Here is a 55,589-nt window from a genome sequence, read left to right on the forward strand (position 1 = left end):
CGGTGCGGTGGCGTCGGTGGGCAGCAGCGCCGCCACGTCGGCGTGGTCGCGCGTCGCCGACGGCGCACCCGCGTCGGCCAGGCCGTGCACCGCGCGCGCCACCACGCGGCGCACATTGGTGTCCACCACCGGTACCGACTGGCCGTAGGCGAAACAGGCGATGGCGCGGGCGGTGTAGGCGCCGACGCCGGGCAGCGTCAAAAGGGTGTCGACGTCGTCGGGCACCACGTCACCGTGATCGCGCGCGATCACCGTGGCGCATTCGTGCAACCGCGTGGCCCGGCGCGGATAGCCCAGCTTGCCCCAGGCGCGCAGCACGTCCGCAGCGCTGGCCGCGGCCGTCGCCGACGGGGTGGGCCAGCGCCGCACCCAATCCGTCCAGATCGGCAGCACCCGCGACACCGGGGTCTGCTGCAGCATGAATTCGCTGACCAGGATTTGCCAGGCGCTGACCCCCGGTTCGCGCCACGGCAGATCGCGGCGCGAGCTGTCGTACCAGTGAACAAGATTGGCGACTGATATGAACCCTGCGCCCGCCACCGCCGGTTGCGGCATGATGTCAGCCATGCCTAACACCAACCCGGTAACCGCGTGGAAGTCACTCAAAGAGGGTAACGAGCGATTCGTCGCCGGTAAGCCGCAGCATCCCAGCCAAAGTGTTGAGCATCGAGCCAGCCTGGCCGCGGGCCAGAGCCCCACCGCGGTCGTCTTCGGCTGCGCCGACAGTCGAGTGGCCGCCGAGCTCATCTTCGATCAGGGCCTGGGTGACATGTTCGTGGTGCGCACCGCCGGGCAGGCCATCGACTCGGCGGTGTTGGGCTCCATCGAGTTCGCCGTGGCGGTCCTCGACGTGCCGCTCATCGTCGTGCTGGGTCACGACAGCTGCGGCGCGGTCAAGGCGGCGCTGGCCGCGATCGACGACGGCACCATCCCGGGGGGTTTCGTGCGGGACGTGGTGGAACGCGTGGCGCCGTCGATCCTGATGGGCCGCCGCGAGGGCCTGAGCCGCGTGGACGAGTTCGAGAAGCGACACGTCTGCGAAACGGTTGCGCAGCTGACGTCTCGGTCGGCCGTCATCGCCGAGCGGGTCGCCGCGGGAACGGTGGCCGTGGCCGGAGTCACCTACCACCTCGCCGACGGGCGGGCGGAGTTGTGCGATCACGCCGGCGACATCGGTGAGTAACGCCCAATAGGGCACGCGGGGGGCCGAACATCGGCCGCCCCTACACGCCGGCCGGCCAGCAAACCTCGCGACACGCCGGGGCGGGTCAGCCGAATCGATGTGACCTGGGCCTACGCTGCGAACGTGCTCGATCTGGAACCGCGTGGCCCGCTACCCACCGAGATCTATTGGCGGCGCAGAGGCCTGGCCATTGGTATCGCGGTCGTCGTGATCGGGATCGTGGCCGCCGTCGTCATCGCCTTCATGGGGCACAGCGGGGGAGCCAAGCCCGCCAACGCCGACAAGGCCAGCGCCGCCGCGAACAAGCCGGGATCGCCTGCGCCCCAGGCGCCCCCGCCGCCCGGACCCGAGGGCCCCGCCCCCGCGGTGCCGCCGGCGCAGGGACAGAACCCCGAGACACCCACCCCCACCGCCGCGGTGCAGCCGCCGCCGGTGCTCAAAGAGGGCGACGACTGCCCCGACTCGACGCTGGCGGTCAAGGGCCTGACCAACGCGCCCCAGTACTTCATCGGTGACCAGCCGAAGTTCACCATGGTCGTCACCAACATCGGGCTGGTGGCCTGCAAGCGCGACGTCGGCGCGGCGGTGCTGGCGGCCTACGTCTACTCGCTGGACAACAAGCGGCTGTGGTCGAACCTGGACTGCGCGCCGTCGAACGAGACGCTGATCAAGACGTTCACCCCGGGCGAGCAGGTGACCACCGCGGTGACGTGGACGGGAATGGGCTCGGCGCCGCACTGCCCGCTGCCCCGGCCGGCGATCGGGCCGGGCACCTACAACCTGGTCGTGCAGCTGGGCAACCTGCGCTCGATGCCGGTTCCATTCATCATGAACCAGCCGCCACCGCCGCCGGGCCCGGTGCCCGGACCGGGTCAGCCGGGCGCGGTGCCGCAGCCGGAGGCGCCGCCGATGGCCCCGCCGCCCGCCGGCTGAGGCCGATCGCGCACCTAGCTCAACGAGTCGGTGATCGTCGACTCCGCCAGCTGCGAAAGGCCTTCGCGCACATGGCGGGCCCACATCGCGCCGATGCCGTCGACCGACTGCAGGTCGGTGGCGCTGGCCGCCAGCACGTTCTGCAGCGTCCCGAACGAGCGGACCAACAGGTCGGCGTGCGCGAACTGCAGCCGGGGAATGGCGGCCAGCGCCTGGTAGCCGCGCGGGCTGACCGCCGAATCCTGCGCCTCGGTGGTGGTCGGATATCCGAAAACCTTTGCCAGGATGGTGAAGTCGAGCAGCTCGGTATCCGATAGCGCGTCCAGCTCGTCGAGCGTGGCCGTCATCTGCGCCTCGGACAACGGCTCCGGGCTGGCGTGATAGTCGCGCACGATCAGCTCCCGGGCGTTGTCGTTGCCGCCCAGCAGCTCGTCGAGCTGCAGCCGCAGCTGGCGGCCGTCGGTGCCGAGTTCGACGACGTCGTTGTCGATCACCTGGCCGATCCGCCGGACCAGCTCGAGCCGCTGCACCACCGTCATGACGTCGCGCAGCGTGACGAAGTCCTCGATCTCGGCGCGCGACAGCTGCCTGCTGACCTCGTCGAGCCGGATCTTGTACCGCTCCAGGGTGGCGATGGCCTGGTTGGCTCGCGACAGGATGGTCGCCGAGTCCGCCACCACGTGGCGCTCCCCGCCCACATAGACGGTGACGATGTTCATCGAGTGGCTCACCGAGATCACCGGGTAGCCGGTCTGGATCGCCGCCCGCTCCGCGGACCGGTGCCGAGTTCCCGACTCGTCGGTGGCGATCGAGGGGTCGGGCACCAGCTGGACGTTGGCCCGCACGATGCGGCTGCCGTCGGTGGACAGCACGACGGCGCCGTCCATCTTCGCCAGCTCGCGCAGCCGGGTGGGCGCGTAGCGCACGTCCAGGGCGAAGCCGCCGTCGCAGATGGCCTCCACGGCCTCGTCGTTGCCGAGCACGATCAGCGCGCCGGTGCGGCCACGCAGGATGCGTTCCAGGCCGTCACGCAGGCCGGTGCCAGGGGCCAGGCGGGCGACGGTTTCACGCAGGGTCGGACGGTTCACAGCGAATCATTCTTCAGGCCCGAAGCGCCGTCCGTCCAGCCGTCGCACGTTTGCGGGCATGCCGCCGCGCCGGTCGGCGATGGCGAGCATGTGCTCCATCGCCGCCACGATGGTCGGTGCGCGCAGCGCCCGCATCCCGGCCGGCACGATCTCGCGCCGGGGGTCGTCGCCGTCCGGGATGAGCGCGATGCTGAAGCCCTGGCGGGCGGCTTCGCTCAGCCGCCGCTCCATGCCGCTGACGCGGCGCAGGTCCCCGGCAAGCCCCACCTCGCCGATCATCACCGCGGTGGTGGGCAGCGGCAGGTCGGCAAGCGCCGACGCCAGCGCCACCGCGACCGCCAGATCCGACGACGGGTCGGTCAGCCGCATGCCGCCGACGGTGGACAGGTAGATGTCGTGGGCCCCGACCGGTAGCTTGGCGTGCTTTTCCAGCACCGCGGTGATCATCGCGGCCCGGGAATGGTCGATGCCGCTCACGGCGCGGCGCGGCGAGCCGCCCTGCGGCGTGGCGAGCAGCGCCTGCACCTCGCCGATGAGCGGTCGTTTGCCGTCGAGTGTCACCGTGATCGCGGTGCCCGGCACCGGGGCCGGACGCTGATCCAAGAACAGGTTCGACGGGTCGGCGACGCCCTCGATCCCGTTGTCGTGCAACAGGAAACAGCCGACCTCGTCGGCGGCGCCGAACCGGTTCTTGATCCCCCGCACCATCCGCAGCGAGCCGTTGCGGTCGCCCTCGAAGTGCAGCACCACGTCGACGAGATGCTCGAGGGAACGCGGCCCGGCGATGGCCCCGTCCTTGGTGACGTGCCCGACCAGGATCAGCGCCACCCCGTTCGTCTTGGCCGCGGCGGTCAGGGCCGACGTCACCGCGCGGACCTGCGTGACGCCCCCGGCCACGCCGTCGGCCTCGGTGGTGGACATGGTCTGCACGGAGTCCACGATCACCAGCGCGGGCTTGACCGTGGCGATGTGCTCGAGCACGGTGTGCAGGTCGGATTCGGCCGCCAGGTAGAGCTCGTCGCTGCCGCAGCCGATGCGGTCCGCGCGCAGCCGGATCTGGCCGGCGGACTCCTCGCCGGAGATGTACAGGGCGCGGCGGCCCGACTTCGCCCAGCGATGCGCGACCTCGAGCAGCAGCGTCGACTTGCCCACCCCGGGATCGCCGGCCAGCAGCGTGACCGAGCCGGGCACCACGCCGCCGCCGAGCACGCGGTCGAGTTCGTCTACCCCCGTCGTGCGGTGCTGGCTGGCGTTGGGCTCGATGGACGTGATCGGCACGGCCGGTGCGGCCGCGGCCAGGCCGCTGCGGCGCCCGGCGACCGCGCTGAGAACCGGGACCTCGTCAACCGTGCCCCAGGTGCCGCACTCCAGGCAGCGACCCACCCACTTCGCGGTGACGTGCCGACATTCCGAACAGCGGTATTGCTTGCGCGCGGTTGCCACGCCATGACGGTATCGAGCCGCTACGACAAGCCCGTGTCACGACAGGCGGTTAGCCCGCCTGGTTTCGCTGCGGAGGCGCCAGCCCGGCCGAGATCGGCACCGAGACGGTCGCCTGGCCGGCCTTCTCGAAATTGAAGGTGAAGTTGTAGGTCAGCCCGTTGGAGATGGGCTTGGTCAGATTGACGGTCGCCTTGGCCGCGGCGGTGTTCGCACCGACCGGACCCGGCGCCACCTTCTCACCCTCGGGCGTGCCGATGAACAGCGATCCGCCGGCGGGCAGCCGGGCGTCGCCGCTGACCGTCACCGTGCCGATGTCGCTGCTCACGCCGACGAGCCGGTCGGGCGTGTTCGGCGACAGGTTGACCGCCACCAGCACCAGGTCCACGGTGCGGCCGGGCTGCAGGTAGTCGCCGGTTTGGTAGGCCTGGATCCGGATGTCGCGCAGCGCCACGTTGTTGAACGTGACCTTGTTGCCGTTGATGGCGGGCTCCTGGACCGCCATCTGCGAGACCTGTCCGGCTCCGCAACCGCTCACCAGAGCGGCCAGAGCGGCCAGCACGCCGGCGACGGCGAGCGCGGGAAGGCCGAGGCGGATCTTGAAGCGGTTCACTCTCTCGAGCCTCCTGCTGTTCGACTGATGCAACTATGCACAGTAGTAGGGACGTCTCGCGCGCGGTAGCGCGGGGCGCCAGACCAGCGCCGGAGCGCTGCCAGCGAGGGTTTCAAGGCCGCCGCCGGGCCGCGTCGGGGCCGTTGGTAAGGTGTTGCACTGCACGACTTGGTCCGCATGTCAACCCCTAATCTGCGCGTGTTGTGCCCCTGACCTGCATCGTTGCTTCGCGCGTAGTTGGGCGGCCGTGTTAGGATGAAGTAACGAAAGGGGCTCGAATCAGATGATCTTCAAGGTCGGCGACACCGTTGTTTACCCGCATCACGGTGCTGCGTTAGTCGAGGCGATCGAAACCCGGACGATCAAAGGGGAACAAAAAGAATATCTCGTCTTGAAGGTGGCGCAGGGCGACCTGACCGTTCGAGTTCCCGCCGACAACGCTGAGTACGTGGGTGTCCGCGACGTCGTCGGACAAGAGGGTCTGGACAAGGTGTTCCAGGTGCTGCGGGCCCCGCACACCGAGGAGCCGACGAACTGGTCGCGCCGCTACAAGGCGAACCTCGAAAAGCTCGCCTCCGGCGACGTCAACAAGGTCGCCGAGGTAGTCCGCGACCTGTGGCGTCGCGATCAGGAGCGTGGCTTGTCGGCCGGCGAGAAGCGGATGCTGGCCAAGGCCCGCCAGATTCTGGTCGGTGAGTTGGCGCTGGCCGAGAGCACCGACGACGCCAAGGCCGAGACCATCCTCGACGAGGTGCTCGCCGCCGCTTCCTGAAGGTCCTGACACTTCGGTGGCCCCGGAGACGGGCGCGTCAGGCAACGTAGTCGCAGTCGTCCCCGCCGCAGGGTCGGGCGAACGACTGGCCGCAGGAATTCCCAAGGCATTCTGTTTGGTCGACGGCCGCACGCTGCTGCAGCGCGCGGTCGCCGGTTTGTTGGACTCCGGGGTGGTCGATCACGTCGTGGCGGCCGTTCCCGCCGACCGGATCGACGAGGCCACACGGGTTCTGGCCGATCACGTCGGGGCCGGCCACGCCACCGTCGTCGCCGGCGGGACCGACCGCACCGAGTCCGTCCACCTGGCCCTGGCGGCCATACCCACGGCCGCGCCCGAGTTCGTGCTGGTGCACGACGCGGCGCGGGCGCTGACGCCCCCGTCGCTGATCGCCCGTGTGGTGGCGGCGCTGCGGGCCGGCCACGACGCCGTGGTGCCCGCCCTGCCCCTGCATGACACCATCAAGGCCGTGGACGCCAACGGGGCGGTGCTGGGGACGCCGGAACGCGCCGGGCTGCGTGCCGTGCAGACCCCGCAGGGCTTCGCGACCGCTCTGCTGTTGCGCGCCTACGGGACCTATCGGGCCGGTCGGCACGCCGGCTTCACCGACGACGCGTCGCTGGTCGAGCATGTCGGTGGCCGGGTCCAGGTGGTCGACGGCGACCCGCTGGCATTCAAGATCACCACCCAGCTCGATTTGCTGCTGGCCGAAGCCGTCGTGCGCCGGTGAACGCCCTGCCAAGAGTCGGCCTCGGCGTCGACGTGCACCCCATCGAACCCGGGCGGCCGTGCTGGCTGCTGGGCCTGCAGTTCGCCGACGCCGACGGCTGCGCCGGGCATTCCGACGGCGACGTCGCGGCGCACGCGCTGTGCGACGCGGTGTTGTCGGCCGCCAGGCTGGGCGACCTCGGGGAGGTGTTCGGGGTCGACGATCCGCGCTGGACCGGGGTCAGCGGCGCCGACATGCTGCGCCACGTCGCGGATCTGGCGTCGCACCACGGCTTCCGGGTGGGCAACGCGGCCGTGCAGGTCATCGGGAACCGGCCGAAGATCGGTCCCCGCCGCGCCGAGGCGCAGCGGGTGCTCTCGGAATTGCTGGGCGCCCCGGTGTCGGTGTCGGCGACGACGACCGACGGGTTGGGCCTGACCGGACGCGGTGAGGGCCTCGCCGCCATCGCCACCGCGCTGGTCGTCTCCGCCGGGTAAGCACGCTCAGCGCCGGGGGCCGCGGAACTACCCGGTAAGCTGGCACGTCGTGACCGATCAGGCCCGCTTGCGGCTCCACGACACGGCGGCGGGTGCCGTGCGTGATTTCGTTCCGCTGCGCGAGGGCCACGTCTCCATCTATCTGTGTGGCGCGACGGTCCAGGGGCTGCCGCACATCGGCCACGTCCGCAGCGGGGTGGCCTTCGACATCCTGCGCCGATGGCTGATCGCGCGCGGCTGCGACGTCGCGTTCATCCGCAACGTCACCGACATCGACGACAAGATCCTCAACAAGGCCGCCGCGGCGGGCAGGCCGTGGTGGGAATGGGCGGCCACCTACGAGCGGGCCTTCAGCGCCGCCTACGACGCGCTGGACGTGTTGCCGCCGTCGGCCGAGCCGCGGGCCACCGGGCACATCACCCAGATGGTCGAATTGATGGGACGGCTGATCGACACCGATCACGCCTACGCCGCGGGCGGCGACGTGTACTTCAACGTGCTCAGCTACCCCGAATACGGGCAGCTGTCCGGGCACAAGATCGACGACGTCCATCAGGGCGAGGGCGTGGCCACCTGCAAACGCGATCAGCGCGACTTCACGCTGTGGAAGGCCGCCAAGCCCGGCGAGCCGTCCTGGCCCACCCCGTGGGGCCGCGGCCGCCCGGGGTGGCACCTCGAATGTTCCGCGATGGCCCGCACCTACCTGGGTCCGGAGTTCGACATCCATTGCGGCGGAATGGATTTGGTCTTCCCGCACCACGAGAACGAGATCGCCCAGAGCCGCGCCGCCGGCGACGGGTTCGCCCGCTACTGGCTGCACAACGGCTGGGTGACGATGGGCGGCGAGAAGATGAGCAAATCGCTGGGCAACGTGCTGGCCATACCGGCGCTGCTGCAGCGGGTGCGCGCGGCCGAGCTGCGCTACTACCTGGGCAGCGCCCACTACCGCTCGATGCTGGAATTCTCCGAGACCGCGCTGCAGGACGCGGTGAAAGCCTATGTCGGCGTTGAGGAATTTCTGCACCGCGTCCGGGTGCGGGTGGGCGGCGTCGAACCCGGGCAATGGACCGACCGCTTCGCCGATGCCCTCAACGACGACCTGGCCGTGCCGGCCGCGCTGGCCGAGGTGCACCAGGCGCGCGCCGAGGGCAACCGGGCGCTGGACTCCGGCGATCATGAAGGCGCGCTGCGGCACGCGGGCGCGATCCGCGCGATGATGGGCATCCTGGGCTGCGACCCGCTCGACGAGCGCTGGGAGACCCGCGACGAGACGTCGGCGGCCCTGGCCGCCGTCGACGTGCTGGTCCAGGCGGAGCTGAAGAATCGGCAGAAGGCGCGCGAGGAACGCAACTGGGCGCTGGCCGACGAGATCCGCGACCGGCTCAAGGACGCCGGCATCGAGGTCACCGACACCGCCGACGGGCCGCAGTGGTCGCTGCAGGCCAGTCCCGAGCAGTAGGGGCGGACTAGATGGCCGGCAACTCGCGCCGCCGTGGGGCGATACGCAAAGAGGGCACCAAGAAGGGACCGACCGTGGGCTCGGGGGGCCAGCGCCGCCGCGGCCTGGAAGGTCGTGGCCCCACCCCGCCCGCGCACCTGCGGCCCAATCATCCGGCCGCCAAGCGCGCCAAGGCCCAGAGCCGCCGGCCCGCGCGCGGTAAGACCGACGAATCCGAGACGGTGCTGGGCCGCAACCCGGTGCTGGAGTGCCTGCGGGCCGGGGTGCCGGCCACCGCGCTCTACGTCGCGCTGGGCACCGACGCCGACGAGCGGCTCACCGAATCCGTCACGCGCGCAGCGGATTTGGGCATCTCCATCCTGGAGGTGCCGCGCACCGATCTGGACCGGATGACCAGCAACCACCTGCACCAGGGCATCGCGTTGCAGGTGCCGCCGTACAACTACGCACACCCCGACGATCTGGTCGGCGCCGCGCTCGCCTCGCCGCCGGCGCTGCTGGTCGCGCTGGACAACATCTCCGACCCCCGCAACCTGGGTGCCATCGTCCGTTCGGTGGCCGCGTTCGGCGGCCACGGGGTGCTGATCCCGCAGCGCCGATCGGCCTCGGTGACGGCGGTGGCATGGCGTACCAGCGCCGGGGCCGCGGCCCGCATCCCGGTGGCGCGGGCCACCAATCTGACCAGAACACTGACGGATTGGGCCGGTCGCGGGCTGCGGGTGATCGGGCTGGACGCCGGCGGTGACACCACGCTCGACGACATCGACGGCACCGATCCGCTGGTGGTCGTCGTGGGATCGGAAGGCAAGGGCCTTTCGCGGTTGGTGCGGCAGAACTGCGACGAGGTCGTGTCCATCCCGATGGCGGGGGACACCGAATCGCTGAACGCGTCGGTGGCCGCCGGGGTGGTGCTCGCCGAAATCACCCGCCAGCGCAGGGGTTGACATCGGTGCCCGACCGGCCCGCGCGGCTCCGTGCGGCGCTGGCGGTGCTGCTGGTCGTCGTCGCGTTGCCGTTCGGCGTCGCCCGCGCCGCCGCACCGGAATTCGATCTTCAGGCCCATCGTGGCGGCCGCGGCGAGACCACCGAGGAATCCCTGCGCGCGTTCGCCAAGGCGCTCGAATTGGGCGTCAGCACATTGGAACTCGACATCGTGCTCACCGAGGACGGGCAACCGCTGGTGTGGCACGACCCGACGATCCTGGCCGAGAAGTGCGCCGACACCGCGCCCGCGTTCGCCGGGGACCCGCAGTATCCGTACGTCGGCAAGCTCGTGCACGAACTCACGCTGGCCCAGGTCGACACCCTGGATTGCGGCCGCCCGCTCGCTGACTATCCCCGGGCCGAAGTGGTGCGGGGCAACAAGATAGCGACGCTGCCGCAGGTTTTTGCGCTCGCCGACTCGTACGGCGCCGGCGCGGTGCGCTACAACATCGAAACCAAGGTGGAGGCCGACCGCCCCGGCGCGTCCGCCGATCCGCAGCAGGCCGTCGACGCGGTACTGGCCGCCGTCAGGTCGGCGGGCAAGGCCGACCGGGTGGAGATTCAGAGCTTCGACTGGCGCACCCTGCCGCTGGTGCGGCGCGCCGAGCCGTCAATTCCGTTGGTGGCCTTGTACGACGAGCACACCTGGGCGCCGGCCTCGCCGTGGCTGGGCGGGGTGAACCCCGCGTTCGTCGGCGACCCGTTGATCGGCGCGCGGATGGTGGGCGCGGACATCGTTGCGCCCGACTATCGGCTGGTCACCGGCCGGTCGTTCGTCGACCGTGCGCATGCGTTGGGGCTCAAGGTGATTCCGTGGACGGTCGACGATGCCGTGGAGATGCGCCGGCAGATCGGTTACGGCGTCGACGGCATCATCACCGACTACCCGACGTCGTTGCGCGGTGTGCTCGCCGAACTGTCGATACCGTTGCCGCCGGCCTACCGGCGGGGCTAGTGCCCGTGCGGCCCGCCCAAGCCCTAGAGGCCCAGCAGCCGCGCCGAGGCCCACAGCGCGAGCACCGCCACCGCCAGCGACGCGGGCACCGTGCACACGCCCAGGCGGGTGTATTCGGCGACGCCGGCATCGACGTCGTGCTGGCGTAACACGCGCCGCCACAACAGGTTTGACAGCGACCCGACGTAGGTCAGGTTGGGCCCGATGTTGACCCCGATGAGCACCGCCAGCACGGCCACCGGCCCGCTCGGCGCGACCAGCGGCAGCAGCACGAGCGTGGCGGGCAGGTTGTTGACGACGTTGGCCAGCACGGCGGCTATCGCGGCGACGGCCAGCAGCGCGGGCAGGCTCGAACCCGACGGCAGCACCGCCGACATCGCCCGGTCCATCCCGTTGAGCATGACCGCCTGCACCACGACGCCCAGCGCCAGCACGAACACCAGGAACGAGACGTTGACCGAGCGCACGATGTCGGATACCGACGTGTGCCGATGGCGCAGGCTGCGCACCGCCAGCACCGCGGCGCCGCACAACGCCACCCAGGCCGGGGCCAGGCCCACGGACTGCGCGACCGCGAAGCCGGCGAGCGTCAGCGCCACGACCACCAGCACGAACACCGGCGGGCGCGTCGGCGCGCCCAGCTGCTCCGGGTCGGGCTGCACCCGCAGGTCCTTGGCGAAAAACCACCGGAAGATCACGTAGAGGACGGCGATGGCCCCCGCCCACGGCGCGGCCATCGCGAGGGTGAACTTCGTGAACGAGATGTTCGCGGTATGGAAGGCCAGCAGGTTGGTCAGGTTCGACACCGGCAGCAACAGCGATGCGCCGTTGGCCAGGTGGGCGGTGGCGTAGGCATAGGGCCGCACCCGGGTGCGCTGCCGGCGGACGGCGGCCAGCACCACCGGCGTCAGCAGCACCACGGCGGCGTCCAGGCTCAGCACCGCGGTGATGAGCGAGGCGATGACGAACACCCGCCGCAGCAGCCCGCCCGACCCGACCCGGCCCCGGGTGATCGCCGCGCCCGCGGCCTCGAACAGGCCCTCGTCGTCGCACAGCTTGGCCAACACCAGCACCGCGCCCAGGAACGCGACCACCCCGGACAGATCGGCGATCTGTTTGGCCGCCTGGTGCACCGAGATCGCGCCGACGGCGATCAGGATCAGGGCGGCCGGGACGGCGGCCAGCGCCTCGGGCCAACCCCCGGGGCGCGCGACGGCGAACGCGAGGACAACGGCAAGCAGCAACAGCGCAAGCGTCAGGGCCAATGTCTGAACCGCTCTACTTCCACGGGTTTTCGCGCCGCCACACCGTGGGCAGGTGCACCGAGACCCCATCCTGCGCCGCCAGCTCGTCGAGGATGCGCACGGAGACGTCCAGGTCGTCGCCGGCATAGGGCAAGGCCCGCAACGGCTTTGTCAGCGGGCGGAAGAAGTCGTCCCAGTGGATCAGGATCACCCGGCGCGCCCCCACCGCGCGCACGGTCTCGGTCCAGTAGTCGACCAGGTAGGACCGCGGCCGCAGGCCGAGCTGCCCGACGGACAGGTACACCGCGTCGGCGCGGTGGCCGGCCAGGGCGCCCGTGACGAAGCCGGCGCTGCCCTGGATCAGCAGCCGCCGGTCCGTCGGCCGATGGTGCACCAGCGTCGACCACGACTCCCCGCAGCGGTACGCCGACGCCCGCGCCGGCGGGGTCACCGGTTCGTCGATGACGCCGGGAAACCGGTCGGGCGGGCAGTGGTGCGATTCGATCAGGGTGACGTCGTAGGCGCCGAGCCGGATCGGTTCGCCGCCCACCGCGACGACGATCCGGTTCTCCGGCAGGCCGTATCCCCGCCCGACGTTCGCCGCGGACTGCCCGCCCACCAGCTGCGCGCCGGTGCGGTCGGCGACGAGTGCGGAATCCAGCACGTGGTCGAAGTGGGTGTGCACCGGGATGACCGCCGCCAGGCGCGAGACCTTGGCCCGCGCAAGGCATCCGTCGACGCGCGCGGGCGAGGGAGCCACCTTGCCGGCCGCGATCGCGGCCAGCCCGGGCCGGGAGAAGTAGCCGTCGGTCATCAAGGCCGACGAACCGTCGTCGATCAGCAGAGTCGCCACGCCGATCCAGGTCACCGAGAGCCCGTCGGGTTCGGCGGCGGGGGCGTCGAACCGGTCCGCGTACCGCGCGATGTCGGGACGCCCGAGTTTCAACCGCATCAGCAGAACGCCCGGATCTCGACGCCTGCCGTGGCGAGGCGATCGCGGACGGCGGCGGCGATCTGCACCGCTCCCGGCGAATCGCCGTGCACGCACACCGATTCCACGTTCAGCGTGAGTTGGGTGCCGTCGATCGCGGTGACCTGACCCGTATCGACCATGGTCGCTACCCGGTCGGCGATCACCGCCGGGTCCGCCAGCACCGCGCCCTGCTCCCGGCGCGACACCAGCCGGCCGTCGGGCCGGTAGGCCCGGTCGGCGAAAGCCTCTGCGACGGTGCGTAATCCGCCCCGGGCGGCTTCGTCGAAGAACGCCGATCCCGTCATGCCCAACACCGGCAACCCCGCGTCCACCAGGCGCACCGCCTCGGCTACGGCCGCGGCCTGTTCGACGTGGGTCACGATCGTGTTGTACAGCGCGCCATGCGGTTTGACGTAAGACACCGTGGAGCCGGCCGCGTGCGCGATCGCCCGCAGCGCGCCGATCTGATACACCACGTCGGCGGTCAGGTCCTCGGGGGCGACGTCGATGAACCGCCTGCCGAACCCGGCCAGGTCGCGATAGCTCACCTGCGCCCCGATGCGAACCCCACGCCGCGCGGCCGACCGGCACACCCGCAGCAGGCCCGCCGGGTCACCGGCATGGAAGCCGCACGCGACGTTGGCGCTGGTGACGACGCCGAGCATGGCGTCGTCGTCCCCCAGGCGCCAGACACCGAAGCCCTCGCCCAGGTCGGCGTTGAGGTCGATAGCGGCCACCCGCTCAGCTTATGGGGGCGACCCGCGCCGGCGCAGGCGAGGAGGCGCGGCGCCCGGCTACTGCCTGGTGACCTTGGCCGCGATCTGCTCGGCGAGGTCGACGGCGGACCCACCGGGCAGGAAGGAGCCGCAGGTGGCGACGTCGATGACGACGTTGTTGCGTGCGGTCAGCGCCCGCTGGCACGTCCAGCCGTCGCTGCTGTCCTGAACTTCGGAGGTGCTCAGCATGCCCGCGATCTTGTGGACCTCGCCAACTGTCCACCCGATTTCGGGCTTGCCGCTGGGATGTTCGGAGAACTTGCGGTTGGCGCAGGCGGACCACCGACGCACCGAGGCGTCGTAGAAGGCGTTGGCCTTGCGCGCCGACGGGTAGGCGATCACGGCCTGGATGGCGGAGTCGTTGCGGACCGCCGGGTCATCGAAGCTGTCGTCGAGGCGCTGGCCACGCACCGCGATCCAGCCGGTGTCCGCGTAGACGGCTTCCTGGGCCGGGCCGTCCATCGCCAGGCAGCTCTTGTCGCTGAAAGTCGAGCTCCAGTCCCACATCGCCTGCACGCCGTAGCGCAGTCGCATCCCGGAGGTGAGCAAGGAGTTGATCTGGTCCACGTCGAGCAGCAGCCCGTCCAGGGCCGCGGCGGCCACCGGGGTTTGGGGCAGGGGACCGGAGGTGTCCGCGGGCGACGCGCTGCCGCCGACGACGGTGGTGCAGCCGGTCACCAGGACGGACGCCGCCGCCTGCACCAGAAACGCGATTCGCCCGCGCACCACTGCCTCCCGGACGTGGGGCCTATGTGTGGGCCCAGCTTAGGCGGCGGATCGCCGGCGCCCGATCAGCCAGCACGCCAGATAGATCAGGAACGAGATGCTCGCAACGAAGACCGACACCGGCACGCCGGGCGCCAGCGACAGCACCAGACCCCCGACCGCGGACACCTCGGCGAACACCACCGAGGTCACCATCGCCGCCGCCGGCGAGGCGACCACCCGGGCCGCCGCGGCCGCCGGTGTGATCAACAACGACATCACCAGCAGCGCACCGACGATCTGCACCGCCTGGGCCGCGACCACCCCGACCAGGGCGGCGAACACGATGCCCAGCCCGTAGACCGGCACCCCGCGGGCGGCGGCGACGTCGGGATCGACCGTGGCGAACAGCAGCGGGCGGTAACACGTCGCCAGCACGGCGATGACGAGCACGCAGACCAGCGCCAGCATCGTCAGGCCCGTGTAGCCCACCCCGACGATCTGGCCGGTCAGCAGGGCGAAACTGGTCGACGTGCGGCCCGGGTAGAGGTGAATGAACAACACCGCCAGCCCCAGCCCGAACGCCAGCACCACGCCGATCACCGAATCGCGTTCCCGGTCGCGCCGCCCGAGCACGCCGAACAGCGCCGCGGCCAGGGCGCTGCCGATCAGCGCGCCGATGCCCACGCCGAACCCGACCAGCAGCGCGAAAGCGGCTCCGGTCAGCGACAATTCGCTGGAACCGTGTACGGCGAACGACATCTGCCGCATCACGATGAACGGGCCGATCAGCCCGGCCACCAGTCCCAGCAGGGCGGCCGCCACCAGCGCCTGCTGCACGAAGTCGTGGGCGAGGAGGTGTGCGGTGACGTCGAACGAGAATAGGTGGTCCAGAAGGCCGGCGAGCCGATGCTCCATCAGCCGTGCCCGTCGTCACGAGCGCCGGCCACCACGTAGCCGTCCTTGACCTTCACCACCTGGATGTCGGATTGGTACAGCGCCGAGAGGGTTTGGCTGGTCATCACCTGCTCGACGGTGCCGATCTCGAACCGCCCGTCGACCAGATACAGCAGCCGGTCCACGTAGGGCAGGATCGGGTTGATCTCGTGGGTGACGACGATGACCGTGGTCGCGGCGTCCTGGCGGCGCCGCTCGATCAGCGCCGATACCAGCCTGGCGTTCGCCGGGTCCAGCGTCAGCAGCGGTTCGTCGCACAACAACAGCAGCGGGTCGCTGACCAACGCCTGCGCGATGCGCACCCGCTGCAACTCGCCGCCCGACATCATCCCGACCCGGACGTCCGCCAGGTGTTCGCCGTTGACCTGGCGCAGCGCCTGCCGCACGGCCGCGCGCCGGCGGGCCCGGTCCGCGGACCGCAGCGGGAGGGCGCCCCAGCGGCGCCCGTCGATGCCCAGCCGAACCAAATCGCGTCCGCGCAGCATCACGTCGGCGTCCATCGGATGGTGTTGGGGCACATAGCCGATGCGTCCGCTGCCCGAGGTGATCGGCTTGCCGTCCACCAGCCCGACGCCGGCGCTCAGTGCCAGCCGCCCGAGCAGCACCTTGAGCAGCGAGGTCTTGCCGCTGCCGTTCGGGCCCAGCACCGCGATGAACTCGCCGCGCGACACCGACAGGTCCAGGTGGTCCCACAGCACGCGGTCGCCGAAGGACAGCCGCGCTCCGCGCAGCGTGACGGTTTCCGCGGGGTTCTCGATGGCCGCGACGGGCTCGAGGCTCACGACGGCACAGGCCGGCTCGACCGCAGCGCGGCCTGCAGCTGATTGACCGTATTACGTTGCCAGGCAAGGTATTCCGTGCCGTCGGTCAGTGTTTCGGACACGTCGGTGACCGGGACGCCGGCCCGCCGTGCGGCGTCGCGCAGCCCGTTGATCGCGGTGGTGGAGGTCTGCGGGTTGACCAGCACCACCGACACCTGACGGCGGTTGACCAGGTCGAGGACCACCGCCATGTCGGCCGGCGCTGGATCGGTCTCGTTCTCGATGGCCGCCTCGAACGCGGGCGGGGTCCGGTTCACCAGACCCGTCGCCTTCATCAGATAGAACGCGACCGGTTCGGTCGCGACCACCGAGGTGTTGGGGTAGGTGGTCGCGATCGCGTGTTCGGCGCCGGCGATCGAGTCGGCGTCGCGGCCGAACGCGGCGGCGTTGGCCCGGTATTCGCCGGCGTTGCCCGCGTCGATCGCCGCGAGGCGCTCGGCGATGGTGCTCGCCACCGATTTGGCGACGCCCAGGTCGTAGAAGACGTGCTCGTTGCGCGGTCCTGCGTCGTCGCTCAGAAACGAGTAGGCATTGACCGGCTTGGCGTCGGGGTGCCGCGCCAGCACGTTGTCGACCCAGCCGTCGTAACCGCCGCCGTTGAAGACCACCAGCGGCGCGTCGGCGATCGCGGCGGCGTCGGCGGGACTGACCTCATAGGAGTGCGGGTCGATGTCCGCCCCGCTGAGAATGGATTTGACGGCGACACGGCGGCCGGTGACGGCGCGCACCACGCTGCCCCACACGTCGGTGGAGGCGACGACGGACATCGGGCGCGAATGCGCCGCTGTACCGCAGCCGGCGAGCACCGCGCCGCCGGCCAACGCCAGGGCGGCCGCCAGCCATCGCGTCGCGTCGGCGGTTCTGGCCGTAGCCGTTCGTTGCCGCGTCGGTGCCATGCGCACGTCCGATTTCCTCCCGCCGGCCAGTCAGCCGATCCACAATACTAATGAAAACCGTTTCCATTACAAAGCCGCAAGCTGAAGCGCGTACGCGCGGGCCCCGATCCGCTGTAGCCTCACCGAACGTGAGTCCCACACCACGCCGGCGTGCGACTCTGGCGTCGTTGGCCGACGAGCTCAACGTTTCGCGCACGACGATCTCGAACGCCTTCAACCGGCCCGATCAGCTCTCCCCGGACCTGCGTGAGCGCGTGCTGGCGACGGCCAAGCGGCTGGGCTACGCCGGCCCCGATCCGGTGGCGCGATCGTTGCGGACCCGCAAGGCCGGCGCGGTCGGTCTGGTGATGGCCGAACCGCTGCCGTATTTCTTCAGCGACCCGGCCGCACGCGACTTCGTCACCGGGGTGGCGCAGTCCTGCGAAGCGCTGGGCCAGGGCCTGCTGCTGGTGGCCGTCGGACCCAGCCGCAGCCTCAAAGACGGCACGGCCGCGGTGCTTTCGGCCGGCGTGGACGGCTTCGTGGTCTATTCGGTGTGCGACGAAGATCCCTACCTGCAGGTGGTGTTGCAGCGCCGGCTGCCGATCGTGGTGGTCGACCAGCCCAAGGGGCTGGCCGGGGTCTCGCGGGTGGGTATCGACGACCGCGCGGCGATGCGCGGGCTCGCCGACTACGTGCTGGGCCTGGGGCATCGCGAGATCGGGCTGCTGACCATGCGGTTGGGCCGGGACCGGCGCCAGGGCCTGGTGGATCCCGACCGGCTGCGCTCACCCGCGTTCGACGTGCAGCGGGAGCGGATCATGGGCGTGTGGGAGGCGATGACGGCCGCCGGCGTGGAGCCCGATTCATTGACCGTGGTGGAGAGCTACGAGCACCTGCCCGAATCGGGCGGCGCGGCCGCCCAGGCGGCGCTGGAGGCCAATCCGCGGATCACCGCGCTGATGTGCACCGCGGACATCCTGGCCCTGTCGGCCATGGATTACCTGCGCGCACACGGCATTTACGTGCCGGGGCAGATGACCGTCACCGGATTCGATGGGGTGCCCGAGGCGATCAACCGCGGGCTGACCACGGTGTCGCAGTCCAGCCTGCAGAAGGGCCGCAGGGCCGGGGAGCTGTTGTTGCAGCCGCCACGCACGGGCACGCCGGGCCTGCCCGTCGTCGAATTGTTGGACACCGAACTCATCCGGGGCCGCACCGCGGGCCCGCCGGCGTGAGCCGGCCTACTTGGAGTCCTGGTCGCCGATCAGCAACCGCACGGCCAGGTCCAGCCGCTTGCTGACGTCGGTCGCCGAGGCGCGCCGGGTGAGCCACGCCAGCAGGTTCGACAGCCACACGTCCGAGATCACCCGGGCGATGTGGTACTGGTCCTCGGTCGGTTCGCCATCGGCCATCGCGCGCGCGAACATCGAATCGATGAGCTTCTCGACCTGGTCGACCTCGCTGGCCGCCGAGGCGTCGGCGAACACGTAGGCGCGGGCCATCGCCTCGGTGAGCAGGGGGTTGCGCTGCATCGCGCGGTTGAGCTTGGCCACCATGAAGTTGAGCCGCTGGAAGGGTGTGCCGCCGGTGATCGCCGAGCGGTCCGTCTTGGCGTCGATGCGGCTGAACTCGCGGCCCAGCGCCGACACCAGCAGGTGCACCTTCGACGGGAAATACCGGTACAGCGTCCCCACCGCGACGTCGGCGCGATCGGCCACCGCGCGCATCTGAACCGCCTCGTAGCCGCCCTTGGAGGCGATGGCCATGGTGGCATCGAGGATGCGCTTGCGGCGTTCGCGCTGCGCCTCCGACCCCAGTTCGGACTCCGCCAGTACCGCCACGTTCATGACCTCGCGCGGCTGCGCGTCAGACACGCGGCTCGGATTTGCGTCGGCTGGCATGTGACGGTTTGCTCCTGTTCCCGGCGGTTCGTTTGCAAACGATACGCATTCTGCGTGTGAATTTCCCACCTCCGTACCGCCGCGGACAAGCGCATGTGCTGCTGCAATGGCGTCGACTTGACGGTCGATCACTGGCACTATTAGAACACGTTCTAGTCTCGAAGAGAGCGGTTGCGTGCCAACACGTGCTTCAGACATACCCGCTTGGCGGGCAGATCGCACAATCAGGACAGGGGTTCCGCCCCTTGTCACGTCGAGCCGAGGACGCGGAGGTCTCTCACGTGGTAGTGACCGTCACCGACGAGCAGTTCGCCGCGCGGGCCCTGGTGCGCGACTGGGCCCGCAATTCGACGTCGGGGCCGGGCGGCACCGCGGCGATCCGCGACGTGGAGCAGGGCAAGTCCGACGCCTGGCGGCCCGTGTTCACCCGGCTGGCCGAGCTGGGCATCTTCGGCATCGCGATCCCGGAGGAATTCGGCGGGGCGGACGGCAGCATCGAAGACCTGTGCGCGATCATCGAGGAAGCGGCGAAGGCGCTGATTCCCGGGCCGGTCGCCACGACCGCGCTGGCCACGCTGGTCGTCTCTGATCCCGAGTTGTTGGGGGCCCTCGCCTCGGGTGAGCGCTTCGCCGGGCTGGCGCTGGAAGGCGACATCGAGTTCGACGCCGCGACGTCGAAGGTCTCGGGCACGCTGCCGTTCGCGCTGGGCGTCGCCGACGGCGCCGTGCTGTTGGCGCCGGCCGACGGCAAGTGGCTGCTGATCGACACCGGCAGCGAGGGCGTGCAGCTCGAAGGCCTGCGGGCCACCGACTTCTCCCAACCGTTGGCGCGCGTAACGCTGGACTCGGCGCCTGCCACGGTGGTGGCGGACCAGCGTGAGCGCGTCGAGGACCTGGCCGCGACGGTGCTGGCGGCCGAGGCGGCCGGCATCACCCGGTGGTCCCTGGAGACCGCCGTCGACTACGCCAAGGTCCGCGAGCAGTTCGGCAAGCCGATCGGCAGCTTCCAGGCCATCAAGCACATCTGCGCCGAGATGCTGTGCCGCGCCGAGCAGGCCGAGGTGGCCGCCGCCGATGCCGCGCGCGCGGCCGCCGAGGGCGACGCATCCCAGTTCTCCCTCGCCGCGGCCCTGGCGGCCAGCACCGGCATCGCGGCCGTGAAGGCCAGCGTCAAGGACTGCATCCAGGTCCTCGGCGGCATCGGCTGCACCTGGGAGCACGACGCGCATCTGTACCTGCGCCGGGCGCACGCCATCGGGCGCTTCCTGGGCGGGGCCGAGGCCTGGCTGCGGCGCATCACCGCGCTGACGCAGTCGGGCGTGCGGCGCCGCCTGGGGATCGACCTCACCGACGTCGAGGACCAGCGGGCGGAGATCGCCGCCGCCGTCGCCCAGATCGCCGAACTGCCCGAGGAGAAGCGGCAGGCGGCGCTGGCCGAGGCGGGTCTGCAGGCGCCGCACTGGCCGCCGCCGTATGGGCGCGGCGCGGGCCCGGCCGAGCAGCTGTTGATCGATCAGGAGCTGGCCGCCGCCGGTGTGGTCCGGCCCGACCTCGTGATCGGCTGGTGGGCGGCGCCGACCATCCTCGAGCACGGCACCCCGGACCAGATCGAGCGCTTCGTGCCGGGCACCACGCGCGGCGAATTCCTTTGGTGCCAGCTGTTTTCCGAGCCCGGCGCCGGGTCGGACCTGGCCTCGCTGCGCACCAAGGCGGTCCGGACCGAGGGCGGCTGGAACCTGACCGGGCAGAAGGTGTGGACGTCGGCGGCACACAAGGCCAAGTGGGGCGTGTGCCTGGCCCGCACCGACCCCGACGCGCCGAAACACAAAGGCATCACCTACTTCCTGGTGGAGATGAGCTCGCCGGGCATCGAGATCCGCCCGCTGCGCGAGATCACCGGCGATTCCTTGTTCAACGAGGTGTTCCTGGACAACGTGTTCGTCCCCGACGAGCTGGTGGTCGGCGAGGTGAACGACGGTTGGCGGCTGGCCCGCACCACGCTGGCCAACGAGCGCGTCGCGATGGCCAACGGAACGGCGCTGGGCAACCCGATGGAGGAACTGCTCGAGCTGCTGGGTGGGCTCGACCTCGACGCCGCGCAGCAAGACCGGTTGGGGCGGTTGATCATCGCCGCGCAGACCGGCGCGCTGCTGGACCAGCGGATCGCCCAGCTGGCCGTGGGTGGCCAGGACCCCGGTGCGCAGTCCAGCGTGCGCAAGCTCATCGGTGTCCGCTACCGCCAGGCCCTGGCCGAGTTCACCATGGACGTGTCCGCGGGCGGTGGCCTGGTGCACAACCAGGCGGTGTTCGACTTCCTCAACACCCGCTGCCTGACCATCGCCGGCGGCACCGAGCAGATCCTGCTCACCGTCGCCGCGGAGCGACTCCTGGGGCTGCCCCGCTAGCGGTCAACCGCTTCGCTGAGCCGGTCCCGTTCGCCGAGCCTGTCATTGAGCAGCCCGGCACCCGCATTTTCGCTGCGGATTTCCAGGCTCGGCGCGATGTCGGTGCCTGGTGCCACGATGCGGTCCATGTCAGGGATGTTTCTCGGCAGCGAAGCGATCGCGCGGGGAGTCGTGACGCGGCATGAACTACAGCGCTGGTATCGGCCTGTCTTTCCGGGGGTGTATGCCCAGAAGCGACAACAACTTTCGCTGCGGGACCGGACTGAAGGTGCCTGGTTGTGGTCGCGGCGTCGGGCGATCGTGGCGGGAGCCGCGGCGTCGGCGTTGCATGGTGCACAGTGGGTTGACGCCGATATCCCCGTCGAGCTGGTTTGGTCGAACACGCGGCCACCGCGCGGGATCGTCGCGCGTGAGCAGCTACTCGCCGACGACGAAGTCACCCGCATCGCGGGGTTGCCGGTCACCAGTCCCGCCCGGACGGCCTACGACCTGGGCCGGTATCTGCCGCGCGGGCGGGCGGTCGCGCGCCTCGACGCGTTGATGCGGGCGACCCCGTTTTCGGCGGAGGATGTGCTGCTGATTGCGAAGCGATACCCGGGCGCCCGCGGGATACGACGCCTGCTGTCGGTCTTGCCCCTGGTGGACGGCGGTGCCGCATCACCGAAAGAGACGTGGCTGCGGTTGCTGTTCATCAATGCGGGGCTGCCCGTCCCGGCCACGCAGATACCGGTGGTCGACGGCTATCGGTATCTGGCGATGCTCGATATGGGCTGGCCGGAGCTCGGCGTGGCTGCGGAGTATGACGGCGACCAACACCGCACCGATCGGCGTCAGCACGTCAAGGACCAGTGGCGACTCCGAAAGCTCGCCGAATTGGGCTGGGTCATCATTCGCGTGATCGCTGAGGACGACCCGGGCGATGTCATCGAGCGTGCCAGGCGGGCGCTGCTGGCCAGAGGTTGGCGCCCGCACGGGAAGGCAGTCCGGCGGGCGGGGTGACCGCCAGTCGGGACGCGTCGCCCAACCTGTAATTTCGCAGGCCGTCACTCGCAGTTTCTCTGCGCATTTGCAGGCTCGGCGCGGCCCGGGTCAGGAGAAGGTGGTCTGCGCGCAGGTGCTCGGGGAGGTGATGTTGACCCCGGAGTAGACCACCTGAATGTGGGTGCACGCGATGACGTTGTTGTCGGTCTTGGGCTGACCCGTCTGCCAATCGGTCGAGTCGATGCGCCCGTTCGTCTGGTACTTCTCCGGGGGGCCCTCGCCCATGTAGATGGTGGTGATCTCGTCGGAACCCATCGACTTCATCACCCGCTCGTACTGGCCGTTGGCGTGCGCGTCGAGGTAAGCCAACCGGTTCGAGGACCGGATCTCGGTGGTCTGCCGGGCCCACAGGCCGGGCGGGAAGCCGGTCACCCCGTCGGGCGTCAGCATGTCCGCCCCGGCGGTGAAGTCGCAGTGACCGTCGGCCTTGAAGCAATTGAGGACGGCCCGCGTCTCCAGCTGGTTGGGCCCGTCCAGCGGGAACAGGGTAGTGGCGGTGTTGCTCGCCGCCGCGCACACCCCGGCGGGCGCGAGCATCGGCAGCACTGCGACGACTGCGAATCCCGATACCAGCCGCATCATCGATGCTCCCTTTCCCGGTTTGCTGACCCCAAGGCTGAACTTAACCCCGCGACTACTCGTCGTAGGTGACTTCTACCGAATCAGATTCCGGGTGAGATTGACAGGCCAGAATCAGGCCCTCGTCCAGATCCTGCTGCTCGAGCACGTCGTTGACCTCCATGCTCACGTTGCCGCCTTTCAAGGTGCACGCGCACGCACCGCAGTGACCCTCGCGGCAGGAGAAGGGCGCGTCGAGGCCCTTGGCCAGCAGGACGTCGAGCAGCTTGGCGTTGCGCGGCCACGACACGGTGTGCGTCTCGCCGTCCAGCTCCACCACCGCGGTCGCCGGCGGCTCGTCACCTTCGGCGGTGTCCTCGATCTTCACCGCCGCGAACGGGTCGGAGTCCAGCGACTTGAACACCTCGATATGTATCTGTGCCGCAGGCACTTTCAGCGTTTCCAGGGCCTGTCTCGCCGAATCCATGAAGGCGCCCGGGCCGCAGATGTACACGGGCCGATCCGTGTAGGGGGCGGCCAGCTTGGCCAGCGCGGCCACGCTGGGCAGGCCCTGCAGCGATTCCAGCCAGTGCAGCACCGTGAGCCGGTCGGGGTACTTGGCCGACAGCTCGCGCAGCGCGTCGGAGAAGATCACCGACTTCTCGTCACGGTTGGCGTACACCAGCGTCACCTGCCCGCTGCCCTCGGCGAGCGCGGACTTGCAGATCGACATGATCGGGGTGATGCCGCTGCCCGCGGCCATCAGCAGGAAGTCGTCGCCCAGCGTCTTGGGCACGAAGTTGCCCGACGGGGCCAGCACGTGGATCCGCATCCCCTTGTGGGCGTGGTCGCACAGCCAGTTGGACGCGTACCCGTCGGCGGTGCGCTTGACCGTGACCGTGAGCGCGTCGTCGGTGAACGGCGAGCTGCACAGCGAATAGCAGCGGGCGACCGAGCCGGTGCGCTCGCTGGGAACGCGCAGCGTCAAGAACTGGCCCGGCGCGTACCGTAGCCGCTCGGGCGGGATCTCGGGGTCACCCTCGTCGTCCGGTACCGCGAACACCAGCGACCGCGCGTCGTCGGTCTCGGCGACGACCTCGGCGACCTGCAGTTCAAGGACGTGGTCACCGAGTGGCTCGTCGGGAATCGCCTCGGTCAAGGCCCGTCCCTCCCTTTCGTTGCAACTAGAACATGTTACAGAAAAGCGGATTCGTATCGCTACCAGCCGCAGGAATACCCTGCTCGACACAAATCGGAACGTGTTCTAGTCTCTGGTGTAAGTCCGCTGAGTAAGTCTGGCGCAGGAGGCAAACGTAAGTGACGTCCATTCAACAGCGTGATGCGCAGTCGGTTTTGGCTGGCATCGATGATCTGCTCCCGCAGATTCGCGAACGCGCTCAGGCGACGGAGGACCTGCGGCGGCTGCCCGACGAGACCGTTCAGGATCTCCAGGATGTGGGCTTCTTCACCCTGTTGCAGCCCGAGCAGTGGGGCGGTTTGCAGTGCGATCCGACGCTGTTCTACGAGGCGGTGCGGCGCCTGGCCAGCGCCTGTGGTTCCACCGGCTGGGTGAGCTCGATCATCGGCGTGCACAACTGGCACTTGGCGCTGTTCGACCAGCAGGCGCAGGAGGAGGTCTGGGGCGAGGACCCCAAGACCCGGGTGTCGTCGTCGTACGCCCCGATGGGCGCGGGCGTGGTGACCGACGGCGGTTACCTGGTCAACGGCTCATGGAACTGGTCCTCAGGTTGTGACCACGCCACGTGGGCCTTCCTCGGTGGTCCGGTGATCAAGGACGGCCGTCCGGTGGACTTCGGCAGCTTCCTGATCCCGCGCAGCGAGTACCGCATCGACGACGTGTGGCACGTCGTCGGCCTGCGGGGCACCGGCAGCAACACCGTCGTCGTCAAGGACGTCTTCGTGCCTCGACACCGGTTCCTGTCCTACAAGGCGATGAACGACGGCACCGCGGGCGGATACCAGACCAACACCGCCCCGGTCTACAAGATGCCTTGGGGCACAATGCATCCCACCACCATCTCGGCCCCCATCGTCGGCATGGCCTACGGCGCGTACGACGCGCACGTCGAGCACCAGGGCAAGCGGGTGCGCGCGGCGTTCGCCGGCGAGAAGGCCAAGGACGACCCGTTCGCCAAGGTCCGCATCGCCGAGGCGGCCAGCGACATCGACGCGGCGTGGCGCCAGTTGAGCGGCAACGTCGCCGACGAGTACGCCCTGCTGTCCGCCGGCAAGGAGATCCCGTTCGAACTTCGTGCCCGCGCCCGCCGCGACCAGGTGCGTGCCACCGGGCGGGCGATCGCCTCGATCGACCGGTTGTTCGAGGCCTCCGGCGCGACGGCGTTGGGCAATGACCAACCGGTGCAACGGTTCTGGCGCGACGCACACGCCGGCCGGGTGCACGCGGCCAACGACCCCGAGCGGGCCTACCAGATCTTCGGGAACAACGAGTTCGGGTTGCCGCCCGGCGACACCATGGTCTAACCATGACGGCGACCGAGGAACTGACCTTCGAGTCCACCTCGCGCTTCGCAGAGGTGGACGTGGACGGCCCGCTGAAGCTGCACTACCACGAGGCGGGTGTCGGCAACGAGCAGACCGTGGTGCTGCTGCACGGCGGCGGTCCGGGCGCGGCGAGCTGGACGAACTTCTCGCGCAACATCCCGGTGCTGGCCGAGCGTTTTCACGTGCTGGCCGTCGACCAGCCCGGCTACGGCCTCTCCGACAAGCGCGCCGAGCACGGGCAGTTCAACCACTACGCGGCCCGCGCCCTGGCGGGCCTGTTCGACCAGCTGGGCCTGGGACGCGTTCCGCTGGTTGGGAATTCGCTGGGTGGTGGCACGGCCGTGCGGTTCGCGTTGGACTACCCGGATCGCGCAGGCAAGCTGGTGCTGATGGGCCCGGGCGGGGTCAGCGTGAACCTGTTCGCCCCCGACCCGACCGAGGGCGTCAAACGGCTGGGCAAGTTCTCCGCCGAGCCGACCCGGGAAAACCTCGAGGCGTTTTTGCGGGTGATGGTCTACGACCAGAAACTGATCACCGACGAATTGATCGACCAGCGCTTCGAGCTGGCCCGCACGCCCGAATCGCTGACGGCGACGCGGGCCATGGGAATGTCTTTCGCCGGAGCCGATTTCGAGCTCGGCATGATGTGGCGCGAGGTGCATCGCCTGCGTCAGCCGGTGTTGCTGATCTGGGGCCGCGAGGACCGGGTCAACCCGCTCGACGGCGCGCTGGTCGCTCTGAAAACCATTCCGCGTGCACAGCTTCACGTTTTCGGGCAGTGTGGGCATTGGGCACAGGTGGAGAAATTCGACGAGTTCAACAAGCTCACGATCGACTTCCTGGGAGGTGCGCGATGAGCATCCGTTCGCTGGGCTATCTGCGTATCGAGGCCACCGACATGGCGGCCTGGCGTGAATACGGGTTGAAAGTCCTCGGCATGATCGAGGGCAAGGGCAGCACCGAAGGTGCGCTGTATCTGCGGATGGACGACTTCCCGGCCCGGCTGGTGATCGTGCCCGGCGAGCAGGACCGGCTCATCGAAGCCGGCTGGGAATGTGCGAATGCAGCTGGGCTGCAAGAGATTCGGAACCGGCTGGACATCGAGGGCACGCCCTACAAAGAGGCCACCGCCGCCGAACTGGCCGACCGCCGGGTCGACGAGATGATCCGGTTCTCCGACCCGTCAGGCAACTGCCTGGAGGTCTTCCACGGCGCGGCGCTCGAACACCGCCGGGTGGTCAGTCCCTACGGCCACAGGTTCGTCACCGAGGAACAGGGCCTGGGCCACGTGGTGCTGACCACGCGTGACGACGAAGAGACGTTGCACTTCTACCGCGACGTCCTGGACTTCAAACTGCGCGACTCGATGCGGCTGCCGCCACAGGTGGTCGGCCGGCCCGCCGACGGTCCGCCGGCCTGGCTGCGGTTCCTGGGCTGCAACCCGCGCCACCACAGCCTGGCCTTCATGCCCGGACAGACGCCCAGCGGCATCGTCCACCTGATGGTCGAGGTCGAGAATGCCGACGATGTCGGCCTGTGCCTGGATCGGGCGCTGCGCAAGAAGGTGCCCATGTCGGCGACCCTGGGCCGCCACGTCAACGACCTGATGCTGTCCTTCTACATGAAGACACCCAGCGGGTTCGACGTCGAATTCGGCTGCGAGGGAAGGCAAGTCAAAGACGACGATTGGATCGCACGCGAAAGCACCGCGATCAGCCTGTGGGGTCACGACTTCAGCGTCGGATTCAAGGGTTAGTTTTTCACGCCATGACTGCCGCGCCGATCGACCCGCGCACGTTCCGCAGCGTGCTGGGCCAGTTCTGCACCGGGATCACCATCATCACCACGGTGCACGACGACGCCCCGGTCGGCTTCGCCTGCCAGTCGTTCGCGGCGCTGTCGCTGGATCCGCCGCTGGTGTTGTTCTGTCCCACCAAGGTGTCGCGGTCGTGGAAGGCCATCGAGGCCAGCGGCCGGTTCTGCGTCAACATGCTGACCGAGCAGCAAAAGCACGTCTCGGCCCGCTTCGGCTCCAAGGAGCCCGACAAGTTCGCCGGGATCGACTGGCACCCTTCCGAACTCGGGTCGCCGATCATCGACGGTTCACTGGCCTACATCGACTGCACGGTGGCCTCCGCGCACGACGGGGGCGATCACTTCGTGGTATTCGGCGCGGTGCAGTCGCTTTCGGAGGCTCCCAAGATCAAGCCGAGGCCGCTGCTGTTCTATCGCGGTGAATACACCGGCATCGAACCGGACAAGACGACACCGGCGCAGTGGCGCGACGACCTGGAAGCGTTCCTGACCACCACCACCCAGGACACCTGGCTGTAGCGGCGCCCTACTTGTCGCGGCGGTCGGCCGACATGTCGACCGTGGGGGAGTTGTCCGCGATCGGCTGCTCCTGGCTCCACGCGGGGTCGCGTCCGGCGGTGTCCTCGCGTCCGGCGGTGTCCTCGCCGGCGGCGGCGTCCTTCTCGGCCTTGACCTTCGGGTCGAGGCTGTCGGCACGCTTGAACTGCTCGCCCAGCTGTTCACGCGAGGACGCGGCTTCTGCTTGATGCGTGGACGCCCGATCGTGCAGCCGGGCGGCTTCGGCCGCCTTGGCCTCGGCTTCGGCCTGCGCGGCACGGGCTTTCGCGGCCGTCTCGGCGGCCAGCGCCTCGCGGCGCTCGACCTTGGCGGTCTCCAACTTGGCTTGTTCGCGAATCCCCTCGGCCTCCCGCTCGCGGCGGCGCCGGGTAGCTCTGCGGGCGGCGATGGCGAGGCCGACGATCACGAGGACCGCCACAACTGCGGCGATGATGATCCAGACGGTGTTGCTGGTGTGCATGATGGACTCCGTTGTCGATATACCGAAGCGCTAAGGCCCCGTTGGCGGGTTGCCGTATTCGACAGGAATGAAACAACCCCAAGGCCACACCCGCTGCCGTCGCGCGACCGCAGGGCCGGAGAATGGTGTCATGACGCTGGACCTCACCGGGTACTTCGACCGCATCCACTACGACGGCCCGGCCGAGCCGAACCTCGAGGTGCTGCAGGCGCTCATGACCGCACACGTCGGCTCGATCCCGTTCGAGAACCTCGATCCCCTGATGGGCGTGCCGGTCGACGACCTGAGCCCGCAAGCCGTCACCGACAAGCTGGTCCGCCGGCGCCGCGGCGGCTACTGCTACGAGCAGAACGGCCTGCTGGGCTACGCGCTGGTGGAAATAGGTTTCCGGGTGCGGCGGTTGGCGGGCCGGGTGGTGTGGATGCAGCCCGCCGACACCCCGCTGGGTGCCCAGACGCACACGACGCTGGCGGTGACGTTCCCGGGTTCGCAGGGTTCGTTCCTGGTCGACGTCGGCTTCGGTGGCCAGACGCTGACCTCTCCCATCCGCTTGCAGACCGGCAACGCCCAGCAGACCACGCACGAGCCGTACCGGCTGAACGACCGCGGCGACGGTCTGGTCCTGCAAGCCCTGGTCCGAGACGCGTGGCAACCGTTGTACGTCTTCGGCACCCAGACCGTGCCCCAGATCGACCTGCGGGTGGGCAGTTGGTACGTCTCGACGCACCCGCAGTCGACATTCGTGACGGGCCTGATGGTCGCGCTGACCACCGACGACGCCCGCTACAACCTGGCCGGCCGGAATCTGACGATCCACCGCGCCGACGGCAGCGAGAAGATCCGCCTCGATGACGCGGCGGCGGTCATCGACGTGCTCGGTGAGCGGTTCGGCATCGACGTGGCGGGCATCGGCGAGCGGGGCGCGGTCGAGGCGCGCATCGCGCAGGTGCTCGACGCCTAGCCTCCTCGCGCGCTTGGGCTAGCGCGCCGCGAGCCAGGGCCCGAGGCGCCGGACCGCTTCCTCGATGTCGTTGGTCGGCCCCGCGAAGGACAGCCGCACGAACGAATTCCCACGCGCGGTGTCGAAGTCGATGCCCGGCGCGATCGCAACGCCGGTCTGCGCCAACAGCTTCGAACAGAATTCCATCGAGTCGTCGGTGAACTCCGAGACGTCGGCGTACACGTAGAAGGCACCATCGGTGGGGGCCAACCGCTTGACGCCGATGCTGCGCAGCCCGTCGAGCACCAGTTTGCGGTTGGTCGCGTAGTGGTGCAGGTGACCGTCGGCTTCGGCCGTCGCCTCCGGGGTGAAGGCGGCCACCGCGGCGAGTTGCGACAGCACGGGCGGGCAGATGGTGAAGTTTCCGGTCAGGCAATCCACCGCGCGGCGCAGCTCCGGCGGCACCAGCAGCCAGCCCAGCCGCCAGCCCGTCATGGCGTAATACTTCGAAAAGCTGTTGACCACCACGGCGTTTCGCGATGTCTGCCACGCGCAACTGGTCTGCGGTGCGCCCTCGTAGACCAGGCCGTGGTACACCTCATCGCTGATCAGTCGCGCTCCAGACGCGTCACACCAGGAAGCGATGGCGGCCAGCTCCGCCGGCTCGATGACGGTTCCGGTCGGATTGGCGGGGCTGGCCACGATGACGCCCTGCACCGGCGGGTCGAGTTCGGCGAGCATCTGCGCGGTCGGCTGGAAACGGGTCTGCGGTCCGCAGGGGATCTCGACCACCTCGCAGCCCAAGGCGGACAAGATGTTTCGGTAGCACGGGTAGCCGGGGCTGGCCAGCGCCACCCGGTCGCCGACGTCGAAGCAGGCCAGGAACGTGAGCAGGAAACCGCCCGAGGAGCCGGTGGTGATCACGACCGCGTCCGGTTCGACGTCCAGGCCGTGCTGGCGCCGGTAGTCCGCGGCGATCGCGGCACGCAGTTCGGGGGTGCCCAACGACACGGAGTAACCCAGCTCGTTGGAATGCACCGCCGCCGCCGCGGCGGCCCGCACCGGCTCGGGTGCGCCCACGCTGGGCTGGCCCGCCGACAGGTTGACCAAGTCGCCGTGGCTGCGCTGGCGTTCCGCGGCGGCCAGCCACACATCCATCACATAGAACGGTGGGATGCCGGCGCGCAGCGAGACACGGTCGGTCACGGCGTCTGGAGTACCTCGGATTCCAGCCGCTTAAGCAGTTGTTGCGGCGAATCCAGCAGATGCGCGCTGCCGTGGGCGCGCTTGAAGTACAGGTGCATGTCGTGTTCCCAGGTGATCGCGATGCCGCCGTGCAGCTGGATGCCCTCGGCGGCCACGATGTTCAACGCCTCGGTGGCGGCCAGGCGGGCGGCGGCGGCGTTGGTGGGGCTGGGGGCCTCGCAGGCGTCGGCGACCACGGCCTTGGCGGCGGCGACGGTGACATACAGATCCGCCATCCGATGCTTGAGCGCCTGGAAGCTGCCGATCGGACGGCCGAATTGCACTCGGTCCTTGGCGTATTCGACGGTCAGCTCCAAACAGCGTTCGGCGGCGCCGATCTGCTCGGCGGCCAGCAGGATGGCCGCCGCATCCGCCAGGCCCGGGTCGGTGCCGATCGGCTCGGTCTGCTCGGCCTTGAGCCGCGCCAGGCGCCGGGTCGGGTCCATGGTGGTCAGCGGCTCGGCGCCGAATCGGGTCCACCTGCTCAGCCGGCCGTCCTCGACCCCGACGACGACGTCGGCGATGTCGCCGTTGACCACATAGTCTGCGTCGAGGACCAGCGCGCCGATCGCGGCGCCCTCGGCGAGGCCTTCCAACGTCGTGGCGTCCGGCTCGTCCGCGCTCAGCAGCGCCAGCTCCGCCAGGGTGGTGCCGAGCAGCGGGGAAGGCACCAGGGCGCGGCCCAGCTCCTGTAAAACCGTTGCGGCATCGGCCAATTCGCCACCGGCGCCGCCGAGTTCCTCGGGAATGACCAGGGCCGCGGCGCCGACCTGCTCGCACAGCAGCTGCCACAGCGACTCGTCGTAGCCCTTGTCTGATTCCATGGCCGCGCGCACGGCGGCCGGGCCCGCGTGCTTGGCGACCAGGGCGGCGACGGTCTCGGCCAGCATGCGCCGTTCTTCGTTCATCGCTGTCATAGCGCCTCCAGCACTCGCCGCCGATGCTGCTCCGGCGTGCCCCACGCGGACCGCAGGGCCTGCACGCGCAGCAGCAGGAGCGACAGGTCGTGCTCCTGCGTGAAGCCGATGGCGCCGTGGGTTTGCAGCGCCGACCGCGCCGCCACCAGGCCCGCCTCGGACGCCGCCGCCTTGGCCGCGCTGACATCGCGCGGGTCCAGCGTGAGCGCCGCGCCGTACACCAGCGGACGGGCCAGCTCGATGGCGATGTGCACGTCGGCGAGCTTGTGCTTGATCGCCTGGTACGAGCCGATCACCCGGCCGAACTGGCTGCGCTGCTTGGCGTAGTCGACCGCCCCGTCGCGCAGCGCCTCGGCCGCACCGATCAGCTGGGCCGCCGTGGCCAGCGCGCCGAACTCGTAGGCGCGCTTGATATCCGCCTGCCACGACGACCCGGTCGCGGTCACGTCATACAGCCGCCGGCTGGGGTCGACCGACTCGTGGACCTCGCCCGGCGCCGCCTCGGTGACGCCGTCTTCGCCGGCCAGCAGCACCAGCCCGGCCGCGTCGGCGTCCACCGCGCGCGGCGTCTGCGGGGGCAGCGCGACGGTGGCGATCAGCTCACCGGACGCCAATTCTGCGCACCGCCCGGCTTGATCGCCCGAGGCGAGCAAAACCGGTGCCACGGCGATGGATTCGGCCACCGGGCCCGGCACGCACCAGCGTCCCAGGCGCTCGATGGCGACGACGAGGTCGACCGGGTCGGCCCCGATACCGTCGAATTCCTCCGGCACGGCCAACGCGGTGACGCCCAGGTTGGCCAACTGCTCCCAGACCTTGCGGCCGGGTGCGGTGTCGCCCGCCGACCACGCGCGCACCGCGGCGGGCAGATCCGCCGCGCCGAGCGCGGCGTCGATGCTGGCCGCGAAGTCGCGCTGCTGTTCGTCTAGCGCAAATTTCACTTCTTGCCCCCGGACTTTTCGCGCGGCAGGCCCAGCAACCGCTCGGAGATGATGTTGCGCTGAATCTCGTTGGTCCCGGCGTAGATCGGGCCGCCCAGCGCGAACAGCAGACCTTCGGTCCACCGGCTGGTCAGTTCCCCGTCGGCGGCCAGCAGATCGAGCGCGGTCTGGTGCAATTCGACGTCGAGGTCGGACCAGAACACTTTGGTCACCGACGACTCGGCGCCCAGCTCGCCGCCGAGGCCCAGCCGGGTCACCGTGCCGAACGTTTGCAGCCGGTAGGCCTGCGCCTTGATCCAGCCGTCGGCCACGCGGTCGGCGAACGCGTCGGGTGAGCCGCTGTCCTGCCAGAGCCGCACCAGCCGCTCGGCGGTGGCCAGGAAGCGGGCCGGGCTGCGCAGGGACATGCCGCGCTCGTTGCTCGACGTGCTCATGGCCGCCCGCCAACCGTCGTGCGGGGTGCCGATCACGTCCTCGTCGGGCACGAAGACGTCGTCGAGGAAGATTTCACCGAAGCCGGTGTCACCGCCCAGCTGGACGATGGGCCGCACCGTGACGCCCTTGGCCTTCAGGTCGAACATGAAGTACGTCAGCCCGTTGTGTCGCTCGGCCCCCGGGTCGGAACGGAAGAGCCCGAAACCCCGCTCGGCGAACGGGGCTCGCGAACTCCAGATCTTCTGCCCGTTGAGTAGCCAGCCGCCGTCGGTCGCCGTCGCGGTGGACCGCAGCGAGGCCAGGTCGCTGCCGGACTCGGGCTCCGACCACGCCTGCGCCCAGATCTCTTCTCCGCTGGCCATTTTCGGCAGGATCCTCATCAGCTGTTCCTCGGTGCCGTGCGCGAACAGCGTCGGCGCCAGCATCGAGGTGCCGTTGGCGCTGGCCCGACCCGGCGCACCGGCCCGGAAGTATTCCTCCTCGAACACCACCCAGTGCAGCAGCGGCGCGTCGCGGCCGCCGTACTTCTTCGGCCAGGTGATCACCGAGAGGCCGGCGTCGAACAGCACGCGGTCCCATTTCCGGTGTTGGGCAAAGCCGTCGGCGTTGTCGTATGACTTGGTCGGGATCGAATCGGCGTTGGCCGACAAGAATTCCCGGACCTCGGCCTGGAAGGCCAGGGTGTCTTCGTCCAGATCCAGATCCATCAGTCCAGCTCTCGCAGTTGTGGTTTGACCACCTTGCCGCCGGCATTGCGCGGCAACGCGTCGACGAACCGCACCGACCGTGGTGCCTTGAAGTTCGCCAAATGTTCACGGGTGTAAGCGATCACGGATTGCTCGTCGAGTTCTGCGCCGGGCCGGGTCACCAGGTACGCCCGGCCCACCTCGCCGAGCCGCTCGTCGGGGACTCCGATCACCGCGGCGTCGGCCACGCCGTCCATCCGGGCCAGCACCTGCTCGACCTCGGCGGGGTAGACGTTGAATCCACCGCAGATGTACATGTCTTTGAGTCGATCGGTGATGCGCAGGTTGCCCGCGGGGTCGACGGCGCCGATGTCACCGGTGTGCAGCCACCCGTCGGCGTCGATGGCCGCCGCGGTGGCCTCGGGGTCGTCGAGGTAGCCCAGCATCACGTTCGGCCCGCGCAGCAACACCTCTCCCGATTCCCCGGGTGAATCGGCGTCGATGCGCAATTCGAAGTCGGCGAACGGGCGCCCGCAGGTGGTCGCCACGGTGACCGCGTCGTCGTCGGCGCGGCACATGGTGCCCATGCCGTTGGCCTCGGTCAGCCCGTAGGCGGTCAGCACGATGTCGATGTCGAGTTCGGATTGCATGCGCTCCACCAGCACCACCGGCACTGTGGCCGCCCCGGTCACCGCGAACCGCAATGAGCTCAGGTCGTAGTCGTCGCGCGCCGGGTGGTCGAGCAGGGTCTGGTAGATGGTGGGCGGCCCGGGCAGCACGGTGATGCGGTGTCGCTCGATGGCCTGCAGCGCGCGCAGCGGGTCGAAGGTCAGGTGGGGGATCAGCGTGGCACCGGTCTGCAGGCAGGCCAGGATGCCGGCCTTGTAGCCGAAGTTGTGGAAGAAGGGGTTGATGCACAGGTAGCGGTCGTCGCTGGTGATCTTGCCGTTGGCCGCCCAGGCCGCCGAGGCCGACAGCGACTGCCGGTGCGCGCACAGCACGCCTTTGCTGCGGCCGGTGGTACCGGACGTGAAAAGGATGTCGCTGACGTCGCCGGGGGCGACGGCCGACGCGCGAGCGACGACCGCGTCGAGGTCGGTGCCCTGCGCGACAAAGTCGTCCCACGTGCCGTCGTCCGCCTCGATCGGTATCCGCACGACATTGCGCAGCGCGGGCAGTGCGGCGCGGTCCAGGTCGGCGAGGCGGTCGTGGCCGAGGAATTGGCCCATCCCGAACAACACCGGCGCCTCGGTGCGGGCCAGGATGTCGGTGGCCTCGGCGGCGGTGTAGCGGGTGTTCAGCGGCACCATCGCGGCCCCGGCGTGGTGGATGGCCAGGCAGGCCACCACCCAGTGCCAGGTGTTCGGCGACCAGATGGCCACCCGGTCGCCCGCTCGCACCCCCAGATCGATGAGCGCGGCGGCCGCGCGGTGGACTTCGGCGCGCAGGCCGGCGGCGGTGAAGGACCGCTCGTCGGTGATCAGCGCGTCGTGCTCGGGCAGCTGGCTCGCGAAACGATCCAGCGCCGCGGGCACCGTGCGCGGATCGTTGGTCATGGAATGCTCCTGTAGCAGCGCTGGCCCGATGTGATTGCCCGGTTTCTCCTCACGCCGCCCCGCGGCGCGCATCGTCACCGAGCTACAAAGCAAGTGCTTGGTAGGTTAGCCTACAGGGCATGCAGGACGTCGAGGAGTTCCGGGCGGAGGTCCGCTCTTGGCTCGCCGACAATCTGGTCGGCGAATTCGCAGCGCTCAAGGGTCTCGGCGGCCCCGGCCGCGAGCACGAGGCGTTCGAGGAGCGCCGCGCATGGAATCAGCACCTGGCCAAGGCCGGGCTGACCTGCCTGGGCTGGCCGGTCGAGCACGGCGGCCGTGGGTTGTCCACCGCGCACCGGGTGGCCTTCTACGAGGAGTACGCGAAGGCCGACGCCCCGGACAAGGTCAACCACTTCGGCGAAGAGCTGCTCGGCCCGACGCTGATCGCGTTCGGGACGCCCGAGCAGCAGCAGCGCTTCCTGCCGAAGATCCTCGATGTCACCGAGCTGTGGTGCCAGGGATATTCGGAGCCCGGGGCCGGCAGCGACCTGGCCAACGTGGCGACCACCGCCGAACTCGACGGCGACGAGTGGGTGATCAACGGCCAGAAGGTGTGGACGTCGCTGGCGCACTGGGCGCAGTGGTGCTTCGTGGTGGCGCGCACCGAGAAGGGCTCCAAGCGCCACGCCGGCTTGTCATATCTGCTGGTGCCGCTCGATCAGCCGGGCGTGCAGGTCCGGCCGATCGTCCAGCTGACCGGCGACTCGGAATTCAACGAGGTGTTCTTCGACGACGCCCGCACCGAGGCTTCCCTGGTGGTCGGCGAGCCCGGGGACGGCTGGCGGGTCGCCATGGGCACGCTGACCTTCGAGCGCGGCGTGTCGACGCTCGGGCAGCAAATCCGTTATGCCCGTGAGCTTTCCAACCTGGCCGAGCTCGCTCAGCGCACCGGCGCCGCGGACGACCCGTTCATTCGCGAGCGGCTGACGCGGGCGTGGACCGGGTTGCGCGCCATGCGCAGCTACGCGCTGGCCACCATGGACGTCGAGCAGCCCGGCCAGGACAATGTGTCAAAGCTGTTGTGGGCCAACTGGCATCGCGACCTCGGTGAGCTGGCCATGGACGTCGTCGGCAAGCCGGGGCTGACCCTGACCGACGGCGAGTTCGACGAATGGCAGCGGCTGTTCCTGTTCACCCGCGCCGACACCATCTACGGCGGGTCCAACGAGATCCAGCGCAACATCATCGCCGAGCGGGTGCTCGGCCTACCCCGAGAGGTTAAGGGATGAGTCTGTCCGAAGCTCCCAAAGAGATTGCCGGACACGGACTTCTGCAAGGCAAGGTGGTGGTGGTGACCGCCGCCGCCGGCACCGGGATCGGCGCGGCGACCGCGCGGCGGGCGCTGGCCGAGGGTGCCGACGTGCTGATCTCCGACCACCACGAACGCCGGCTGGGGGAGACCGCCGACGAGCTCGCCGCGCTGGGGCAGGGCCGGGTCGAAAGCGTGCTGTGCGACGTGACGTCGACCGCGCAGATCGATGCGCTGTTCGCGTCGGCCACCGCGCGGATGGGCCGCGTCGACGTCCTGGTCAACAACGCCGGACTGGGCGGACAGACCCCGGTGGTCGACATGACCGACGAGGAATGGGACCGCGTCCTGGACGTCACCCTCACGTCGGTGTTCCGCGCCACCCGCGCGGCGTTGCGCTACTTCCGCGAGGCGCCGCACGGCGGGGTGATCGTCAACAACGCCAGCGTCCTGGGCTGGCGCGCCCAGCACTCGCAGGCGCACTACGCCGCCGCCAAAGCGGGCGTGATGGCGCTGACCCGTTGCAGCGCAATCGAAGCCGCGGAGTACGACGTGCGGATCAACGCGGTGTCGCCGAGCATCGCGCGGCACAAGTTCCTGGAGAAGACGTCGTCGGCCGATCTGCTCGACCGGCTGTCGGCCGGTGAGGCCTTCGGCCGGGCCGCCGAGCCGTGGGAGGTGGCGGCCACCATCGCCTTCCTCGCCAGCGACTACTCCAGCTACCTGACCGGCGAGGTCATCTCGGTTTCCAGCCAGCACCCGTGAGCTGCGGCATCGCTGACTAGCGCCGGCCCGCGACGTGTTTACAATTGTCGACCAACGCGGTTGACGCAGGTGGGAGGGTGCAGTGAGCGACGGACCGGGTCACCGACCGTGGGGTGAGAACCCGCCTCCCGCAAGCACACCCGGCCAACCGCCCGGCGCCCCGTGGCAATCCGACGCGGGTTGGCCGCAGCAGTGGGGTCAAGGGGGTCAGCCAACCCCGTACGGGCAACCGGCCTACGGGGCGTGGCCCTCGTCGCCGCCGGTCACCGTCGCCCAGTTCCACGGGCCGCACGGCGGCCCCGGTCAGCGCAATCGCAAGCCGTGGATCATCGGCCTGAGCGTGGCCGCGGTGGTGCTCGTCGTGGTGGTCATCACCGTGATCGCCGTCAGCAGCGGCGGCGGATCCGGCAGCGCCGGTGATGCCGCCAAGGGTTACCTCGAGGCGCTGGCCCGCGGGGACGCGCAAGCCGCGCTCTCCTACAGCACCGACCAGCCGGCGTCGAAGGAGTTCCTGACAGACGACATCCTCAAGCGGCAGATCGCGCGGTGGCCGATCACCGACATCAAGATCCTCGACGACAATTCCGCTCGCGGTTTCGGTTTCGGGCAGGTGCATGTGTCGGCGAAATTCGGCGACAACACCTCCGACGTGACCATGTCGATCAAGAAGGCCGGCAGCGACTGGAAGCTCGACCACGCCGCGATCAAGGTGGACACGCTGAACGCGGGCATCGAGCAGGCCGCCGTCAAAACCGCGACGTTCTTCGGCAAGCCCGTCGGTACCGCACCCGTCTATGTCTTTCCCGGTTGGCTGGACGTCTCGAGCAGCAACCCGAATCTGGCCGTCAACCCGAAAAAGCCTTTCCTGCTTGACAATCTGACGACATCGGGTGCGTATTTCAACGACCTGGAATTCAAACTCAGCGACAAGGGGTTGGCCGCGACCAGCTCCGCGATCTCGGCGGCGCTGGCCAATTGCGCGAACTCGACCCAACTGCGACCGGTCGACTGTCCCCAGCACGCCTTCGACTACGACCTGGTGGACGGGACCGCCGTCTGGGGCAAGCCGGACATCAGTGGCCTGAAGATCAATCTGTTCGACCCCTTCCGGCTCGAGGCGTCCTTCTCCGGGTCGGTCAACTTCCCGCTGACGGCCCAGACCCGCTCCGGCGGCACCAAGACGAGCGTCGTCAACGCGTTCGTGTCCGGCACCGCCGACGAGTCACAGAACCCGCCGGTGGTCTCGCTGCGCTGACGCCGCTGACGACTGGCGCGGACGGGAAACCGCCCGTCGGTGGCCAAGCAAGCGCTTGGTTGATACTCTGATCGGGTGGACCGAGTGCCCGGTCAGGCGAACAGCCGGCGAGACGAGCTATTGGAGCTTGCCGCGACCATGTTCGCCGAGCGTGGATTGCGCGCCACCACCGTCCGGGACATCGCCGACAGCGCCGGCATCCTGTCCGGCAGCCTGTATCACCACTTCTCCTCCAAGGAGGAAATGGTCGACGAGCTGTTGCGTAGTTTCCTGGACTGGCTGTTCGCGCGCTACCGCGAGATCGTTGACAGCGAGGCCAACCCGCTGGAGCGGCTCAAGGGCCTGTTCATGGCGTCGTTCGAGGCGATCGAGCACCGGCACGCGCAGGTCGTCATCTACCAGGACGAAGCCCAGCGGTTGTTGTCCCAGCCCCGGTTCTCCTACATCGAGGACATGAACCGTCAACAGCGCAAGATGTGGCTCGAGTTGCTCAATCAGGGCGTCGAACAGGGCTACTTTCGGCCCGACCTCGACGTTGACCTGATCTACCGCTTCATCCGTGACACCACCTGGGTGTCGGTGCGCTGGTATCAACCCGGCGGACCGCTCACCGCGCAAGAGGTGGGCCAGCAATATCTCGCCATCGTGCTTGGCGGGATCACCAAAGAAGGAGTCTGAAAGATGCCTGAGGCGTACGTCATCGACGCTGTGCGTACCGCGGTCGGCAAGCGCGGCGGATCGCTGGCCGGGGTTCATCCGGTGGATCTGGGTGCCCTGGGCTGGCGCGGGCTGCTCGACCGGGTCGACGTCGATCCCGCCGCCGTCGACGACGTGATCGCGGGCTGCGTCGATGCCATCGGCGCGCAGGCCGGCAACATCGCCCGCCTCTCGTGGCTGGCCGCAGGTTATCCCGAAGAGGTTCCCGGCGTCACCGTCGACCGGCAGTGCGGTTCCAGCCAGCAGGCAATTTCCTTTGGCGCGCAGGCGGTTATGTCCGGCACGGCCGACCTGATCGTCGCGGGCGGCGTGCAGAACATGAGCCAGATCCCGATCTCGTCGGCCATGACCGTGGGCGAGCAGTTCGGATTCACCTCACCGACAAACGAATCCAAGCAGTGGCTGCACCGCTACGGCGACCAAGAGATCTCGCAGTTCCGCGGCTCGGAGATGATCGCCGAGAAGTGGGACCTGTCCCGCGAGGAGATGGAGCGCTACGCGCTGACCAGCCACGAGCGCGCCTTCGCGGCGATCCGCGGCGGCCACTTCGACAACGAAATCATCACCGTGGAAACGGAATCCGGGCCGTTCCGGGTTGACGAGGGGCCGCGTGAATCGTCGCTGGAGAAGATGGCCGGACTCAAGACGCTGGTCGAGGGCGGCCGGTTGACAGCGGCCATGGCCAGTCAGATTTCCGACGGCGCCAGCGCCGTGCTGCTGGCGTCCGAAAAGGCCGTCAAGGAGCACAACCTGACGCCGCGGGCCCGCATCCACCACATCAGCGCCCGCGCCGCCGACCCGGTCTTCATGCTGACCGGACCCATCCCGGCGACTCGCTACGCGCTGGACAAGACCGGGTTGTCCATCGACGACATCGACACCGTCGAGATCAACGAGGCGTTCGCGCCGGTGGTGTTGGCCTGGCTCAAGGAGATCAAGGCCGACCCGGAAAAGGTCAACCCCAACGGTGGTGCCATCGCGCTCGGTCATCCGCTGGGTGCCACCGGCGCCAAGCTGTTCACCACCATGCTCAACGAGCTGGAGCGCATCGGCGGCCGCTACGGGCTGCAGACGATGTGCGAAGGCGGCGGCACGGCCAACGTCACGATCATCGAGCGGTTGTAAGCGCCCTCCCTTCCTTCGCCGAGCGTGAATCCACCGGCGTGTCGCGTCGTGAATTTCACACTCGGCCAAGCTCTTAGCGGGTTGCAACCACCAGACCGATGCCGCCCAGGGCGAGAAGCCAACTCGTGAAGCTGCCGACCAGAAAGTACTCGGTCACCTCGTCGATGCCGACGCCGTTGTTGCGGTTGGTTTGGGCGCTCAACTCCGGGAACCGGATGATGCCCTTGGCGGCGACGACGGCGCTGGCCGCCGCCACCTGGCCGCCGACCCCCAGGCTCAGGATCAGCAGGCGTTCCAGCGGTCCCAGCAGCCTGCCGCCCTTGAGCCGATCCGACGGCTGCGGCTCACCGGGTGGGCGCACCGCGCCGACAGAGCCAAGCACCAGGCGCACCAACTGATTTGCGGTGGCGAACTGGACCAGCATCACGCCGACGAGCATCAGCAACCGCGTGGGCGTCACATGGCTGAGCGGCAGGTGAACCCAGGCCGACCACCGCGCGACGACGCCGCCGCCCGGCGAGGACCAGCCGGATAACGCGGCCAGCACCGCCAGGGCCCCACCGAACACCGCAAGCGGAGCGACCTGGTTTTTACCGCTGAGTTCGCTTCGCGCGCAAAGCCATTCCCACGCCACCACCGCCACGGCGGCCACCACGAGCAGCGGGATGTCGCCGGCATGCCACAGGGCGCCCGACACCGCGCACGCCAGCACCGCGATGGGCCCGAGAAGCATCGGCGGCCATGGCGCGCGGACCGCGCGCCGACACAGGTCTGCGACCCCGAGGGCGATGAGAAACACCGCGACCGCGCTCACGGCAGGCTCCGAAGGTATTGACTGGCAAGCACGATCAGGTCCAGGCCGTCGCGGCTCGCGCGCTGGGACACCGCCGACGGGCTGATGCCCTCGGCGGCGGCGAGCTCCTTTTTGGTCCGGCCCGTCATCAAACCCCTCACAATCCGCAATGACCGTTCATCGAGCGATCCAAGCAGATGGTCCCGACAGATCAGGGCGGCGTTGACGGCGGCGACGTCGTCGCGGGCGCCGGTCTCGGCCCGAAACGTGGTCCGTACCAGCGTCAAGCCGGGCTGCCGCTGGGCCTGCGCCGTGTGCTGGATGGCCTCGCGGGCGGTCCACCAGCCGGGCCCGTCCTGGATTCCCGCGGCGGCGTCGAGGACGGTGACCGAGCCCCAGCCGATCCCGAACCGGACGTCGATGTCGGGGCCGACGGCCAACCGCAGCGACAGGGCGGCGTCGATCGCAGCGCCGACGGTCGGGTAACTGCCCTGAAACTCGTCACCGACGGTGAACGCGGGCGGGGTGCTGGCGTCGTCGGCGATGTGCCGCAGGGCTTTCGCCAGGTTCCGATGCAGCTTCGCGCGGTCGGTAGCGCGCCGGGAGCCGACGACGTCGCCGATCAGCGTCGCCCGCGATGAAGACTCCTGCTTCATCCCAGCCATTTGAAGATAATAGCTTAATGATGCTCGGATTCAGCTATATGCTTTAGCCGAGGGCGTTACGACCCGTCGATGAAGGCGGACGCCTCCTGCAGGTGCTTGATGGCGTCGCGCACGATCGACTCGATCAGTTCGGCGCACGACGGCAGGTCCTCGAGAATGCCGGCCACCTGCCCGGAAGCCAGCACGCCCGCCTCGGTGTTGCCGTCGACCAGGCCGGCTTTCAACAGCATTGGGGTGTTGGCCGCCATCACCACCTGGGACCAGGTCATCTCCTTGCCGTGCCGCATCGCCAGGCCGTCGCTGATCATCGACCGCCAGGTCATCTGCGACATGTGCTTGAACTTGGCGGCATTGCGCACGGCCGCGGTGAGGCCCCGAACCGGCGAACCGCCTTCCAGCTTCTCGACCAGACCCGTGCGCAGCACCCGGTGCGGCATCCCGTCGACGCGGGTGGTGACCACCGTGCCGTCCAGCGCCGACTCGAGGTAGCGGCGCTTGACCGCGTCGGGCACCGTCGAATCCGAGGTGAGCAGAAACCGCGTGCCCATCGCCACGCCGGCGGCGCCGTAGCTCAACGCGGCCGCCAGGCCGCGCCCGTCGAAGAATCCGCCCGCCGCGATCACGGGGATTCCGGTGCCCTGCACGGCGTCCAGTACCGAGGGCAGGAGCAGCGTGGTGGCGACGGGTCCGGTGTGCCCGCCGCCCTCGCCGCCCTGCACGATCATCGCGTCGGCGCCCCAGCCGGCGACCTTGCGGGCGTGCTTGGCCGCGCCGATCGATGGAATCACCACGGCCCCGGCGTCTTTCAGCCGGGCGATGAGCTCCTGCTTGGGAGCCAAAGCGAAGGACGCCACCTTGACACCCTCGCGGATCATCAGGTCGACGCGATCGCCCGCGTCGGCGGCATCGGCGCGGATGTTGACGCCGAACGGCTTGTCCGTGGCGGCCTTGACCTTGGCGATGGCGGTCGCCAGTTCGTCCAGCGTCATGGTGGCCGACGCCAGGATGCCCAGCCCGCCGGCGTTGGCGGTGGCTGACACCAGCCGGGCCCCGGCCACCCAGCCCATCCCGGTTTGGACCACCGGGTGCTCGACACCGACCAGCTCGGTCAGCGGCGTGCGCAGCTTCATACCCACCGCCGACGATGCAGCGGGGGCGCCTCCCGCTTGCGGGGGACGAAGCGATGAGGAGGAGGCGGAATAATCATCAACGTATCTCTCTGTCGCGCAGCGACTTCGGGTCGATGACCTCGCGGATCAGCCGCAGCTCCTCGTCGGTCGGCAGCCGGGTCTCCGCGGCGTCATCCAGGCCGTGCACCTCGAACGACGTGTTATCGGCGACCTCGTCGGGCGAAACGCCGGGGTGCAGCGACACCGCCCGCATGGTGCGCGAGGGCCCGCCGAAGTCGAACACGCCGAGGTTGGATACCACCCGGTAGGTGTTGGCGAAGCGGAACGCCGGATTGTCGTCGTCCACGTTGTCCCAACCGATTCCGCAGACGATGTCGACCTTCTCGCAGAACACCCGCTTGGAATGGTTGCCCACCCAGTAGCTGGTCGCGTGGTTGATGGCGTTGCCGGGCGCGCCGCGCACACCGAACATCTGGCGCTTGGGCTGCTGCAGCGGACCGAACGCCGAGATGTTCTGATTGCCAAAGCGGTCAACCTGATTGGCGCCCATCACGACGTGGCGCCGGCCCCAGGCGAGGGTTTCGAAGACCCGGCCGAACGGCATCCAACCCTCGACGGGTGCCGACGCGCCCAGGGCCGGGGTCTCGGCCAGCAGCTGCGCCTCGCCGTCGGTCAGCAGGATGTCCGGCGAAAAGGTCAGCCGGGCCAGTCGGGCACCGACCGAGGCCATGTTCGTCATCGGGCTGACCATGATTTCGCCGGCGTCCCGGAACAATTCGGCGCAGGCGACCGCGCAGATCTCGGGTCGGCTGATCGCTTCGCCGCTCATGACGAGGCCTCCTCTTTGAACGCGCGCACCGCGGCCTGATAGTCCTCTTCGCTGCCCGACAGGAAGGTCTGCACGAACCGCTGCCAACCCTCGTCGGTCGAGGCCGCCTCGGCGTAATGCCGCTGGAATTTCTCGTCACGCCCGTAATCCGGTGCGGCGGTGGTGAAGTGGGCTCCGCCGGGCGCCTCGACCACGCCGTCGACCATCATGCGGTTCACCAGCAGCGCTTGCGGCGGGACCGCCTTGACCAGCTCCTGGGTGGACACCACGCGCTCCACCGACAGGAAGCGTTTCTCGGCGGCCATCAGGAACAGGTCGTCGAAGTACGGGTCGATCCCGGTGTAGGCCGCATTGCCTCGTGCGTCACCAAGATTGAGGTGCGCGAACGCGGCGTCCAGGCGCAGCGCCGGCATCGCGATCAGGGTCTCGTGCCCGCCGCCGGGTGCCGGATACGGGCTGGTCACCGTCGCCAGCTCGCCCTCCCAGAAGTCCGGGACCGAGCTGCCCAGCCCCGCCCGAATCGGCAGGAACGGCAGGCGTTGCGCGGCGGCCTGCAGACCGCACCGCAGCATGCCTTCGTCCATCTCCCGGGCCTCGATCGCTCCGCTGCTGCGGGCTTTGGCGAACCAAGGATCGTAGAAGGGTGGGGAGTCCAGCGAGACGAATCCGTAGTAGACCCGCTTGACCTTGCCGGCCGAGCAGAGCAGGCCCAGGTCCGGCCCGCCGTAGGTCACCACGGTCAGGTCGGTGATGTCGGTGCGCAGCAGGGCCCGGACGAACGCCATGGGCTTGCGCCGCGACCCCCAGCCGCCGATGCCGATCGTCATGCCGCTGCGCAACTGCGCCACAGCGTCGTCCACAGTGGTTCTCTTGTCGGTCACTTGCCCTCGCCCTTCGTCGTACCGGCGAACGCGTCACGATGCTCGTCGGCCACCCCGGCGAGGTTGAGCTCGAACGTAAAGCCTTGCTCCATGCGGTAACTCGAGTTGACCCGTTGCACGTCGATGAGGTTCAGCGCCTCTTTGGCGGCCCGGATGACGCGGGTGTCCTTGGCGGCGATGTCGCGCGCGACCCGCAAGGCCGCCTCGTCGAGCTCGTCGCGCGGCACCACCTCGTGCACCGAACCGAAGTGGTGCAGGGTGGCGGCGTCGACGGTCGCCGCGGTGAAGAACAGCCGCCGCATCATGTGCTGCGGGACCAGTCGCGACAGGTGCGTCGCCGCGCCGAGCGCGCCGCGTTCGACCTCCGGCAGCCCGAAGGTGGCGTCGTCGGAGGCCACGATGACGTCGGAGTTGCCGACCAGCCCGATGCCGCCGCCGACACAGAATCCGTTCACGGCCGCGACGACCGGCACCGCGCACTCGTACACCGCGCGGAACGCGGCGAAGCAGCCGCGATTGGCGTCGATGAGCGCGGTGAATCCCTCGGTTCGCTGCATCTCCTTGATGTCGACCCCGGCGTTGAAGCCGCGGCCCTCGGCGCGCAGGATCACCACATGGGTCTCGGGGTTCTGGCCGGCCGCGGTGATCGAGTCGGCGAGCTCGAACCAGCCCCGCGACGGGATGGCGTTGACGGGCGGAAAGTCGACGGTAACCGCGACGATGCCCGGTTCGGTGGTTGTGGATGTGATGGGCAAGGTGCCACTTCCTTGTGGGGTAACTACCTAAGCAAGCACTTGCTTGGTACGCTAGCACAGTGACTCGCGCCGAAGCATGCCCCCCGTTTGAAGCCATCAACTTGGGGCTGGCCGAGCGGGTGGTTCTCGTCACCGGTGGTGTGCGCGGGGTGGGGGCCGGCATCAGTTCCGTGTTCGCCGAGCAGGGCGCCACCGTCGTCACCTGCGCGCGGCGCGCGGTCGAGGGGCTGCCCTATGAGTTCCACTCGTGCGACGTCCGCGACGACGACGCCGTGAAGGGATTGATCGACACCATCGTGGACCGGCACGGTCGGCTCGACGTCGTCGTCAACAATGCCGGGGGATCGCCGTACGTGCTGACCGCGGAGTCCAGCGCCAAGTTCAACCGCAAGATCATCGAGCTGAATCTCATTGGTGCACTGTCGGTTTCGCAGCACGCCAACGCTCATATGCAGGGCCAGCCGCGCGGCGGGTCGATCGTCAACATCTGCAGCCTGTCCGGCCGCCGGCCGTCCCCGGGCACCGGCGCTTACGGCGCGGCCAAGGCGGGCCTGGAAAGCCTCACGCAAACGCTGGCGGTGGAGTGGGGGCCGAAGGTCCGGTTGAACTCCTGCGTGGTCGGCATGGTGGAGACCGAGCAATCCGAACTGTTCTACGGCGACGCCGAGTCCATCGCGGCGATCTCGAAGAATGTGCCGCTCGGCCGGTTGGCCAAGCCCGCCGACATCGGTTGGGCCGCGGCGTTTCTGGCGTCCGATGCGGCGTCCTACATCAGTGGTGCCTCGTTGGAGGTGCACGGCGGCGGCGAGCCGCCGCACTATCTGGCCACCACGAACGCCAGCGCGATCAAGTAGAGGAGAGAAGGAACTATGGGAGTGGTTGACGGCCGCGTCGTCATCGTCACCGGAGCGGGCGGCGGCATCGGTCGCGCACACGCGCTGGCCTTCGCCGAAGAAGGCGCGCGTGTGGTGGTCAACGACATCGGGGTGGGCCTGGACGGTTCGCCGGCGGGCGGCGGCAGCGCCGCCCAGAGCGTCGTGGACGAGATCACCGCGGCAGGTGGTGAAGCCGTCGCCGATGGATCCAACATCGCCGATTGGGACCAGGCTGCCGGCCTGATCAAGACCGCGGTCGAAACCTTCGGCGGCCTGGACGTTTTGGTGAACAACGCCGGCATCGTGCGCGACCGGATGCTGGCCAACACCAGCGAAGAGGAGTTCGACGCCGTCATCGCCGTGCACCTCAAGGGGCACTTCGCCACCATGCGGCACGCCGGGTCGTACTGGCGCGGGCTGTCCAAAGAGGGCAAAACCGTTGACGCCCGGATCATCAACACGAGTTCGGGTGCGGGCCTGCAGGGCAGCGTCGGACAGGCCAACTACAGCGCGGCCAAGGCCGGCATCGCGGCGTTGACGTTGGTGGGCGCCGCCGAGATGGGGCGCTACGGCGTCACCGTCAACGCCATCGCGCCCTCGGCGCGCACCCGGATGACCGAGACCGTGTTCGCCGAGATGATGGCGACGCAGGACCAGGATTTCGACGCCATGGCGCCGGAAAACATTTCACCGCTGGTGGTCTGGTTGGGCAGCGCCGAGGCCCGCGATGTCAGCGGCAAGGTGTTCGAGGTCGAGGGCGGCAAGATCCGCGTCGCCGAGGGTTGGGCCCACGGACCGGAGATCGACAAGGGCGCGCGGTGGGATCCCGCGGAGCTGGGGCGCGTCGTCGCCGACCTGCTCGCCAAGGCGCGCCGGCCCGTCCCCGTCTACGGCGCCTAGCGCGGTTCACACACGACGAGCGGGATCACCCGGTCGGCGGCCTCGCGGTACTTGCGGTAGGGCGGGTACATCCGCGTCAGGCGCGGCCAATACCGTTCCCGCTCAGCGTCGGTGGCGTCGCGGGCGACGAGGTCCATCCGCTGCGCGCGGATCTGCACCCGCACGTCGGGATTCTCTTTGAGGTTGAGATACCACAACGGGTCTTCGTCGCGCCCACCGAAGGTCGCGGGCAGGATCACCCGGTCACCGTCGCGCAGGTAGAGCGTCGCGGTCGTCCTCGGCTGGTCGGACTTGCGTCCGGTGGTCGTCAGCAGCGCCGCCGGAAACCGCAACAGCTTCGCGCCGATCTTGCCGTCGGTGTGCTGGTACACCCAGATATGGGCGCGCGCGAAATACTTGAGCAGCAGCGCAATCGAGCGCGAGTTACGAATCCAGCGGCGGTCGGTCATCTTGCCCCGGATGGTTCCCCGCCTTTATGCAGGGGAAACGTCAGGGATCGCAGATCACGATCGGGATGACGCGATCGGTCCACGCCCGGTAGTCGTCGAACGAGGGATACATGGCGTCCAGCTTCGGCCAGTACTCGGCGCGTTCCGCCTCGGTGGCATCGCGGGCCTGCAGCTGCAGCACCTCGTCCTTGATCTGCACGGAGACTGCCGGATTGGCCTTGAGGTTGAGATACCACTGCGGGTGTTTGTCGCTGCCGCCCTTCGAGGCGACCAGAATCACCCGGTTTCCCTCGCGCAGGTAGAGCAGCGGGCTCACCCGGGGTTCGCCGCTCTTGCGACCCGTGGTGGTGAGCAGCGCGACCGGAGCCTTCTGGAAGGTGTTGCCGAATTTTCCGTTGCTGCGCTGGTAGATCCACGCGTTGCTCTTGGCCATCCACTTGATGATGAAGCTGACCCAGGGCGAGTTCAGTGCGCGCGGCTTCGATTTCGGCATGACGGTCCTTAACGACTGTGAACGAAGGGTTTGAAGCGAACCTTGATGTGGTGGATTTCGGCTTTCCCACTTGGGCTTTCGACCGGGATCACGAAGGTCTCGTCGACGTGTGCGGCCAGGCGCCGGCCGCCGAACCCCGCCTTGGTCAGCACCTGGTAGGACGCGTGCACCCGGTCGCCGTCGATGCGGTAATCCGGTGGCGTCGTCTCCGCGAGCAACCGGTACTGCAGTCCGCGATTCAGGCTGCGCCGCAGGTGATTTCCGGAGAAGCCGTTCTTGACGCCTTGCTCGACACGGGTGCACCCGGGCGCGAACGGAACGGCGTCACCGTTGTGGTTGACCAGCGCGTCGATGTAGGACTGCGCCGCAGCGATGCGGCGTTCGTCGGGGATGCTCACAAAAGATCGGGCGCTAGATGCGCTCGATGATGGTGCCGGTCGACAGCGCACCACCCGCACACATGGTGATCAGCGCGGTGGTCTGGTCGGTGCGCTCCAGTTCGTGCAGCGCGGTGGTGATCAGCCGGCTTCCGGTGCTGCCGACCGGGTGGCCCAGCGCGATCGCGCCGCCGTTGACGTTGACCTTGTCCATGTCGGGGTTGTGCACCCGCGCCCAGGACAGCACCACCGACGCGAAAGCCTCGTTGATCTCGGTGATGTCGATGTCACCCATCTTCATGCCGGCCTTCTCCAGCACCTTGGCCGTCGACTGCACCGGGCCGTCCAGGTGGTAGTAGGGCTCGGCCCCGACCAGCGCCTGGCTGACGATGCGGGCCCGCGGCCGCAGGCCCAGCGCCTTGGCCTTGTCCTCGTCCATCCACAGCACCGCGGCCGCGCCGTCGGAGATCTGCGACGACGTTCCCGCCGTGTGGATTCCACCCTCGATCACCGGCTTCAGCGCACTGAGTCCCGACAACGTGGTGTCGCGCAGGCCCTGGTCGCGGCTGATGGTGACGCGCTCGGACGTCGGTTGCTTGTTCTCGTCGAGCGCGGGGGCCTCGATCGGGGAGATCTCGCGATCGAAGCGGCCTTCCTCCCAGGCCTGCTTGGCCTTGACCTGGGAGGCCAACCCGAACTCGTCGATGTCTTCCCGGGTGATGCCGCGCCGCTTGGCGATCCGCTCGGCGGCGGTGAACTGGTCGGGCAGATCGATGTCCCACGACGAGGGACGCAGGATGGTCCGGTCCGGACCCGCGTTCGCGCCGAGCCCGACGCGGCTCATGGCTTCGATTCCGCACGCGATGCCGATGTCGATGGCGCCAGCCGCGATCAGGCCGGCGATCAGGCCGTTGGCCTGCTGACCGCTGCCGCACTGACAGTCCACGGTCATGGCGCCGACGTGGTCGGGCTGCCCGGCGACCAGCCAGCTGACCCGGGTGATGTTGTTGGACTGCTCGCCGTACTGTGTGACGCAGCCGCCGACGATCTGTTCGACGTCGCCGGCGTCGATGCCGACCTTCTCCACGAGAGCCTTCTGCGTGGCGCCCAGCAACTCGGTGGCGTGTAAACCGGACAGCCACCCGTTCCGCTTGCCGATGGGGCTACGGGTGGCTTCAACGATGACAGGGTTACCCATTCCGTCAGGCTAGAACACGTTTCATTACTCTGACAAGCGAGGATGGTGACCTGCCTTTTATCTGCGCAGGAGCCGTGTTTTACTGGCACTAGAACACGTTGCAATTAGTGTTGTAAAAGGAGCACACTTCACATGGCACCCCCCAACATTCCCGCCGACTTCGACTTTCTCGACCCCGACGTCAACCTCGCCGGGCTGCCCGTCGAGGAACTGGCCCACCTCCGCAAGGCGGAGCCGATCCACTGGGTTGACATCCCGAATGGCGCGGGCGGCTTCGAGGACCACGGCTACTGGCTCGTCACCAAGCACGCCGACGTCAAGGAGGTGTCGAAGCGCAGCGACATCTTCTCGAGCTGGATGAACGGCGCCATCCCCACCTGGCCGCCGGAGATGAAGCGCGAGCAGGTCGAGCTGCAGCGCAGCGTGATGCTCAACATGGACGCGCCGCACCACACCCGGCTGCGCAAGATCATCTCCCGCGGGTTCACCCCGCGGGCGATCGGGCGGCTGGAAGCCGAGCTGGCCCAGCGCGCCCAGAACATCGCCGCGACCGCCGCCAAGGAGGGCACCGGCGACTTCGTCGAACAGGTCTCGTGCGAGCTGCCCCTGCAGGCCATCGCGGGTCTGCTCGGCGTCCCCCAGGAGGATCGCGACAAGCTCTTCCGCTGGTCCAACGAGATGACCGGTGGCACCGATCCGGAGTACGCCACCGTCGACCCCGCGCAGTCGTCGATGGAGCTGATCACCTACGCCATGGCCATGGCCGAGGAGCGGGGCAAGAACCCCACCGACGACATCGTCACCACGCTCATCCAGGCCGACATCGACGGCGAGAAGCTCTCCGACGACGAGTTCGGTTTCTTCGTGGTCATGCTGGCCGTGGCGGGCAACGAGACCACCCGAAACTCGATCACCCACGGCATGATCGCGATGGCGAACAACCCTGATCAGTGGGAGCTGTACAAGAAGGAGCGCCCGGCGACCGCGGCCGACGAGATCATCCGGTGGGCCACCCCGGTGTCGGCCTTCCAGCGCACCGCCAACGAGGACACCGAGCTGTCCGGCGTGCAGATCAAGAAGGGTCAGCGGGTGGTGATGTCCTACCGGTCCGCCAATTTCGACGAAGAGGTCTTCGAAGACCCGCACACCTTCAACATCCTGCGCGACCCGAACCCACACGTCGGGTTCGGCGGCACCGGCGCCCATTACTGCATCGGCGCGAACCTGGCCCGCATGACGATCAACCTGATCTTCAACGCGGTCGCCGATCACATGCCGGACCTCAAGCCGATCGGCGAGCCCGAGCGGTTGCGGTCGGGCTGGCTCAACGGCATCAAGCACTGGCAGGTCGACTACAGCGGCAAGCACGCGGTGACGTCCTGATGGACTTCGACCTCACCGCGACGCAACAGGCCGTCGCCGATGTCGTCACGTCGGTGTTCGAGCGCGAGCTGAGCTGGGACGCTTTGGTCAACGGTGGTGTGACGGCGCTCCCGGTGCCCGAGCGCCTCGGCGGCGACGGCGTGGGTCTGCCCGAGGTCGCCACCGTGCTGACCGAGATCGGTCGCCACGGCGCCGTCACGCCGGCCCTGGCCACACTGGGCTTCGGCGTGCTGCCGCTGCTCGACCTGGCCTCCGACGCACAGCAGGACCGGTTCCTGGCCGGAGTCGCCAAGGGCGGGGTGCTGACCGCCGCGCTCAACGAGCCGGGTACCGCGCTGCCGGATCGGCCGTCGACGACGTTCGCGGGCGGCCGGCTGTCGGGCACCAAAATCGGCGTCGGCTATGCCGGACAAGCGGATTGGATCCTGGTGACCGCCGACAGCGCGGTGGTCGTGGTGTCGCCGAAGGCCAACGGCGTCGAGGTGGTCCAAACCCCGACCTCCAACGACTCCGAGGAGTACACGGTCACGTTCGCCGACGTCGCGGTCGAAGACTCCGACGTGTTGGCCGGCGCGACGGCCTCGCGGGTCAACCAGTTGGTGCTGGCCGCCATCGGGGCCTACGCCGACGGGCTGGTGGCCGGGGCGCTGCGGCTGACCGCCGACTACGTGGCCAACCGCAAGCAGTTCGGCAAGCCACTCTCGACGTTCCAGACCGTCGCCGCGCAACTCGCCGAGGTCTACATCGCCTCGCGCACTATCGATTTGGCGGCGAAGTCGGTCGCCTGGCGGCTGTCCGAGGGCCGCGACGCCGACGATGACCTGGACGTCCTGGGCTACTGGATCACCTCGCAGGCCCCGCCGGTGATGCAGCTCTGCCATCACCTGCACGGCGGGATGGGGATGGACATCACCTATCCCATGCACCGGTACTACTCCACGATCAAGGACCTGTCCCGGCTGCTCGGCGGTCCTTCTCATCGTCTCGATCTGGTGGGAGCGCAATGTTCATAGACCTGACCCCCGAGCAGCGTCAGCTGCAAGCGGAACTGCGGGAATACTTTTCCAACCTGATCTCCTCCGACGAGATGAAGGCGATGGAGCAGGACCGGCACAACGAGGCCTACCGCGCGGTGATCCGGCGGATGGGCCGCGACGGCAAGCTCGGCGTCGGCTGGCCAAAGGAGTTCGGCGGCTTGGGCTTCGGCCCCATCGAGCAGTCGATCTTCGTCAACGAGGCACACCGCGCCGACGTGCCCCTGCCCGCGGTGACGCTGCAGACGGTCGGCCCGGTGCTGCAGCAGTTCGGCAGCGAGGAACAGAAGAAGAAGTTCCTGCCCGCGATCCTGGCCGGCGAGGTGCACTTCGCGATCGGCTACACCGAGCCCGAGGCCGGCACCGACCTGGCGTCCCTGCGCACCACCGCGGTGCGCCAGGGCGACGAGTACATCGTCAACGGGCAGAAGATCTTCACCACCGGCGCCCACGACGCGGACTACATCTGGCTGGCCTGCCGCACGGACCCGGAAGCCGTGAAGCACAAGGGGATTTCGATCCTGATCGTCGACACCAAGGATCCCGGTTACTCCTGGACCCCGATCATCCTGTCCGACGGCGCCCACCACACCAACGCCACCTACTACAACGACGTGCGGGTGCCCGCCGACATGCTGGTCGGCGAGGAGAACGGCGGATGGCGGCTGATCACCACCCAGCTCAACAACGAGCGGGTGATGCTGGGTCCCGCGGGCCGCACCGCCGGCATCTACGACCGGGTGCACGCCTGGGCGTCCAAGCCGGGCAGCGACGGCGTCACGCCGATCGATCACCAGGACGTCAAGCGGGCCCTCGGCGAGATCCACGCGATGTGGCGGATCAACGAACTGCTGAACTGGCAGGTGGCCGCCGCGGGTGAGGACATCAACGTGGCCGACGCCGCGTCGACCAAAGTCTTTGGTACCGAGAAGATTCAGTACATCGGCCGGCTCGCCGAGGAGATCGTCGGCAAATACGGCAACCCCGCCGATTCGGACACCGCCGACCTGCTGAAGTGGCTGGACTCCCAGACCAAGCGCAACCTCGTCATCACCTTCGGCGGCGGCGTGAACGAAGTGATGCGCGAGATGATCGCCGCGGCCGGACTCAAGGTGCCGAGGGTGCCTCGATGACCGATATCAAGGAAGCGGTTGCGGAGATCACCGCCACCGTCGTCGCGACCCCGCGCGAGGCGCGGGATCCGGTGAACCAGCCGACGATCAACAATTGGGTCGAGGCGCTGGGGGACCGCAACCCGATCTACGTCGACGAGGCCGCCGCCAAGGCCGCCGGTCATCCCGGGATTGTCGCCCCACCGGCCATGATTCAGGTGTGGACGATGTTCGGACTGGGCGGCGAACGCCCGACCGACGACCCCATGGGCCCGATCATGCAGCTGTTCGACGAGGCCGGCTACATCGGCGTGGTCGCTACCAACTGCGAGCAGACCTACCACCGGTATCTGCGTCCCGGCGAGCAGGTCACCGTCGTGTCGGAGATGCGCGACGTCGTCGGCCCCAAGCAGACCGGGCTCGGCGAGGGCTGGTTCATCAACCAGCACATCACCTGGCGGGTCGGTGACGAGGATGTCGCCGAGATGGCCTGGCGGATACTGAAATTCAGGCCCCGCGAGGATTCCGGCGCGTCCGCGTCGGTCCCTCAGGACCTGGACGCCGACGCCATGATGCGTCCGGCGGTGTCCCGCGACACCGCCTTCTTCTGGGAGGGTGTGGCGGCGCACGAGCTGCGTATCCAGCGCCTCGCCGATGGCACCCTGCAGCACCCGCCGGTGCCGGCGGTGTGGCAGGACAAAGGCGAGCCGATCGACTTCGCGGTCGCCAGCGGCCGCGGCACGGTGTTCAGCTACGTGGTGCACCACGCACCGAAGGTGCCCGGTCGCACGCTGCCGTTCGTGATCGCGCTGGTCGAACTGGAAGAGGGCGTTCGCATGCTGGGCGAGCTGCGCAACGTCGACCACGCCGCGATCAAAATCGGAATGCCGGTCCGCGCAACGTATATCGACTTCCCGGCCGGTGAATCCGGCCCGGAGTGGAGCCTCTACGCGTGGGAGCCCGTGGGAGACGAAGCATGAGCGCACCCGTTGTTGAAGTGGGCACCAGGCTGCCCGAACTCAAGCTGCATGGCACGCCAACGTTCATCATCTCGACGGCCCTGGCCACCAGGGACTTTCAGGACGTGCACCACGATCGGGACCTGGCGCAGGCCAAGGGTTCCAAGGACATCTTCGTCAACATCCTCACCGACACCGGGCTGGTGCAGCGCTACGTCACCGACTGGGCGGGCCCGACGGCGCTGATCAAGTCGATCGGTCTGCGGCTCGGTGTGCCGTGGTACGCCTACGACACCGTCACCTTCTCCGGTGAGGTGACCGCCATCGACGACGGCCTGATCACGCTGAAGGTGTTCGGCCGCAACAGCCTTGGCGATCACGTCATCGCGAACGTGACGCTGACGATCGGGGGTGCCTGATGTTGTCGGGTAAGGCTGCCATCGTCGGCATCGGTGCCACCGACTTTTCCAAGGACTCGGGCCGCAGCGAACTGCGGTTGGCGGCCGAGGCGGTCTTGGATGCGTTGGACGACGCCGGCTTGAGCCCGTCCGACGTCGATGGGCTGACGACGTTCACGATGGACACCAACAACGAGACCGCGGTCGCGCGAGCGGTCGGCATTGGTGACCTGAAGTTCTTTGCCCAGACGGGTTATGGCGGCGGTGCCGCGTGCGGGACCATCCTGCATGCCGCGATGGCCGTCGCCACCGGAGTGGCAGACGTCGTGGTGGCTTACCGCGCCTTCAACGAGCGCTCCGGCATGAGATTCGGTCAGGTCCAAACCCGGCTGGTGGGAAATGCTGGCGTGCAGGCTGATTCGACCGCCGCCGACAATTCGTTCTCCTATCCGCACGGGCTGTCCACACCGGCCGCGCAGGTCGCGATGATCGCCCAGCGCTATATGCATCTTTCCGGCGCCAGCAGCCGGGACTTCGGTGTGATCTCGGTGGCCGACCGCAAGCATGCGGCCAAGAACCCGAAGGCGTATTTCTACGAGAAGCCCATAACCATTGAAGACCACCAGAATTCGCGGTGGATCGCCGAGCCGCTGCGGCTGCTGGACTGCTGCCAGGAGACCGACGGTGCGGTCGCGATCGTGGTGACCTCACCGGAGCGCGCGAAGGATCTCAAGCAGCGGCCGGCGATCATCGAGGCGGCGGCGCAGGGGTCTAGCCCCGACCAGTACACGATGGTCAGCTACTACCGGCCCGAACTCGGTCTGCCCGAGATGGGGGTGGTGGGCCAGCAGCTGTGGGCGCAGTCGGGGTTGAAGCCGACCGACATCCAGACCGCCGTGCTTTATGACCACTTCACCCCGTTCACGCTGATTCAGTTGGAAGAGTTGGGATTCTGCGGTCGCGGCGAGGCGAAGGACTTCATCGCCGACGGCGCCATCGAGATCGGCGGGCGGCTGCCGATCAACACCCATGGTGGCCAACTCGGCGAGGCCTACATCCACGGCATGAACGGCATCGCCGAGGGCGTGCGTCAACTGCGGGGCACCTCGGTGAACCCGGTGCCCGATGTCGATCACGTCCTCGTCACGGCCGGAACCGGCGTCCCCACGTCGGGCCTAATCCTGGGCTAAGCGGCTTTCCTCTGGCGCGAGTGTGCGGCCACCCGCACGTTCACGTTCGA

The 55,589-nt window shown here is 68.8% G+C and carries 59 protein-coding genes and 1 pseudogene; 29 read left to right on the plus strand and 31 right to left on the minus strand.

Annotation, left to right across the window (positions count from 1 at the left end; genetic code table 11):
* A pseudogene (locus DQP57_RS05960) lies at window positions 1-567 on the minus strand (A/G-specific adenine glycosylase); the annotation flags it as partial.
* Here DQP57_RS05960 and DQP57_RS05965 point away from each other — a divergent pair.
* Together DQP57_RS05965 and DQP57_RS05970 are read left to right on the plus strand one after the other, a co-directional pair.
* A complete protein-coding gene (locus DQP57_RS05965) occupies window positions 566-1,183 on the plus strand; it encodes a carbonic anhydrase (RefSeq protein WP_112632129.1) in 618 nt (205 codons plus the stop codon). The pseudogene DQP57_RS05960 and the gene DQP57_RS05965 overlap by 2 nt on opposite strands.
* A 123-nt stretch (window positions 1,184-1,306) precedes the next feature.
* On the plus strand, window positions 1,307-2,116 hold the full coding sequence (locus DQP57_RS05970; protein WP_112632240.1) for a hypothetical protein: 810 nt from the start codon (window positions 1,307-1,309) through the stop codon (window positions 2,114-2,116).
* A 14-nt stretch (window positions 2,117-2,130) separates the two neighbouring features.
* On the opposite strand, the gene disA is transcribed toward DQP57_RS05970, so the two are convergent.
* The 3 genes from disA to DQP57_RS05985 are packed head-to-tail and all read right to left on the minus strand — an operon-like array spanning window position 2,131 to window position 5,257.
* Window positions 2,131-3,204: a DNA integrity scanning diadenylate cyclase DisA gene (disA, locus tag DQP57_RS05975; RefSeq protein ID WP_112632130.1), complete on the minus strand. Its 1,074-nt coding sequence runs from the start codon at window positions 3,202-3,204 to the stop codon at window positions 2,131-2,133.
* A gap of 6 nt (window positions 3,205-3,210) precedes the next feature.
* Window positions 3,211-4,647, minus strand: coding sequence for a DNA repair protein RadA (gene radA, locus DQP57_RS05980; protein WP_112632131.1), 1,437 nt, complete (start codon window positions 4,645-4,647; stop codon window positions 3,211-3,213).
* 49 nt (window positions 4,648-4,696) lie between these two features.
* Window positions 4,697-5,257 carry a hypothetical protein gene (locus DQP57_RS05985; protein WP_112632132.1) on the minus strand — a complete coding sequence of 187 codons (561 nt, stop codon included), beginning with the start codon at window positions 5,255-5,257 and terminating at the stop codon, window positions 4,697-4,699.
* 283 nt (window positions 5,258-5,540) lie between these two features.
* Here DQP57_RS05985 and carD point away from each other — a divergent pair, with 283 nt between their 5' ends.
* The 6 genes from carD to DQP57_RS06015 are packed head-to-tail and all read left to right on the plus strand — an operon-like array spanning window position 5,541 to window position 10,633.
* Window positions 5,541-6,029, plus strand: a complete 489-nt coding sequence (gene carD / locus DQP57_RS05990) for an RNA polymerase-binding transcription factor CarD (protein WP_007166539.1) — start codon at window positions 5,541-5,543, stop codon at window positions 6,027-6,029.
* Window positions 6,030-6,045: 16 nt separating this feature from the next.
* On the plus strand, window positions 6,046-6,759 hold the full coding sequence (ispD, locus tag DQP57_RS05995) for a 2-C-methyl-D-erythritol 4-phosphate cytidylyltransferase (RefSeq protein ID WP_112632133.1): 714 nt from the start codon (window positions 6,046-6,048) through the stop codon (window positions 6,757-6,759).
* Complete coding sequence (ispF, locus tag DQP57_RS06000) at window positions 6,756-7,235, plus strand: 2-C-methyl-D-erythritol 2,4-cyclodiphosphate synthase (protein ID WP_112632134.1); 480 nt, start codon at window positions 6,756-6,758, stop codon at window positions 7,233-7,235. Before ispD ends, ispF begins: the two co-directional genes overlap by 4 nt.
* Window positions 7,236-7,284: 49 nt before the next feature.
* Window positions 7,285-8,694 (plus strand): cysteine--tRNA ligase, encoded by a 1,410-nt coding sequence (cysS, locus tag DQP57_RS06005; protein ID WP_112632135.1) that lies wholly within the window; start codon window positions 7,285-7,287, stop codon window positions 8,692-8,694.
* 11 nt (window positions 8,695-8,705) lie between these two features.
* Window positions 8,706-9,638 (plus strand): 23S rRNA (guanosine(2251)-2'-O)-methyltransferase RlmB, encoded by a 933-nt coding sequence (gene rlmB / locus DQP57_RS06010; RefSeq protein WP_112632136.1) that lies wholly within the window; start codon window positions 8,706-8,708, stop codon window positions 9,636-9,638.
* 5 nt (window positions 9,639-9,643) lie between these two features.
* On the plus strand, window positions 9,644-10,633 hold the full coding sequence (locus tag DQP57_RS06015; protein WP_430918149.1) for a glycerophosphodiester phosphodiesterase: 990 nt from the start codon (window positions 9,644-9,646) through the stop codon (window positions 10,631-10,633).
* Between the two features lie 23 nt (window positions 10,634-10,656).
* On the opposite strand, the gene DQP57_RS06020 is transcribed toward DQP57_RS06015, so the two are convergent.
* From DQP57_RS06020 to DQP57_RS06050, 7 genes are read right to left on the minus strand one after another with little or no spacing between them, the layout of a single operon-like run.
* Entirely contained in the window at window positions 10,657-11,898 is a 1,242-nt protein-coding gene (locus tag DQP57_RS06020; RefSeq protein ID WP_112632138.1) for an SLC13 family permease, read from the minus strand.
* A 13-nt stretch (window positions 11,899-11,911) separates the two neighbouring features.
* Window positions 11,912-12,829: an MBL fold metallo-hydrolase gene (locus tag DQP57_RS06025; RefSeq protein WP_112632139.1), complete on the minus strand. Its 918-nt coding sequence runs from the start codon at window positions 12,827-12,829 to the stop codon at window positions 11,912-11,914.
* Complete coding sequence (locus DQP57_RS06030; protein WP_112632140.1) at window positions 12,829-13,587, minus strand: LamB/YcsF family protein; 759 nt, start codon at window positions 13,585-13,587, stop codon at window positions 12,829-12,831. Before DQP57_RS06030 ends, DQP57_RS06025 begins: the two co-directional genes overlap by 1 nt.
* Window positions 13,588-13,644: 57 nt before the next feature.
* The gene (locus DQP57_RS06035; protein ID WP_112632141.1) at window positions 13,645-14,355 is read right to left on the minus strand and encodes a sensor domain-containing protein; all 711 of its coding nucleotides are present in this window, start codon (window positions 14,353-14,355) and stop codon (window positions 13,645-13,647) included.
* 36 nt (window positions 14,356-14,391) lie between these two features.
* The gene (locus DQP57_RS06040; RefSeq protein ID WP_112632142.1) at window positions 14,392-15,249 is read right to left on the minus strand and encodes a metal ABC transporter permease; all 858 of its coding nucleotides are present in this window, start codon (window positions 15,247-15,249) and stop codon (window positions 14,392-14,394) included.
* Window positions 15,249-16,070 carry a metal ABC transporter ATP-binding protein gene (locus tag DQP57_RS06045; protein WP_112632143.1) on the minus strand — a complete coding sequence of 274 codons (822 nt, stop codon included), beginning with the start codon at window positions 16,068-16,070 and terminating at the stop codon, window positions 15,249-15,251. The genes DQP57_RS06040 and DQP57_RS06045 overlap by 1 nt, the downstream gene beginning before the upstream one ends.
* Window positions 16,067-17,005 (minus strand): metal ABC transporter solute-binding protein, Zn/Mn family, encoded by a 939-nt coding sequence (locus tag DQP57_RS06050; protein ID WP_112632144.1) that lies wholly within the window; start codon window positions 17,003-17,005, stop codon window positions 16,067-16,069. Before DQP57_RS06050 ends, DQP57_RS06045 begins: the two co-directional genes overlap by 4 nt.
* A gap of 128 nt (window positions 17,006-17,133) precedes the next feature.
* Here DQP57_RS06050 and DQP57_RS06055 point away from each other — a divergent pair, with 128 nt between their 5' ends.
* Window positions 17,134-18,222, plus strand: coding sequence for a LacI family DNA-binding transcriptional regulator (locus DQP57_RS06055; protein ID WP_112632145.1), 1,089 nt, complete (start codon window positions 17,134-17,136; stop codon window positions 18,220-18,222).
* Between the two features lie 6 nt (window positions 18,223-18,228).
* Here the strand turns inward: DQP57_RS06055 and kstR are convergent, their stop codons facing one another.
* Window positions 18,229-18,828, minus strand: coding sequence for a cholesterol catabolism transcriptional regulator KstR (kstR, locus tag DQP57_RS06060; protein ID WP_112632241.1), 600 nt, complete (start codon window positions 18,826-18,828; stop codon window positions 18,229-18,231).
* Window positions 18,829-19,169: 341 nt separating this feature from the next.
* Here kstR and DQP57_RS06065 point away from each other — a divergent pair, with 341 nt between their 5' ends.
* Window positions 19,170-21,293, plus strand: a complete 2,124-nt coding sequence (locus tag DQP57_RS06065; RefSeq protein WP_112632146.1) for an acyl-CoA dehydrogenase — start codon at window positions 19,170-19,172, stop codon at window positions 21,291-21,293.
* Here DQP57_RS06065 and DQP57_RS27420 read toward each other — a convergent pair.
* On the minus strand, window positions 21,290-21,421 hold the full coding sequence (locus DQP57_RS27420; RefSeq protein ID WP_276310813.1) for a hypothetical protein: 132 nt from the start codon (window positions 21,419-21,421) through the stop codon (window positions 21,290-21,292). The two genes, DQP57_RS06065 and DQP57_RS27420, sit on opposite strands and share 4 nt — an antisense overlap.
* Here DQP57_RS27420 and DQP57_RS06070 point away from each other — a divergent pair.
* The gene (locus DQP57_RS06070; RefSeq protein ID WP_165821757.1) at window positions 21,420-22,292 is read left to right on the plus strand and encodes a hypothetical protein; all 873 of its coding nucleotides are present in this window, start codon (window positions 21,420-21,422) and stop codon (window positions 22,290-22,292) included. The two genes, DQP57_RS27420 and DQP57_RS06070, sit on opposite strands and share 2 nt — an antisense overlap.
* 90 nt (window positions 22,293-22,382) lie before the next feature.
* On the opposite strand, the gene DQP57_RS06075 is transcribed toward DQP57_RS06070, so the two are convergent.
* Window positions 22,383-22,916: a hypothetical protein gene (locus tag DQP57_RS06075; protein WP_112632147.1), complete on the minus strand. Its 534-nt coding sequence runs from the start codon at window positions 22,914-22,916 to the stop codon at window positions 22,383-22,385.
* 52 nt (window positions 22,917-22,968) lie between these two features.
* Window positions 22,969-24,051, minus strand: coding sequence for a ferredoxin--NADP reductase (locus DQP57_RS06080; RefSeq protein WP_112632148.1), 1,083 nt, complete (start codon window positions 24,049-24,051; stop codon window positions 22,969-22,971).
* 158 nt (window positions 24,052-24,209) lie between these two features.
* On the opposite strand from DQP57_RS06080, the gene hsaA reads away from it, so the two are divergent.
* From hsaA to hsaB, 4 genes are read left to right on the plus strand one after another with little or no spacing between them, the layout of a single operon-like run.
* Window positions 24,210-25,394 carry a 3-hydroxy-9,10-secoandrosta-1,3,5(10)-triene-9,17-dione monooxygenase oxygenase subunit gene (gene hsaA, locus DQP57_RS06085; protein ID WP_112632149.1) on the plus strand — a complete coding sequence of 395 codons (1,185 nt, stop codon included), beginning with the start codon at window positions 24,210-24,212 and terminating at the stop codon, window positions 25,392-25,394.
* 2 nt (window positions 25,395-25,396) lie between these two features.
* Complete coding sequence (gene hsaD, locus DQP57_RS06090) at window positions 25,397-26,272, plus strand: 4,5:9,10-diseco-3-hydroxy-5,9,17-trioxoandrosta-1(10),2-diene-4-oate hydrolase (protein WP_112632150.1); 876 nt, start codon at window positions 25,397-25,399, stop codon at window positions 26,270-26,272.
* Complete coding sequence (hsaC, locus tag DQP57_RS06095; RefSeq protein ID WP_112632151.1) at window positions 26,269-27,171, plus strand: iron-dependent extradiol dioxygenase HsaC; 903 nt, start codon at window positions 26,269-26,271, stop codon at window positions 27,169-27,171. The genes hsaD and hsaC overlap by 4 nt, the downstream gene beginning before the upstream one ends.
* An 11-nt stretch (window positions 27,172-27,182) precedes the next feature.
* Window positions 27,183-27,749, plus strand: coding sequence for a 3-hydroxy-9,10-secoandrosta-1,3,5(10)-triene-9,17-dione monooxygenase reductase subunit (gene hsaB / locus DQP57_RS06100; RefSeq protein WP_044487525.1), 567 nt, complete (start codon window positions 27,183-27,185; stop codon window positions 27,747-27,749).
* Between the two features lie 7 nt (window positions 27,750-27,756).
* Here the strand turns inward: hsaB and DQP57_RS06105 are convergent, their stop codons facing one another.
* Window positions 27,757-28,248 carry a hypothetical protein gene (locus DQP57_RS06105; RefSeq protein WP_112632152.1) on the minus strand — a complete coding sequence of 164 codons (492 nt, stop codon included), beginning with the start codon at window positions 28,246-28,248 and terminating at the stop codon, window positions 27,757-27,759.
* Between the two features lie 130 nt (window positions 28,249-28,378).
* Between DQP57_RS06105 and DQP57_RS06110 the strand changes: the two genes are divergently transcribed.
* The gene (locus tag DQP57_RS06110) at window positions 28,379-29,209 is read left to right on the plus strand and encodes an arylamine N-acetyltransferase family protein (RefSeq protein WP_112632153.1); all 831 of its coding nucleotides are present in this window, start codon (window positions 28,379-28,381) and stop codon (window positions 29,207-29,209) included.
* 18 nt (window positions 29,210-29,227) lie between these two features.
* On the opposite strand, the gene DQP57_RS06115 is transcribed toward DQP57_RS06110, so the two are convergent.
* The 5 genes from DQP57_RS06115 to fadD3 are packed head-to-tail and all read right to left on the minus strand — an operon-like array spanning window position 29,228 to window position 34,968.
* Window positions 29,228-30,394, minus strand: coding sequence for a pyridoxal phosphate-dependent aminotransferase (locus DQP57_RS06115; protein WP_112632154.1), 1,167 nt, complete (start codon window positions 30,392-30,394; stop codon window positions 29,228-29,230).
* On the minus strand, window positions 30,391-31,341 hold the full coding sequence (ipdE2, locus tag DQP57_RS06120; protein WP_112632155.1) for an acyl-CoA dehydrogenase IpdE2: 951 nt from the start codon (window positions 31,339-31,341) through the stop codon (window positions 30,391-30,393). Before ipdE2 ends, DQP57_RS06115 begins: the two co-directional genes overlap by 4 nt.
* Before the next feature lie 5 nt (window positions 31,342-31,346).
* Entirely contained in the window at window positions 31,347-32,291 is a 945-nt protein-coding gene (locus DQP57_RS06125; RefSeq protein ID WP_112632156.1) for an acyl-CoA dehydrogenase family protein, read from the minus strand.
* Window positions 32,288-33,433, minus strand: coding sequence for an acyl-CoA dehydrogenase family protein (locus DQP57_RS06130; RefSeq protein ID WP_112632157.1), 1,146 nt, complete (start codon window positions 33,431-33,433; stop codon window positions 32,288-32,290). The genes DQP57_RS06125 and DQP57_RS06130 overlap by 4 nt, the downstream gene beginning before the upstream one ends.
* Window positions 33,433-34,968, minus strand: a complete 1,536-nt coding sequence (gene fadD3, locus DQP57_RS06135) for a 3-((3aS,4S,7aS)-7a-methyl-1,5-dioxo-octahydro-1H-inden-4-yl)propanoate--CoA ligase FadD3 (protein WP_112632243.1) — start codon at window positions 34,966-34,968, stop codon at window positions 33,433-33,435. Before fadD3 ends, DQP57_RS06130 begins: the two co-directional genes overlap by 1 nt.
* Before the next feature lie 119 nt (window positions 34,969-35,087).
* Between fadD3 and ipdE1 the strand changes: the two genes are divergently transcribed.
* The 5 genes from ipdE1 to fadA6 all read left to right on the plus strand — a co-directional run bounded on the left by ipdE1 (window position 35,088) and on the right by fadA6 (window position 40,118).
* Window positions 35,088-36,236, plus strand: a complete 1,149-nt coding sequence (gene ipdE1 / locus DQP57_RS06140) for an acyl-CoA dehydrogenase IpdE1 (RefSeq protein WP_112632158.1) — start codon at window positions 35,088-35,090, stop codon at window positions 36,234-36,236.
* Entirely contained in the window at window positions 36,233-37,021 is a 789-nt protein-coding gene (ipdF, locus tag DQP57_RS06145; RefSeq protein WP_112632159.1) for a (5R,7aS)-5-hydroxy-7a-methyl-1-oxo-2,3,5,6,7,7a-hexahydro-1H-indene-carboxyl-CoA reductase, read from the plus strand. Before ipdE1 ends, ipdF begins: the two co-directional genes overlap by 4 nt.
* 82 nt (window positions 37,022-37,103) lie before the next feature.
* Entirely contained in the window at window positions 37,104-38,276 is a 1,173-nt protein-coding gene (locus DQP57_RS06150) for a DUF4878 domain-containing protein (protein WP_112632160.1), read from the plus strand.
* Window positions 38,277-38,351: 75 nt separating this feature from the next.
* Window positions 38,352-38,954, plus strand: coding sequence for a TetR family transcriptional regulator KstR2 (gene kstR2, locus DQP57_RS06155; RefSeq protein WP_112632161.1), 603 nt, complete (start codon window positions 38,352-38,354; stop codon window positions 38,952-38,954).
* A gap of 3 nt (window positions 38,955-38,957) precedes the next feature.
* Window positions 38,958-40,118, plus strand: coding sequence for a steroid 3-ketoacyl-CoA thiolase FadA6 (gene fadA6, locus DQP57_RS06160; RefSeq protein WP_112632162.1), 1,161 nt, complete (start codon window positions 38,958-38,960; stop codon window positions 40,116-40,118).
* Between the two features lie 73 nt (window positions 40,119-40,191).
* On the opposite strand, the gene DQP57_RS06165 is transcribed toward fadA6, so the two are convergent.
* The 6 genes from DQP57_RS06165 to echA20 form a co-directional block, all read right to left on the minus strand.
* On the minus strand, window positions 40,192-40,932 hold the full coding sequence (locus DQP57_RS06165) for a hypothetical protein (RefSeq protein ID WP_112632163.1): 741 nt from the start codon (window positions 40,930-40,932) through the stop codon (window positions 40,192-40,194).
* On the minus strand, window positions 40,929-41,567 hold the full coding sequence (locus DQP57_RS06170; RefSeq protein ID WP_430918228.1) for a SatD family protein: 639 nt from the start codon (window positions 41,565-41,567) through the stop codon (window positions 40,929-40,931). The genes DQP57_RS06165 and DQP57_RS06170 overlap by 4 nt, the downstream gene beginning before the upstream one ends.
* 65 nt (window positions 41,568-41,632) lie before the next feature.
* Window positions 41,633-42,706 (minus strand): (3aS,4S,5R,7aS)-5-hydroxy-7a-methyl-1-oxo-octahydro-1H-indene-4-carboxyl-CoA dehydrogenase, encoded by a 1,074-nt coding sequence (gene ipdC / locus DQP57_RS06175; protein WP_112632165.1) that lies wholly within the window; start codon window positions 42,704-42,706, stop codon window positions 41,633-41,635.
* 76 nt (window positions 42,707-42,782) lie between these two features.
* On the minus strand, window positions 42,783-43,535 hold the full coding sequence (gene ipdB, locus DQP57_RS06180) for a cholesterol ring-cleaving hydrolase subunit IpdB (protein ID WP_112632166.1): 753 nt from the start codon (window positions 43,533-43,535) through the stop codon (window positions 42,783-42,785).
* Window positions 43,532-44,416 (minus strand): cholesterol ring-cleaving hydrolase subunit IpdA, encoded by an 885-nt coding sequence (ipdA, locus tag DQP57_RS06185; protein ID WP_112632167.1) that lies wholly within the window; start codon window positions 44,414-44,416, stop codon window positions 43,532-43,534. Before ipdA ends, ipdB begins: the two co-directional genes overlap by 4 nt.
* A complete protein-coding gene (echA20, locus tag DQP57_RS06190) occupies window positions 44,413-45,171 on the minus strand; it encodes a (7aS)-7a-methyl-1,5-dioxo-2,3,5,6,7,7a-hexahydro-1H-indene-carboxyl-CoA hydrolase (RefSeq protein WP_112632168.1) in 759 nt (252 codons plus the stop codon). The genes ipdA and echA20 overlap by 4 nt, the downstream gene beginning before the upstream one ends.
* A 59-nt stretch (window positions 45,172-45,230) precedes the next feature.
* Between echA20 and DQP57_RS06195 the strand changes: the two genes are divergently transcribed.
* Entirely contained in the window at window positions 45,231-46,025 is a 795-nt protein-coding gene (locus DQP57_RS06195) for an SDR family oxidoreductase (protein WP_165821758.1), read from the plus strand.
* A 15-nt stretch (window positions 46,026-46,040) separates the two neighbouring features.
* Complete coding sequence (locus DQP57_RS06200; protein WP_112632169.1) at window positions 46,041-46,946, plus strand: SDR family oxidoreductase; 906 nt, start codon at window positions 46,041-46,043, stop codon at window positions 46,944-46,946.
* On the opposite strand, the gene DQP57_RS06205 is transcribed toward DQP57_RS06200, so the two are convergent.
* From DQP57_RS06205 to DQP57_RS06220, 4 genes are read right to left on the minus strand one after another with little or no spacing between them, the layout of a single operon-like run.
* Window positions 46,943-47,395 (minus strand): nitroreductase family deazaflavin-dependent oxidoreductase, encoded by a 453-nt coding sequence (locus DQP57_RS06205; RefSeq protein ID WP_112632170.1) that lies wholly within the window; start codon window positions 47,393-47,395, stop codon window positions 46,943-46,945. The two genes, DQP57_RS06200 and DQP57_RS06205, sit on opposite strands and share 4 nt — an antisense overlap.
* Window positions 47,396-47,435: 40 nt before the next feature.
* Window positions 47,436-47,888: a nitroreductase family deazaflavin-dependent oxidoreductase gene (locus DQP57_RS06210; protein WP_112632171.1), complete on the minus strand. Its 453-nt coding sequence runs from the start codon at window positions 47,886-47,888 to the stop codon at window positions 47,436-47,438.
* A gap of 8 nt (window positions 47,889-47,896) precedes the next feature.
* Window positions 47,897-48,286 carry a hypothetical protein gene (locus DQP57_RS06215; protein ID WP_112632172.1) on the minus strand — a complete coding sequence of 130 codons (390 nt, stop codon included), beginning with the start codon at window positions 48,284-48,286 and terminating at the stop codon, window positions 47,897-47,899.
* Window positions 48,287-48,299: 13 nt separating this feature from the next.
* Complete coding sequence (locus tag DQP57_RS06220) at window positions 48,300-49,463, minus strand: steroid 3-ketoacyl-CoA thiolase (RefSeq protein ID WP_112632173.1); 1,164 nt, start codon at window positions 49,461-49,463, stop codon at window positions 48,300-48,302.
* 132 nt (window positions 49,464-49,595) lie between these two features.
* On the opposite strand from DQP57_RS06220, the gene DQP57_RS06225 reads away from it, so the two are divergent.
* The 6 genes from DQP57_RS06225 to DQP57_RS06250 are packed head-to-tail and all read left to right on the plus strand — an operon-like array spanning window position 49,596 to window position 55,539.
* Complete coding sequence (locus DQP57_RS06225; protein ID WP_112632174.1) at window positions 49,596-50,846, plus strand: cytochrome P450; 1,251 nt, start codon at window positions 49,596-49,598, stop codon at window positions 50,844-50,846.
* Entirely contained in the window at window positions 50,846-51,859 is a 1,014-nt protein-coding gene (locus tag DQP57_RS06230) for an acyl-CoA dehydrogenase family protein (protein ID WP_112632175.1), read from the plus strand. Before DQP57_RS06225 ends, DQP57_RS06230 begins: the two co-directional genes overlap by 1 nt.
* A complete protein-coding gene (gene fadE29, locus DQP57_RS06235; RefSeq protein ID WP_066877047.1) occupies window positions 51,850-53,013 on the plus strand; it encodes an acyl-CoA dehydrogenase FadE29 in 1,164 nt (387 codons plus the stop codon). The genes DQP57_RS06230 and fadE29 overlap by 10 nt, the downstream gene beginning before the upstream one ends.
* Window positions 53,010-53,972: a bifunctional MaoC family dehydratase N-terminal/OB-fold nucleic acid binding domain-containing protein gene (locus DQP57_RS06240; protein ID WP_112632176.1), complete on the plus strand. Its 963-nt coding sequence runs from the start codon at window positions 53,010-53,012 to the stop codon at window positions 53,970-53,972. The genes fadE29 and DQP57_RS06240 overlap by 4 nt, the downstream gene beginning before the upstream one ends.
* The gene (locus DQP57_RS06245) at window positions 53,969-54,370 is read left to right on the plus strand and encodes a MaoC family dehydratase (RefSeq protein ID WP_112632177.1); all 402 of its coding nucleotides are present in this window, start codon (window positions 53,969-53,971) and stop codon (window positions 54,368-54,370) included. Before DQP57_RS06240 ends, DQP57_RS06245 begins: the two co-directional genes overlap by 4 nt.
* Window positions 54,370-55,539, plus strand: coding sequence for a lipid-transfer protein (locus DQP57_RS06250; RefSeq protein WP_112632178.1), 1,170 nt, complete (start codon window positions 54,370-54,372; stop codon window positions 55,537-55,539). The genes DQP57_RS06245 and DQP57_RS06250 overlap by 1 nt, the downstream gene beginning before the upstream one ends.
* Window positions 55,540-55,589 lie beyond the last annotated feature (50 nt).

Origin of the sequence: Mycobacterium colombiense, assembly GCF_003284935.1 — a bacterium.
Classification (GTDB): domain Bacteria; phylum Actinomycetota; class Actinomycetes; order Mycobacteriales; family Mycobacteriaceae; genus Mycobacterium; species Mycobacterium arosiense_A.

Excerpts from the sequence above, each read along its gene's own strand:
- DQP57_RS05965 (WP_112632129.1), top strand. The coding sequence starts at position 566 with ATGCCTAACACCAACCCGGTAACCGCGTGGAAGTCACTCAAAGAGGGT.
- carD (WP_007166539.1), top strand. The coding sequence starts at position 5,541 with ATGATCTTCAAGGTCGGCGACACCGTTGTTTACCCGCATCACGGTGCT.
- rlmB (WP_112632136.1), top strand. The coding sequence starts at position 8,706 with ATGGCCGGCAACTCGCGCCGCCGTGGGGCGATACGCAAAGAGGGCACC.
- DQP57_RS06025 (WP_112632139.1), bottom strand. The coding sequence starts at position 12,829 with ATGCGGTTGAAACTCGGGCGTCCCGACATCGCGCGGTACGCGGACCGG.
- DQP57_RS06040 (WP_112632142.1), bottom strand. The coding sequence starts at position 15,249 with ATGGAGCATCGGCTCGCCGGCCTTCTGGACCACCTATTCTCGTTCGAC.
- DQP57_RS06050 (WP_112632144.1), bottom strand. The coding sequence starts at position 17,005 with ATGGCACCGACGCGGCAACGAACGGCTACGGCCAGAACCGCCGACGCG.
- DQP57_RS06070 (WP_165821757.1), top strand. The coding sequence starts at position 21,420 with ATGTCAGGGATGTTTCTCGGCAGCGAAGCGATCGCGCGGGGAGTCGTG.
- DQP57_RS27420 (WP_276310813.1), bottom strand. The coding sequence starts at position 21,421 with ATGGACCGCATCGTGGCACCAGGCACCGACATCGCGCCGAGCCTGGAA.
- DQP57_RS06075 (WP_112632147.1), bottom strand. The coding sequence starts at position 22,916 with ATGATGCGGCTGGTATCGGGATTCGCAGTCGTCGCAGTGCTGCCGATG.
- hsaD (WP_112632150.1), top strand. The coding sequence starts at position 25,397 with ATGACGGCGACCGAGGAACTGACCTTCGAGTCCACCTCGCGCTTCGCA.
- hsaC (WP_112632151.1), top strand. The coding sequence starts at position 26,269 with ATGAGCATCCGTTCGCTGGGCTATCTGCGTATCGAGGCCACCGACATG.
- hsaB (WP_044487525.1), top strand. The coding sequence starts at position 27,183 with ATGACTGCCGCGCCGATCGACCCGCGCACGTTCCGCAGCGTGCTGGGC.
- DQP57_RS06105 (WP_112632152.1), bottom strand. The coding sequence starts at position 28,248 with ATGCACACCAGCAACACCGTCTGGATCATCATCGCCGCAGTTGTGGCG.
- DQP57_RS06110 (WP_112632153.1), top strand. The coding sequence starts at position 28,379 with ATGACGCTGGACCTCACCGGGTACTTCGACCGCATCCACTACGACGGC.
- ipdE2 (WP_112632155.1), bottom strand. The coding sequence starts at position 31,341 with ATGAACGAAGAACGGCGCATGCTGGCCGAGACCGTCGCCGCCCTGGTC.
- DQP57_RS06130 (WP_112632157.1), bottom strand. The coding sequence starts at position 33,433 with ATGGATCTGGATCTGGACGAAGACACCCTGGCCTTCCAGGCCGAGGTC.
- fadD3 (WP_112632243.1), bottom strand. The coding sequence starts at position 34,968 with ATGACCAACGATCCGCGCACGGTGCCCGCGGCGCTGGATCGTTTCGCG.
- ipdE1 (WP_112632158.1), top strand. The coding sequence starts at position 35,088 with ATGCAGGACGTCGAGGAGTTCCGGGCGGAGGTCCGCTCTTGGCTCGCC.
- ipdF (WP_112632159.1), top strand. The coding sequence starts at position 36,233 with ATGAGTCTGTCCGAAGCTCCCAAAGAGATTGCCGGACACGGACTTCTG.
- fadA6 (WP_112632162.1), top strand. The coding sequence starts at position 38,958 with ATGCCTGAGGCGTACGTCATCGACGCTGTGCGTACCGCGGTCGGCAAG.
- DQP57_RS06170 (WP_430918228.1), bottom strand. The coding sequence starts at position 41,567 with ATGAAGCAGGAGTCTTCATCGCGGGCGACGCTGATCGGCGACGTCGTC.
- ipdC (WP_112632165.1), bottom strand. The coding sequence starts at position 42,706 with ATGAAGCTGCGCACGCCGCTGACCGAGCTGGTCGGTGTCGAGCACCCG.
- ipdB (WP_112632166.1), bottom strand. The coding sequence starts at position 43,535 with ATGAGCGGCGAAGCGATCAGCCGACCCGAGATCTGCGCGGTCGCCTGC.
- DQP57_RS06200 (WP_112632169.1), top strand. The coding sequence starts at position 46,041 with ATGGGAGTGGTTGACGGCCGCGTCGTCATCGTCACCGGAGCGGGCGGC.
- DQP57_RS06205 (WP_112632170.1), bottom strand. The coding sequence starts at position 47,395 with ATGACCGACCGCCGCTGGATTCGTAACTCGCGCTCGATTGCGCTGCTG.
- DQP57_RS06210 (WP_112632171.1), bottom strand. The coding sequence starts at position 47,888 with ATGCCGAAATCGAAGCCGCGCGCACTGAACTCGCCCTGGGTCAGCTTC.
- DQP57_RS06220 (WP_112632173.1), bottom strand. The coding sequence starts at position 49,463 with ATGGGTAACCCTGTCATCGTTGAAGCCACCCGTAGCCCCATCGGCAAG.
- DQP57_RS06225 (WP_112632174.1), top strand. The coding sequence starts at position 49,596 with ATGGCACCCCCCAACATTCCCGCCGACTTCGACTTTCTCGACCCCGAC.
- DQP57_RS06230 (WP_112632175.1), top strand. The coding sequence starts at position 50,846 with ATGGACTTCGACCTCACCGCGACGCAACAGGCCGTCGCCGATGTCGTC.
- fadE29 (WP_066877047.1), top strand. The coding sequence starts at position 51,850 with ATGTTCATAGACCTGACCCCCGAGCAGCGTCAGCTGCAAGCGGAACTG.
- DQP57_RS06240 (WP_112632176.1), top strand. The coding sequence starts at position 53,010 with ATGACCGATATCAAGGAAGCGGTTGCGGAGATCACCGCCACCGTCGTC.
- DQP57_RS06245 (WP_112632177.1), top strand. The coding sequence starts at position 53,969 with ATGAGCGCACCCGTTGTTGAAGTGGGCACCAGGCTGCCCGAACTCAAG.
- DQP57_RS06250 (WP_112632178.1), top strand. The coding sequence starts at position 54,370 with ATGTTGTCGGGTAAGGCTGCCATCGTCGGCATCGGTGCCACCGACTTT.